45 protein-coding genes and 1 tRNA gene (1 of these 46 running past the window's edge) are annotated in these 57,671 nt (G+C 72.5%); 17 read left to right on the forward strand and 29 right to left on the reverse strand.

The window, feature by feature from the left end:
* Nucleotides 1-131 precede the first annotated feature (131 nt).
* Nucleotides 132-548, forward strand: coding sequence for a Fur family transcriptional regulator (locus tag CG719_RS09905; RefSeq protein WP_100568161.1), 417 nt, complete (start codon nt 132-134; stop codon nt 546-548).
* A 156-nt stretch (nt 549-704) separates the two neighbouring features.
* Here CG719_RS09905 and CG719_RS09910 read toward each other — a convergent pair.
* The 3 genes from CG719_RS09910 to CG719_RS09920 form a co-directional block, all read right to left on the reverse strand.
* Nucleotides 705-778: transfer RNA gene (locus tag CG719_RS09910), tRNA-Met, on the reverse strand.
* Between the two features lie 89 nt (nt 779-867).
* Nucleotides 868-2,697, reverse strand: a complete 1,830-nt coding sequence (locus tag CG719_RS09915; protein ID WP_199836579.1) for a tetratricopeptide repeat protein — start codon at nt 2,695-2,697, stop codon at nt 868-870.
* A 217-nt stretch (nt 2,698-2,914) separates the two neighbouring features.
* Entirely contained in the window at nt 2,915-5,914 is a 3,000-nt protein-coding gene (locus CG719_RS09920; RefSeq protein WP_100568163.1) for a UPF0182 family membrane protein, read from the reverse strand.
* A 176-nt stretch (nt 5,915-6,090) separates the two neighbouring features.
* On the opposite strand from CG719_RS09920, the gene CG719_RS09925 reads away from it, so the two are divergent.
* A complete protein-coding gene (locus CG719_RS09925) occupies nt 6,091-6,633 on the forward strand; it encodes a PPA1309 family protein (RefSeq protein ID WP_199836580.1) in 543 nt (180 codons plus the stop codon).
* Between the two features lie 63 nt (nt 6,634-6,696).
* Here the strand turns inward: CG719_RS09925 and CG719_RS09930 are convergent, their stop codons facing one another.
* The 3 genes from CG719_RS09930 to CG719_RS09940 form a co-directional block, all read right to left on the reverse strand.
* Nucleotides 6,697-7,794: a YlbL family protein gene (locus CG719_RS09930; protein ID WP_100568164.1), complete on the reverse strand. Its 1,098-nt coding sequence runs from the start codon at nt 7,792-7,794 to the stop codon at nt 6,697-6,699.
* A 353-nt stretch (nt 7,795-8,147) separates the two neighbouring features.
* Nucleotides 8,148-8,606 (reverse strand): molybdenum cofactor biosynthesis protein MoaE, encoded by a 459-nt coding sequence (locus CG719_RS09935; protein ID WP_100568281.1) that lies wholly within the window; start codon nt 8,604-8,606, stop codon nt 8,148-8,150.
* A gap of 147 nt (nt 8,607-8,753) precedes the next feature.
* Nucleotides 8,754-9,863 carry an SDR family oxidoreductase gene (locus CG719_RS09940; protein WP_100568165.1) on the reverse strand — a complete coding sequence of 370 codons (1,110 nt, stop codon included), beginning with the start codon at nt 9,861-9,863 and terminating at the stop codon, nt 8,754-8,756.
* A 193-nt stretch (nt 9,864-10,056) separates the two neighbouring features.
* On the opposite strand from CG719_RS09940, the gene CG719_RS09945 reads away from it, so the two are divergent.
* Together CG719_RS09945 and CG719_RS09950 are read left to right on the forward strand one after the other, a co-directional pair.
* Entirely contained in the window at nt 10,057-11,514 is a 1,458-nt protein-coding gene (locus tag CG719_RS09945) for a zinc-dependent metalloprotease (protein WP_100568166.1), read from the forward strand.
* The gene (locus tag CG719_RS09950) at nt 11,511-12,026 is read left to right on the forward strand and encodes an NUDIX hydrolase (RefSeq protein ID WP_100568167.1); all 516 of its coding nucleotides are present in this window, start codon (nt 11,511-11,513) and stop codon (nt 12,024-12,026) included. Before CG719_RS09945 ends, CG719_RS09950 begins: the two co-directional genes overlap by 4 nt.
* A 134-nt stretch (nt 12,027-12,160) precedes the next feature.
* Here CG719_RS09950 and CG719_RS09955 read toward each other — a convergent pair whose 3' ends face one another.
* The 4 genes from CG719_RS09955 to CG719_RS09970 form a co-directional block, all read right to left on the reverse strand.
* Nucleotides 12,161-12,916, reverse strand: a complete 756-nt coding sequence (locus CG719_RS09955; protein WP_100568168.1) for an AIM24 family protein — start codon at nt 12,914-12,916, stop codon at nt 12,161-12,163.
* 16 nt (nt 12,917-12,932) lie between these two features.
* A complete protein-coding gene (locus CG719_RS09960; RefSeq protein ID WP_100568169.1) occupies nt 12,933-13,613 on the reverse strand; it encodes an AIM24 family protein in 681 nt (226 codons plus the stop codon).
* An 11-nt stretch (nt 13,614-13,624) separates the two neighbouring features.
* Nucleotides 13,625-15,391 carry a TerD family protein gene (locus CG719_RS09965; protein WP_100568170.1) on the reverse strand — a complete coding sequence of 589 codons (1,767 nt, stop codon included), beginning with the start codon at nt 15,389-15,391 and terminating at the stop codon, nt 13,625-13,627.
* Nucleotides 15,392-15,524: 133 nt separating this feature from the next.
* Entirely contained in the window at nt 15,525-16,121 is a 597-nt protein-coding gene (locus CG719_RS09970) for a M48 metallopeptidase family protein (protein WP_100568171.1), read from the reverse strand.
* Nucleotides 16,122-16,383: 262 nt separating this feature from the next.
* Here CG719_RS09970 and CG719_RS09975 point away from each other — a divergent pair, with 262 nt between their 5' ends.
* On the forward strand, nt 16,384-17,598 hold the full coding sequence (locus CG719_RS09975) for a TOMM precursor leader peptide-binding protein (RefSeq protein WP_100568172.1): 1,215 nt from the start codon (nt 16,384-16,386) through the stop codon (nt 17,596-17,598).
* A complete protein-coding gene (locus CG719_RS09980; protein WP_100568173.1) occupies nt 17,591-18,985 on the forward strand; it encodes an ABC1 kinase family protein in 1,395 nt (464 codons plus the stop codon). Before CG719_RS09975 ends, CG719_RS09980 begins: the two co-directional genes overlap by 8 nt.
* 25 nt (nt 18,986-19,010) lie before the next feature.
* Here the strand turns inward: CG719_RS09980 and CG719_RS09985 are convergent, their stop codons facing one another.
* The 5 genes from CG719_RS09985 to CG719_RS10005 form a co-directional block, all read right to left on the reverse strand.
* Nucleotides 19,011-19,295, reverse strand: a complete 285-nt coding sequence (locus CG719_RS09985; RefSeq protein ID WP_100568174.1) for a hypothetical protein — start codon at nt 19,293-19,295, stop codon at nt 19,011-19,013.
* A 145-nt stretch (nt 19,296-19,440) separates the two neighbouring features.
* A complete protein-coding gene (locus CG719_RS09990; protein ID WP_100568175.1) occupies nt 19,441-19,764 on the reverse strand; it encodes a hypothetical protein in 324 nt (107 codons plus the stop codon).
* Nucleotides 19,761-20,129 carry a WhiB family transcriptional regulator gene (locus CG719_RS09995; protein ID WP_100568176.1) on the reverse strand — a complete coding sequence of 123 codons (369 nt, stop codon included), beginning with the start codon at nt 20,127-20,129 and terminating at the stop codon, nt 19,761-19,763. Before CG719_RS09995 ends, CG719_RS09990 begins: the two co-directional genes overlap by 4 nt.
* Before the next feature lie 173 nt (nt 20,130-20,302).
* Nucleotides 20,303-20,623, reverse strand: a complete 321-nt coding sequence (locus CG719_RS10000; protein WP_199836581.1) for a hypothetical protein — start codon at nt 20,621-20,623, stop codon at nt 20,303-20,305.
* A gap of 187 nt (nt 20,624-20,810) precedes the next feature.
* Nucleotides 20,811-23,018 carry an ATP-dependent DNA helicase UvrD2 gene (locus CG719_RS10005; protein WP_100568178.1) on the reverse strand — a complete coding sequence of 736 codons (2,208 nt, stop codon included), beginning with the start codon at nt 23,016-23,018 and terminating at the stop codon, nt 20,811-20,813.
* Nucleotides 23,019-23,231: 213 nt separating this feature from the next.
* On the opposite strand from CG719_RS10005, the gene CG719_RS10010 reads away from it, so the two are divergent.
* Nucleotides 23,232-23,474 carry a mycoredoxin gene (locus tag CG719_RS10010; protein WP_100568179.1) on the forward strand — a complete coding sequence of 81 codons (243 nt, stop codon included), beginning with the start codon at nt 23,232-23,234 and terminating at the stop codon, nt 23,472-23,474.
* Between the two features lie 82 nt (nt 23,475-23,556).
* On the opposite strand, the gene nudC is transcribed toward CG719_RS10010, so the two are convergent.
* From nudC to CG719_RS10035, 5 genes are all read right to left on the reverse strand, one after another.
* Nucleotides 23,557-24,501, reverse strand: coding sequence for an NAD(+) diphosphatase (gene nudC, locus CG719_RS10015; RefSeq protein ID WP_100568180.1), 945 nt, complete (start codon nt 24,499-24,501; stop codon nt 23,557-23,559).
* A 139-nt stretch (nt 24,502-24,640) separates the two neighbouring features.
* Nucleotides 24,641-26,044, reverse strand: a complete 1,404-nt coding sequence (locus tag CG719_RS10020) for a dipeptidase (RefSeq protein ID WP_100568181.1) — start codon at nt 26,042-26,044, stop codon at nt 24,641-24,643.
* 10 nt (nt 26,045-26,054) lie between these two features.
* A complete protein-coding gene (locus tag CG719_RS10025) occupies nt 26,055-29,714 on the reverse strand; it encodes an ATP-dependent DNA helicase (RefSeq protein ID WP_100568182.1) in 3,660 nt (1,219 codons plus the stop codon).
* 100 nt (nt 29,715-29,814) lie between these two features.
* Nucleotides 29,815-33,423, reverse strand: a complete 3,609-nt coding sequence (locus CG719_RS10030) for an ATP-dependent helicase (protein WP_100568183.1) — start codon at nt 33,421-33,423, stop codon at nt 29,815-29,817.
* A 312-nt stretch (nt 33,424-33,735) separates the two neighbouring features.
* On the reverse strand, nt 33,736-34,143 hold the full coding sequence (locus CG719_RS10035; protein ID WP_199836582.1) for an MGMT family protein: 408 nt from the start codon (nt 34,141-34,143) through the stop codon (nt 33,736-33,738).
* Nucleotides 34,144-34,331: 188 nt separating this feature from the next.
* On the opposite strand from CG719_RS10035, the gene CG719_RS10040 reads away from it, so the two are divergent.
* The 3 genes from CG719_RS10040 to CG719_RS10050 all read left to right on the forward strand — a co-directional run bounded on the left by CG719_RS10040 (nt 34,332) and on the right by CG719_RS10050 (nt 40,457).
* Nucleotides 34,332-37,151, forward strand: coding sequence for a lysylphosphatidylglycerol synthase domain-containing protein (locus tag CG719_RS10040; RefSeq protein WP_100568184.1), 2,820 nt, complete (start codon nt 34,332-34,334; stop codon nt 37,149-37,151).
* Between the two features lie 72 nt (nt 37,152-37,223).
* Nucleotides 37,224-38,765 (forward strand): alpha/beta hydrolase, encoded by a 1,542-nt coding sequence (locus CG719_RS10045; protein ID WP_100568185.1) that lies wholly within the window; start codon nt 37,224-37,226, stop codon nt 38,763-38,765.
* 147 nt (nt 38,766-38,912) lie between these two features.
* Nucleotides 38,913-40,457 carry an alpha/beta hydrolase gene (locus tag CG719_RS10050; RefSeq protein WP_100568186.1) on the forward strand — a complete coding sequence of 515 codons (1,545 nt, stop codon included), beginning with the start codon at nt 38,913-38,915 and terminating at the stop codon, nt 40,455-40,457.
* A gap of 36 nt (nt 40,458-40,493) precedes the next feature.
* Here the strand turns inward: CG719_RS10050 and CG719_RS10055 are convergent, their stop codons facing one another.
* On the reverse strand, nt 40,494-41,033 hold the full coding sequence (locus CG719_RS10055) for a hypothetical protein (protein ID WP_234375499.1): 540 nt from the start codon (nt 41,031-41,033) through the stop codon (nt 40,494-40,496).
* A gap of 208 nt (nt 41,034-41,241) precedes the next feature.
* On the opposite strand from CG719_RS10055, the gene CG719_RS10060 reads away from it, so the two are divergent.
* Complete coding sequence (locus tag CG719_RS10060; protein WP_100568187.1) at nt 41,242-41,466, forward strand: DUF397 domain-containing protein; 225 nt, start codon at nt 41,242-41,244, stop codon at nt 41,464-41,466.
* A gap of 135 nt (nt 41,467-41,601) precedes the next feature.
* On the opposite strand, the gene moeZ is transcribed toward CG719_RS10060, so the two are convergent.
* The 7 genes from moeZ to CG719_RS10095 form a co-directional block, all read right to left on the reverse strand.
* Nucleotides 41,602-42,780, reverse strand: a complete 1,179-nt coding sequence (moeZ, locus tag CG719_RS10065) for an adenylyltransferase/sulfurtransferase MoeZ (protein ID WP_100568188.1) — start codon at nt 42,778-42,780, stop codon at nt 41,602-41,604.
* 63 nt (nt 42,781-42,843) lie between these two features.
* Nucleotides 42,844-43,593, reverse strand: a complete 750-nt coding sequence (locus CG719_RS10070; RefSeq protein ID WP_100568189.1) for a spherulation-specific family 4 protein — start codon at nt 43,591-43,593, stop codon at nt 42,844-42,846.
* Complete coding sequence (locus tag CG719_RS10075) at nt 43,581-44,543, reverse strand: NAD-dependent epimerase/dehydratase family protein (protein ID WP_100568190.1); 963 nt, start codon at nt 44,541-44,543, stop codon at nt 43,581-43,583. The genes CG719_RS10070 and CG719_RS10075 overlap by 13 nt, the downstream gene beginning before the upstream one ends.
* A gap of 285 nt (nt 44,544-44,828) precedes the next feature.
* On the reverse strand, nt 44,829-46,037 hold the full coding sequence (locus CG719_RS10080; RefSeq protein ID WP_234375500.1) for a hypothetical protein: 1,209 nt from the start codon (nt 46,035-46,037) through the stop codon (nt 44,829-44,831).
* Complete coding sequence (locus CG719_RS10085; protein WP_100568191.1) at nt 46,034-47,773, reverse strand: DUF3492 domain-containing protein; 1,740 nt, start codon at nt 47,771-47,773, stop codon at nt 46,034-46,036. The genes CG719_RS10080 and CG719_RS10085 overlap by 4 nt, the downstream gene beginning before the upstream one ends.
* Nucleotides 47,774-48,004: 231 nt before the next feature.
* The gene (locus tag CG719_RS10090; protein WP_324838196.1) at nt 48,005-49,126 is read right to left on the reverse strand and encodes a DUF3152 domain-containing protein; all 1,122 of its coding nucleotides are present in this window, start codon (nt 49,124-49,126) and stop codon (nt 48,005-48,007) included.
* Nucleotides 49,127-49,836: 710 nt separating this feature from the next.
* A complete protein-coding gene (locus CG719_RS10095; protein WP_199836583.1) occupies nt 49,837-50,958 on the reverse strand; it encodes an alpha/beta fold hydrolase in 1,122 nt (373 codons plus the stop codon).
* A gap of 220 nt (nt 50,959-51,178) precedes the next feature.
* On the opposite strand from CG719_RS10095, the gene CG719_RS10100 reads away from it, so the two are divergent.
* The 4 genes from CG719_RS10100 (at nt 51,179) to CG719_RS10115 (ending at nt 53,135) form a co-directional block, all read left to right on the forward strand.
* A complete protein-coding gene (locus CG719_RS10100) occupies nt 51,179-51,391 on the forward strand; it encodes a hypothetical protein (RefSeq protein WP_100568193.1) in 213 nt (70 codons plus the stop codon).
* A gap of 236 nt (nt 51,392-51,627) precedes the next feature.
* Nucleotides 51,628-52,272, forward strand: coding sequence for a TetR/AcrR family transcriptional regulator (locus tag CG719_RS10105; RefSeq protein ID WP_100568194.1), 645 nt, complete (start codon nt 51,628-51,630; stop codon nt 52,270-52,272).
* A 175-nt stretch (nt 52,273-52,447) separates the two neighbouring features.
* The gene (locus tag CG719_RS10110) at nt 52,448-52,675 is read left to right on the forward strand and encodes a DUF3107 domain-containing protein (RefSeq protein WP_062711803.1); all 228 of its coding nucleotides are present in this window, start codon (nt 52,448-52,450) and stop codon (nt 52,673-52,675) included.
* A gap of 190 nt (nt 52,676-52,865) precedes the next feature.
* Nucleotides 52,866-53,135, forward strand: a complete 270-nt coding sequence (locus CG719_RS10115; RefSeq protein WP_100568195.1) for a hypothetical protein — start codon at nt 52,866-52,868, stop codon at nt 53,133-53,135.
* Nucleotides 53,136-53,182: 47 nt separating this feature from the next.
* Here CG719_RS10115 and CG719_RS10120 read toward each other — a convergent pair whose 3' ends face one another.
* A complete protein-coding gene (locus CG719_RS10120; protein WP_100568285.1) occupies nt 53,183-53,929 on the reverse strand; it encodes a ferritin-like fold-containing protein in 747 nt (248 codons plus the stop codon).
* A gap of 491 nt (nt 53,930-54,420) precedes the next feature.
* On the opposite strand from CG719_RS10120, the gene CG719_RS10125 reads away from it, so the two are divergent.
* A complete protein-coding gene (locus tag CG719_RS10125; RefSeq protein WP_100568196.1) occupies nt 54,421-57,006 on the forward strand; it encodes a DEAD/DEAH box helicase in 2,586 nt (861 codons plus the stop codon).
* 513 nt (nt 57,007-57,519) lie between these two features.
* A protein-coding gene (locus CG719_RS10130; RefSeq protein WP_199836584.1) for an alpha/beta fold hydrolase crosses the window boundary here: on the forward strand, nt 57,520-57,671 show its 5' end (the start). It continues 736 nt past the right edge of the window; only the first 152 of its 888 coding nucleotides appear in the window; it begins with the start codon at nt 57,520-57,522; its stop codon lies off the right edge, out of view.

Raw genomic sequence — 57,671 nt, forward strand, 5'->3', positions numbered from 1 at the left:
GTCATTTCCATCGTTCCTGTCGCTTGGCCAAAGCCAGTCTCGATCCTACAATGGACTTAGTCCAAGTCAAGCAGGGCTCCAAAGTCACACTGATTCGGGATCTATTCCCCCTTGCTGTTAGGCTGGTCGGTATGAGTGACCTTCTGGAACGGCTGCGCGGACGCGGATGGCGGATGACCGCGCAGCGGCGTGTGGTGGCCGAGGTCCTCGACGGCGAACACGTCCATCTGACGGCCGACGAGGTCCATGCCCGGGCTGTCGCCAAGCTGCCCGAGATCTCCCGGGCGACCGTCTACAACACGCTGGGCGAGCTGGTCTCCCTCGGCGAGGTCCTGGAAGTCAGCACCGACAAGCGCGCCAAGCGGTACGACCCCAACGCGCACCGGCCGCACCACCACCTGGTCTGCGCCGGCTGCGGCGCGATCCGGGACGTCCACCCGAGCGGCAACCCGCTGGCCGACCTGCCCGACTCGGAGCGCTTCGGCTTCACGGTCTCGAACGTGGAGGTCACCTACCGCGGCCTCTGCCCGAACTGCGCGGCGGCCTGACGGCCCCCTTCGCAAGCCTCACTCGCGAGACGAGAGAAGACCCCCGGCACCTCGACGGTGCGCGGGGGTCCTTCTTTCGCGATCCACTCCCGGAAGCGGCTCCGGAAAACACCGAGGGCCGGAATCCTTGATCGGATTCCGGCCCTCGGCCTTCAGTAGCGGGGACAGGATTTGAACCTGCGACCTCTGGGTTATGAGCCCAGCGAGCTACCGAGCTGCTCCACCCCGCGTCGATGAATGCAACATTACGTGACCGGCGCACCGAGAAGCAAATCGTTTACGGGGACGTCGGAAGGACCTGCGTCACACGGCCCACGCGTCACGCCGACAGCTCCTCGCGCAGCGCGTCCCGCAGGCGCGCGGCCCGCTGGGCGACCTCCGCCGGCCCCAGCGCCACGGCCCGGTCGGCCCACCCCTGCCCCTCGGCCAGCTCGCCGCGGCGCGCGTGCACCAGGGCGAGCCGCAGCGCCGCCCGCCCGTGCCCGGCGTCGGCCGCCCGCGCCCACCAGGTGGCCGCCTCCGGCTCACTGCCCTCCCTGGCGAGCAGCAGTCCCAGGTTGAACGCGCCGTTGCGGGAGCCGGACTCCGCCGCCCTGCGGTACCACCGCGCCGCCTCGACCACGTCCCCGCGGGTCGCGGCCAGCATCCCGACCCGCACCTGCGCGCGCCGGTGTCCCTGGCCGGCCGCCCGCTCGTACCACTCCTCGCACTCGGTCTTCTCCTGGATCGCCGGCTCCCCCAGCTCGTGCGCGGCCGCCGGTGGCCGCCGGGCGTCGAGCACGGTGGCCAGCCGGTACGCCGCCTCCGGGCTGCCGCCGCCGGCCGCGCACCGCAGGTGCCGCTCGGCCGCCCGCTCGTCGCCCGCGCGCAGCCGGGCGATCCCCACCTGCAACGCGGCCTCCGTGTGCCCGGCCGCCGCCGCCCGCTCGTACCACCGCAGGGCCTGGGCGTCCTCGCTCCGCCCGGCGTAGAGGATCCCCAGGTTGAACGCGGCGTCGACGCTCCCGGCCTCCGCCGCCTTGGAGAACCACGGCTCGGCCCCACTGGTGTCCCCGCCCTGGAGCAGCAGGACGGCCAGCGCGTTCGACGCCTCCCGGTGCCCGGCGTAGGCCGCGCGCCGGTACCACTGCTCGGCCTGCGCGGTACGCCCCTGCTCGGCGCAGAGCAGTCCGAGGTTGTAGGCGCCGTTGATGTCGCCCGCGTCCATCGCCGCCCGGTACCACCGCTCGGCGGTCTGCGTCTCGCCGCGCTCGGCGTGCAGCGCGCCCAGCGCGTTCGCCGCGTTGCCGTCGCCGTCCTGTGCGGCCCTCAGCCACCACAGGGCGGCGTTCTCGGGGTCGCCGGCGTCCCGCAGCAGGAACCCGAGCGCGCAGGCGGCCCTGGCCTCGCCGTCCTTGGCGGAGGTCAGGTACCAGCGGCCGGCCTCCTTGAGGTCGCCGCGCTTCTCCAGGATGGCGCCGAGGTGCAGGGCGGCCCGCCGGTGCCCGCGCGCGGCGGCCTGGCGGTACCACTGCTCGGCCTGAGCCAGCAGGCCGGGACCCTCTCCGCCGGACTGCCGGCCGGCCCGCCGGTCCAGTGCCCGCGCCAGCCGGTACTCCGCCTCCCGGTGCCCCCGCTCGGCGGCGACCCGCATCCAGCGCTCGGCCCCGGCGTCGCCGCGGTGCTCCAGCAGGTCGGCGAGGGCGTAGGCGCCGAGGAAGTGCCCCTGCTCGGCGGACTGGCGCAGCCAGTACTCGGCGGCGGGCTCGTCGCCGCGCTCGCGGTGGTGCCGCCCGAGCGCGTGCGCGGCCGCCGCGGATCCGGCGACGGCGGCGATGCGCCACCATCCGGCGGCCTCGTCGGCGTAACCGCGCTGGTGGAGCAGGACTCCCAGGTTGTTGGCCGCGGCGCGGTCGCCGCCCGCGGTGGCGGAGCGCAGATGAGGTTCGGCGGCGTCGAGGTCGCCGCGCCGCAGCAGCATGGCCCCGAGGACGCTCATGGCCTCGACGTCGCCCGCCTCGGCGGCGAGGCGACGGCGCGCCAGCTCTGCGGTCTCGTCCGCGGCCGCCACGGACTCGTCGCGCGCCTCGCCTCCGGTCTCACCAGAGCCGGAATCCTGCACAAATCGCCCCGTCTCGAACAGAGTTGCCTTGTCCCCCATAACGTCCATCGTCGCACCACCTGCAACCCGGGTACATCCGTAATACCCCAGCCAGTGAGGTCACTTCAGCGTTTTGTCGACATGCCCACAGAGAGACAAGTCAAACACAGATCGCTCAACTCCCCACGGCGGCACGGCCGCAGGGCACGTCGGTACATGCGTTCGCACACGGCGAAGGGCCCGGATCCGCGGGACGGATCCGGGCCCTTGGACTCGGCGGGAGCGATCAGCCCCCGCTCGGGCTACCGCTTGGACTGCTGTTTGGTGTCGGACTGGCGCTCGCACCCGGGCTCGCGCCGCCCTTGCCGTCGCCGTTCTTGCCGCCGGCGCCGGGCTTCTCCGCCTGCGCCTGCACGTCCTCGGCCCGCTTCAGGGCGTCCTGAAGGTCCTTCTGCGCCTGGCCGTACGCCTGCCAGTCGCCGTTCTTCAGGGCGGTCTGACCGTCCTCGAAGGCCTTCTGGGCGTCCTTCAACGCCTCCTGGACCGTCGGGTTGTTCGACGGCGGCGGGTTCTTCTCGCCGCTGCCGGTGCCACCACCGCCGGTGTCGGAGCCGGAGCCGGAGCCGGGCGGCTCGGTGGCCGAACCCTCCGTACCGAACACCTTGTTGAGGGCCTTGTCGAGCGTGTCCTCGAACGCGGTGTTGCCGCCGTACGTCACCAGGACCTTGCGCAGCAGCGGGTACTTGAGGCCGCCGCCGCGCAGGTAGACCGGCTCCACGTAGAGCAGTCCGCCGTCGAGAGGCACCGTCAGCAGGTTGCCGTACTCGACCTCCGAGTCGCCGCCCTTCAGCAGCCGGATGGACTCGGCGATCGAGGGTTCGGAGTTGAACTGGCTCTGCACCCGTTTCGGGCCGTCGATCGTCTTGCCCGTGGGCAGCTTCAGGATGCTGATCTTGCCGTAGTCGCTCGTGTTCGCGTCGGCGGCGACCGTCATGAACGCGCTCAGGTTGTCACGGCCGTTCGGCGTCATCGTCGTCGTCAGCGAGAACGTCTGGGACGACTCACCGGGCATCTTGAGGCTCAGGTAGTACGGCGGCACCGCGTCGCCCGACCTGTTCGTCGGGTCGTTGGGGATCTGCCACACCTCGCTGCCGCTGAGGAAGGTCTGCGCGTCCGTGACGTGGTAGCGCGTGAGCAGTTCGCGCTGCACCTTGAACAGGTCCTGCGGATACCGGATGTGGGACAACAGCTCCGGGGAGATGTCCTTCTTCGGCTCGACCGTGCCCGGGAACGCCTTCATCCAGGTCTTCAGAACCGGGTCCTGGGTGTCCCACTGGTACAGCTTGACCTCGCCCGTGTAGGCGTCGACGGTCGCCTTGACCGAGTTGCGGATGTAGTTGACCTGGTTCTGCTGGGCCACCACCCGCTGGTTGTTGGCGGCGGTCAGCGAGTCCAGCGTCGTGTCACCGAGGGTGGTGCGCGAGGAGTACGGGTAGCCGTTGGTCGTCGTGTAGGCGTCGACGATCCACTGGACGCGCCCGTCGACCACCGCCGGATACGAGACCCCGTCGATCGTCAGCCACGGGGCGACCGCCTCGACGCGCTGCTTGGGCGTGCGGTTGTACAGGATCCGCGAACCGTCGCCGATCGCGCCGGAATAGAGGATCTGCGGCTCGTTGAACGCCATCGCGTACGCGGCCCGGTTCAGCGGGTTGGCAAGGCTGACACCGCTGTTCCCCTTGTAGCTGGTGGTCTTCTCACCGGTGTCGTCGGAGTAGTCGATCTCCTTCTGGGGACCGCCGACGATGGAGTAGGTGCTGGTCTTCTCGCCGTAGTAGATCCGCTGCTCGTACCGCGGGAGATCGCCCGTGGACGGCAGGTTGTACTCGGTGAACACCGGGCGGCCCTCGTCGGCCTCGGTGCCCTTGGCCGCGACCACGCCGTATCCGTGGGTGTAGCGGAAGTGGTCGTTGATCCAGTTGTTCTTCGGGATCCCGGCGAGGTTCAGCTCACGCAGGCCGATGACCGTGTCCTGGACCTTGCCGTCCTTGGCCTTGTACCGGTCGACGGCCAGGTTGGACGGGAACCCGTAGTAGTTGCGCACCTGCTGGAGCTGCTCGAACGTCGGCGAGACGATGTTGGGGTCCATCAGCCGGTAACTGGCCGCGTCGGCGGCGGCGTCCCGCAGCTTCGCCTTGTCCTGGGTGTCGCTCGTGCCCGCGTAGTCGGTGACCTTGGTGTCGTCGATGTCGTAGGCCTCGCGGGTCGCCTCGAGGTTCTTCTGGACGTACGCGGCTTCCTTGGCCTGCTCGTTGGGCTCGACCTGGAACTTCTGGACGATCGCCGGGTACAGGCCGCCGATGAGGATGGCCGACAGCACCATCAGGCCGAAGCCGATGACCGGCAGCTGCCAGGTGCGCCGCCACAGGGTGGCGAAGAACAGCACCGCGCAGATGACGGCGATGCAGAACAGGATCGTCTTGGCCGGCAGATAGGCGTTGGCGTCGACGTACCTCAGGCCCGTCCAGTTGCCGGTCGCCTTGAAGTCACTGGACTTCACCGCCAGTCCGTACCGGTCCAGCCAGTAGGCCACCGCCTTCAGCGTCACGAAGACGCCGAGGAGCACCGACAGATGCCCGGTCGCCGCGGCCGTGGCACGCGCGCCGGGGCTGGTGACGCGCAGCCCGCCGTACAGGTAGTGGGTGAGCACCGCGGCGATCAGGGACAGGATCGTGGCGGCGAAGCCGAAGCCCAGCAGGAAGCGGTACCAGGGCAGGTCGAAGGCGTAGAAGGAGACGTCCAGGTGGAACTGCGGGTCCGTCTTGCCGAAGGCCACGCCGTTGACCCACATCAGCCAGGTCCGCCACTCGCTCGCGGCGGAGGCACCGGCGATCAGTCCGACCAGCGCCGTGATGCCGCTCAGCAGCCACTTCTTGTACGGCGCGATGCTCATCCGGTAGCGGTCCAGGCTCTGCTGCTCCACCGACATCGCGCTCAGCGGCGGCCGCAGCCGGTGCGCCAGCCAGATGTTCAGCCCGACCGCGGCCGCCATCAGCAGGCCGAAGACGAAGAACAGTCCGATCTTGGTCCACAGGGTGGTGGTGAACACGGACGAGTAGTGCACCGACCGGTACCACAGCCAGTCCGTCCAGAAGCCCGCGAACATGGCGAAGACCATGCCGAGGACGGCGAGGACGCCCAGTGTCATGAGCAGGGTCCTGGCACGCCGGGACGGGCGGCCCACTCTCATCCGCGGCCCTGTCGGGCCTCCGCCGCGGTCCGGCATCTGGAAAGCCAAGGTGTGCACCTCGAAAGTCGCTGTTGATTCGGTTTCGTTGCGTCAGGCCCCCGAGTCCGCGGACCGTACGGTGGGCCCTCGGAATCGTGGGCCCACACCTATGCAACTTACTCACCGTTTACTCGGTTCCCGATTCCGCCCAGGAACGAGGCAGGATTGTGACCATGTCCAACACTCCCATGGCAGCGAACCCGCTCACCCGGGCGGTACTCGAGATCGACGAGTACGCCTCCGGCCTCGGCTGGGACCAGCCCGCTCGCCTCTTCGCCCTCGTAGACACCGCGCGGCTGCGGACCCAGGAACCCGCCCTCGCGGCACAGCTCGGCCTGGCGGACGAGCAGGAGACCTCCGGTCTCACCCCGGTCGAGCAGGACGAGGTCCCTGCCGACCGGCCCCTCGACGAGTTTCTCGCCACCATCGCCTGGCCCGACGCGGTGGCCGGCTGCGCGCTGACCGTGGAGCGCATGATGCTGCCCCCGTCCGCCGAGGCACAGGTCCCGCAGGGACTGGACGGGGCGAAGCTGGCGAAGTGGGTGGCCGGCCACCCCGAACGCCAGGAGGTCCGCATGACGGTAGCGGTCCTGCGCGACGGCGCCCGGGAGTCGGCCCTGCGCCTGCGTGAGAAGGACTCCGCCACGGAGGTCCTCACCGGCTCCGACCTGGTGCCGGGGCTGGCCGAGGCCCTGACCGCGACCTTCGAGGACTGAGCCGGGGGCCCTGGGACCGCCGCACTCCCCTGCCCGACCGGCACACGGCCGGGGCGCTGCCCGTCAGCCCTTGGCCGTGCACTTCGGCAGATCGGCGGCCTTGCCGCCGCGGATGTCCTTCAGGGCGCTGAGCGCGTCGCCGAGCGTGTGCACCTTGACGAGGGTGAGCCCCAAGGGGGTGTCCTTGGCGGCGGCCGCGCAGTTCTCGGCGGGGGTGAGGAAGAACTGGGCACCCTTGCTGCGCGCGCCGACGGTCTTCATCTCGATGCCGCCGATCGGGCCGACCTTTCCGTCGTCGTCTATCGTCCCGGTGCCGGCCACGAACTTCCCGCCGGTCAGGCTGCCCGGCGTGAGCTTGTCGTAGAGGCCGAGCGCGAACATCAGCCCCGCGCTCGGTCCGCCGACGTCGGCGAGCTTGATGTTGATCTCGAACGGGAACGTGTGGTCGGTCCCGGCGGAGATCCCGACGATGGCGCGCTTGGCTCCGGTGTCGGCGGACTGCGCGGTGGTGATGCTGACGTCCTTGGTGACGGTCGCCGCCCTGTGCTGCTTCGCGGCGGCGGCCTGATCCTTGGCCGGCACGATCGTGAAGACCACGGCCTGCCCGGGCTCGTGCTTGGTGACCAGCCTGGCGACGTCCGAGGGCTGCTTGACCGGCGTGCCGTCGACGGCCCTGATGACGTCGCCCGCGTGCAGCCTGCCCTGCGCCGGGGTGTCCTTGATGACCGTGGAGACGATCACCCAGGACTGCACCGGGATGTGCAGCTCCTTCAGGGCGGCGACCTTGGCGCTCTCCTGGGAGAGGGTGAACTCCTCGGCGTTCTCCTGGGTCGACTGCTCCTCCGTCTTGCCGTCGGGGTAGAGCGTGTCGTGGGGGACGATCTTGCTGTCGTGCGCCAGCCAGCCGTAGACGGCCTCGACGAGGTTCATGCGGTAGTCGGCGCTGGTGACCCGGACCGTGGTCATGTTGAGGTGGCCGTCCGCCGGGTAGGTCTTGTGGCCGGAGATCTGCAGCACCGGCTCGCCGCCGTGGTCGCCCAGGGTGTTGACCGTCGGCCCCGGCGACATCTCCGAGTAGGGCACGGGGAAGAGGATTCCCGCGCACAGGAGCGCGATCAGCATCAGGGTGGAGGCGAGCATCGTCGCGGTGCGGCGTGGCATGACTCGACAGTACGGGACGGTTCTGTCAGCGCACCGTCAGGGCGGGACCCTCACGTACTGGAGTGGGACCTCTCCATGGCCTCACGGAAACGGGCGTAGCCGTCCAGTTCAGGACCGTCGCTGCGCGCCTTGCGGGTCCGGTTCGCCCAGCTCCCCCACAGTCCGGCGCCTATCGCAGCCACAAACGGAATCAGCAACCAGGCGAGCGCCCCCATGCCGGACCTCCCAACCCCTGATACGCGACCGCGACTGACTGATCAGCAGATTAACCATCCGCACTGACAACGCTCACGCCAGGGGTTCGGTTACGCAACCGGAGGTGCGGCCATGAGGTGGCCATGAGGTTGAGGGTGTCAGGCGCCGACCCATTCCTCGGTGCCGTCCGAGAACCTCTGGTGCTTCCAGATCGGCACCTCGTGCTTGAGGTCGTCGATCAGCTTCCGGCAGGCCTCGAAGGCCTCGCCCCGGTGCGGGCACGACACCCCGACGACGACCGCGAGGTCTCCCACCCTCAGATCCCCCACACGGTGGACGGCCGCCAGCGCCCGGACCGGGTACCCGGCAGCGACCTTCTCGGCGACCCGGCGCATCTCCGCCTCCGCACTGGGGTGGCAGGAGTACCCGAGCGCGTCGACCCCGGCGCCCCCGTCGTGGTTCCGCACGGTCCCCACGAACAGCGCGGTACCGCCTGCGGCATCGTCCCCGAGCGCCTTGAACACCTCGTCCAGGGAGAGGGGGGTCTCCCGGACGCCGATCAGCTTGACGGGGTCCTCGGCGGCGTACTCGCCGGGATGATCGTTGGTGGCTGCCATGCGTCCATCGTGCCGCACACGCGGAAGGACCGGGAACAGCGCGATCACCCAGTACGCGCGCGTGCCGGTTCGGAGTCTCGTACAGGGCTGCCTCGCGCGGGACTGCTCGGTACAGGGGGTGGAAGGCCGCGCACGAGAAGGGGCTTCTCAGCGCCGGCGTGCCTTCCGCGCCCGTCGAACCACCGCCGCCGCGCCCAGCAGGGCCACCGTCGCCCCGGCCGCGCCCGCCGCCGTCGCGTCCTTGCGTCCCAGGCGCCGCCCGGCGACCGTGTGCCGCCCGGACACCTCCTCCAGCAGCGCCGTGAGGACCTCCTCGTTGGTCCACCGCGGCCGCCATCCGGCGTCGTGCAGCCGGCTGCCGCTCACCACCCAGGGGTACATCGTGTACGCCAGGTCCCCCGCCGGAGACGGCGTCAGCCCGATCCGGTGCAGCCGGGCCGCCGCCCCGAGCGCGACCGCCGACGGCAGTTCCATCCGGCGGATCCCGCTGAGCTCCTCGACCTCCTCCTGCTCCAGCCACCCGTCGCACCCGACGGCCAGCTCCCCGTCGACCTTCTCCAGCACGGCGTACTCCAGGGCGCTGCACAGGTCCTCGACGTGGCAGAACTGCCACGCGGGCCGCGACCCGGCCACGACCAGCAGGCGCGGCGATTCGAAGTACCTGGTCAGCGCGGTGTCCGTGCCCCCGACCAGCACCGCGGGCCGGACCACGGACACGTTCAGTCCGGGATGCGCCCGTGGAGCGCGCCGCGCCAGCCGCTCGATCTCCAGCAGGTCCCCGACGCCGGTCGCCTCGGCGGTCGCCCGCAGCTCGGCGTCCTCCGACAGCGGCAGCTCGTTGTCCGGCAGCGCCCCGTAGACCATCGCGGAGGTGCACAGCACCACGCGGTGCACCCCGGCCGCGGCCGCCGCGGTCAGCACGGTCTGCGTCCCCCTGACGTTGTACGCCGTCCGGGCGGCCGAGTCGGTCTCCAGGTCGAGGTCGAGCGCCAGGTGCACGACGACGTCCGCGCCGCGCAGCTTCTCCGCGATCGCCGGATCCCGCACGTCGAGGATGTGCCACTGCGCCGCCGCGCACTCCCCGCGCCGCTCGTCGATCGCGACGACCTGCCTGACCTCGGCGGACTCGGCCAGCCGCTCGGTGAGCAGCGCGCCGACCCCGCGAGCGGCTCCGGTGACCGCGACGACGGGCCCGCGCACGGCGGGAGTGCTCTCTTGGTTTCGCGCTGCGCGAACCTGTGGATCTGGGGAACTCACCGGGCGTCTCCAGCGGTTGTCTTCACATACGGGCGCGAATGACGCGTACGTACCAGGTGGCATCCATCCTGCCGCAGGCGATGTGTCGGCGAAGCACCGAGGCCCGAACCGCCCATGGTGTCTACGCTGGGTGGTGTTGTCGGGCAGCCGCGCCGCCGGAGAGAACCGGTGGCCTTACCAGCCGAGGAATCCCGTGAGTGACACCCCATTCGGATTCGGCCTTCCGCCGGAGGAGCCGGACGACGGCGACGAGGGCAAGAAGAAGGACCAGCAGAGCGGCGGTGAGCAGGGACCGGCCAACCCGTTCGGTTTCGGGCTGCCCGGAGCCGGAGGCTTTGGCGGGCCCGGCGCCGACAATCCGCTCGCAGCCATGTTCGGTTCGCTGAACCCCACCGACCTGGGTGCGGCGTTCCAGCAGCTCGGCCAGATGCTCTCCTACGAGGGCGGCCCGGTGAACTGGGACATGGCCAAGCAGATCGCCCGCCAGACGGTGGCCCAGGGCACCTCCGACGGCACCAAGGACGCCAGCGTCGGTCCCGCCGAGCGCACCGCGGTCCAGGACGCCGTCCGGCTGGCCGACCTGTGGCTCGACGACGTGACGTCCCTGCCGTCCGGCGCCGGCTCCGCGGTGGCGTGGTCCCGCGCGGAGTGGGTCGAGGCCACCCTGCCGGCGTGGAAGGAGCTCGTCGACCCGGTGGCCGAGCGGGTCGGCACCGCCATGGGCGACGTGCTGCCGGAGGAGATGCAGGCCATGGCCGGCCCGCTGATCGGCATGATGCGCTCCATGGGCGGCGCCATGTTCGGCACGCAGATCGGCCAGGCCGTCGGCGTGCTGGCCGGCGAGGTCGTCGGCTCGACCGACATCGGCCTGCCGCTCGGCCCGGCCGGCAGGGCCGCGCTGCTGCCGGTGAACATCGAGACGTTCGGCAAGGACCTGGGCGTGCCCAAGGAGGAGGTGCGGCTGTACCTCGCCCTGCGCGAGGCCGCACACCAGCGCCTGTTCTCGCACGTGCCGTGGCTGCGCTCGCACCTGTTCGGCGCGGTCGACGGGTACGCGCGCGGGATCAAGGTCGACACCGCGAAGCTTGAGGACGTGGTCGGCCAGTTCGACCCGCAGAACCCCGAGCAGCTGCAGGACGCGCTCCAGCAGGGCATGTTCCAGCCCGAGGACACCCCGGAGCAGAAGGCCGCCCTGGCCCGTCTGGAGACCGCGCTGGCCCTCGTCGAGGGCTGGGTGGACGCCGTGGTGCACGCGGCGGCCAAGCCCCGTCTGTCGTCCGCCGACGCGCTGCGCGAGACGCTGCGCCGCCGCCGGGCCTCGGGCGGCCCGGCCGAGCAGACGTTCGCCACGCTGATCGGCCTCGAACTGCGTCCGCGCCGGCTGCGGGACGCCTCCCGCCTGTGGGCCTCGCTCACCGACGCGCGCGGGGTGGAGGGCCGCGACGGCCTGTGGGCGCACCCGGACATGCTGCCGACCGCCGCCGACCTGGACGACCCGGACGGCTTCGTGCACCGCGAGCACATGGACTTCTCGGAGCTGGACAGGATGCTCGGCGAGGCGGCGAGCGGTTCGACGCCGAAGCCGGACCTGCGCAAGAAGACCGAGAACGACGAGGGCGACGAGAACGACAGGGGCGACGACGCCGAGTGAGCCTCCACGACGACGCGGTCCTCGTCCTGCGGGAGTACGGGGAGCAGGAGGACCTGCGCCCGCTCTACCTGGAGCACCTGCGGACGCATCCGGACGGCATGTGGAAGGCCTGCGCGGGCGGGCACATCACGGCGAGTGCCCTGGTGGTCGACCCCGAGCGCGGCCGGGTGCTGCTGACCCTCCACCGGAAGATCCGCATGTGGCTGCAGACGGGCGGCCACTGCGAGCCGGAGGACACCACACTGGCGGGCGCCGCCCTGCGCGAGGCGACCGAGGAGTCGGGCATAGAGGGGCTGACCCTGCTGCCCGGCGGTCCCGTCCGGCTCGACCGTCACCAGACGCCGTGCGCCTGGCACCTCGACGTCCAGTACGCCGCGCTCGCGCCGAGCGGGGCGGTGACGACCATCAGCGACGAGTCCCTGGACCTGCGCTGGTTCGCCTACGACGAGGTACCGGAGGTGACCGACAAGTCGGTCGTCCGCCTGCTGGAGGCGACCCTCGCCAGGCTCTGACCGGGCACGGCGCGGCGGCGCGCCGGTTTCCGGCCGTGGGTGGGACGGCCGCGCGGCGGTTCACGGCCGTGGCAAGGGAAGGCCGTGCGAGGGGCGGCCACCGGTGGCGGTCGCCCCTCGCACGCGGTCCCGGCTCAGCCCCAGACGTTGCCCTGGTTCTGTCCCCGCGCGCCCTGCTGTCCCATGCCGAACTGGGCGGCGAGGCCCTGCCCGATCACCGCGTTCTGCGGCGGCAGCAGCTCGCTGGGCTGGACGAGCGCGTAGCCGCTGCCCATGAAGCTGAGCTCCCAGCCCTCGCCGGTGCCGCCGCGGCGCCGCCACACCCCGCTGGAGTGCGTCTGGGCCTGCATCTGCACGCGCAGCGCGGTGGACCAGGCGACGATCGCGTCGGCGTCGCAGTTGACGTACTTGTCCGGCGTCACCTGCATCAGCAGCGGCGCGCCCGAGGTCATCAGGGCGACCCTGCCGTGGCCGGTGATGTTCAGCTGGTACTTCCCCGAGCCGGAGACGCCGTACATGCTGTCGACGGCGACGGCCTCGTGGTACAGCGTGGAGTCCATCGCCAGCACATAGCTGCTGTCGACGGTCAGGCCGTCCTGCTCGACGTCCATGATGTGCACGTACTGGGCGAGGTTGGCGAGGTAGACCGTGCCCTGTCCGTGACAGCGCATCAGGTCCAGGCCCTCGCCGGTGTACGCGCGCGTGCGTGCCTGACCGCCGCTCTGGTACTCGGCGTCGAACTCGATCAGGCCCTGATAGGCGACCATCGTGCCCTTGCGGGCGAGGATGTCGTCTTGGCCCTCCAGGGTGACGCGCAGCATCTGCTTGTTCTGCAGGCTCCAGCGCTCCTGCGTCTGGGTCTCGTTGAAGGCGAAAAGCGGGCTCTGCATGGTCTCTGTCTCCCCCTCAGCCGCGCATTCGCAGACGGTCGGTGCTGTCCTCGCTGGGCTGTACGACGACGATGCCCTGCCCGGAGAAGGCCATCTGGTAGGCCTCTCCGCTGCCCCGGCCGATCAGGGACTGCGCCCTGAAGCTGCGCTTGCCCTTCACCTTCAGGTTCGGCGACCAGGCGACGAGCGCGTCCGGGTCGACGTAGGTCTCGTTCTCGCCCTCGCCGCAGTCGACGACGATCGGCTCGCCCCGGGAGGTCAGCGCCACCCAGCCCTGTCCGGAGATCCGCGTGTTCCACAGGCCCTGCCCGGCGAACTTCGCCAGCCCCTTGACCCGCTCGACGCCCCAGCTCAGTCCGGCGTCGAAGGCGAGCAGGTTGGTGGCGTTGACGGAGATCGCGTCACCGCCCAGGTTGATGACGACGACGTTGGCCCCGTAGTCGGCGAGGTAGAGCAGTCCGTCGCCGGAGCACTTCATCAGGGGTGCGCCCTCGCCGGTGACCCAGTCGCGTGCGACCTGGCGCACGGCCGACGGGCTGGGCTCGTACTGGATGAAGCCCTCGTAGGCGACCATCGACCCCACGCGCGCGAAGAGGTCGTTCCCGGTCTGCATGGCGACCTTCAGCATGTGGCTGCCGTGGTTCTCCATGCGGGCGGTGACGGGTGCGGGGGCGTGACCCGCGAGCGGCTGGTTCATGACGGGCTCCCTCAGACCTCGTAGGGCTGGACGACGACGAAGCTGCCGGGGGCGGCGCGGAACTGGAGGTTGACGCCCTCTCCGGTGTCGCCCGGGTAGGCGTTGCGGCGCGTCCGCACCTGGCTGGAGACGATCACCTGGGCGGCGGCCGACCAGGCGACCACGGCGTTGGAGTCGACGAACGTCGTCGGCGTCACGGGCAGCACGACCGGGGTGCCGTGCGTCTTGACGACGATCGTGCCGGTGCCCTGGAACTGCATGGTGAACAGGGCGCCGCCGGGGATGCCGTGTCCCTCGACACGGCGGACCTCGTACTCCAGGCTCTCGTCGAAGGCGAGGACGTTCTCGGCGGAGACGCAGATCGCGTCGCCCTGGAGCTCGACCGGATGCAGATGGGTGGAGTTCTCGGCGAAGAACACCTGGCCCTGGCCGGTGCAGCGCATCAGCTGCATCTCCTGGCCCGTGACGTTGCCCGTGATCCGGCCCGCGAAGCCAGCGCCCTTGTAGGTGAAGTCGACCTTGCCCTGGTAGAGCACCATGCTGCCCTGCCGGGCCAGCACGGGGCGGCCTCCCTCCGTGCCGAGGTCGGCCCGGATCAGCTTGCTGTTCTGCAGGGTCCAGCGCCGTCCGGTGGGCGCCTCCTTGTACAGGTTCAGCGCGGCGGACACCCCGGCGGCCTGGGGAGCGGCCTGCGGCACTCCGTAGGGCGCGGGCCCGCCGGGAACCTGGCCGAACGGCGGCTGGTGTCCGTAGCCGGGGGACGGTGGCGGGGCCTGCGGTGCCTGGTACTGGGCGGGCGGCGGGGGCGGGGTCGGGCCGTGCCCCTGACCGTGCGCCGGGCCGTACGGGGGCTGCCCGTAGGGGGCGGGTACCGGGCCGGGCGGCGGGACCGGGGCGCCGGGCGGGGTCAGGGGGGCGATGATGGTCGGCGCGGCGTGGACCGAGAACGCTGGGCCCGGCGCCGGGGGCGGGGGCGGGGGCGGCGGGGTGGCTCCCAAGGGCGGGGGGAAGCCGTGCGCGGCGGGTGGCGGGGTGGCTTCCGGGGACGGCTCGAATCCGGGCTCGGCGGGCGGGGGCACGGGTGCCGCGGGCGGGCGCATGTGGGCGGCCGGGGGTGGAACAGGGGCAGGGGCGGCCGGACCGGAGGGGACTGCGAACTCCGGGGGCGCGGTGGCCTGTGCGGGCGGGGCGAAGCCGGGAGCGGCACCGGGCTGCGGGTCCTGGCCCGCGGCGGGGTTCTCCTCCTCTTCTTCCAGGACCTCGCCGCCGAAGTTCTTCAGCAGCGCCTCCAGGCCCCCGTCGAAGCCCTGCCCGACGGCCGCGAAGCGCCATACGTCCTTGACGTAGAAGTCGCCCAGCATCACGGCCCGTTCGGTGGAGAACTCCGAGCCGTCGAACGCGTACCGGGCCACCTCCTCGCCACCCGCCACGATGCGCAGGTACCCCGAGTCGATCTGCGACATCTGCCCGGCGCCGTCGATGGCGGCCGTGAACGACAGCTTCTGGACATGCGACGGGATCTTCTCCAGCGTGACCCGGAAGGACTCCGTGTCGCCTGCCTGGGCGCCCAGCAGCTGGATGGCCTCCTCGGGGGACTTCGGCTGGTTGAAGAAGACGAAGTACCGGTCGTCCGAGAGGCGTTCGTCGGCGTCCAGTCCGAAGCAGCTGATGTCGACGGTCAGTCCGGGCGCCGAGATCTGCACGCCGACGTACAGATCCGTGCCCGCGGTCAGGTCACTGATCCTGGCCTTGTGGCCGCGCTGGAATTCCCTGGGCATGCGTAACGACCGTCCCCCGTCCCGAAGCGAGTGCGTCGCGCCAGGCTAACGGCAAACTCCGACACCGGACGAAGTCGGTACAGACCCGGTACACAAACACAGTCGGGCGGTACCGGACGCCCCGGCGGCCCCGTCACTCGCCGTCTGTTCCCGGCGGATGCGGCAGCCGCGCGGCCGCGGCCACGCCTTCCAGATAGCCGCGGGCCCGCTCCGTGCGCGGGTACGCCTCCAGCAGCCGCCAGAAGTCGGGCCCGTGCCCCGGGACGAGCAGATGGGCCAGTTCGTGCAGCAGTACGTAGTCGACGACGTACTCCGGCATCCCTTGGAGACGGTGGGAGAGACGGATGCTGCCCTCCGCCGGGGTGCACGAGCCCCAGCGCGTGTTCTGGTTGGTGACCCAGCGGACCGAGGCGGGCCGGGCGCGGCCGTCGAAGTACTGGGCGGACAGCCGCTCGGCACGTTCGGCCAGCTCCGTGTCGCCGAGCGCCCGCCGGCTCTCCTGGGCGGCCAGCTTGTCGAGCATGACGGTCACCCAGCGCTTCTCCTCCGCCTCTGACATCCGGGCAGGGATGAGCACGACGGTGCGACCGCCCTCGCGGTACGCGGAGACCGTCCGGCGGCGCCGGGCGCTCCTGCGGACCTCGATCTCGTTCGCCGCCGCGGCGTCCGGCGGCCGGCTCGTCTCGCCGCGCTGTGGCTTTCCGGCACGGTGCAGTGGATCGGCGGACACGCTCCGACGTTACCGGGTGCGCGGACCAGAAGTCCCGGGCCGGGAACGCTTGCATGCCGGTCCCTGCCGGGGGTGCTCGGCCGAAGGTCCGATTCGTATGACGATTACCCGCTACCTGTGGATAACTTCCGGCACGTCCCCTTCGAGCCAGGCATCCTGGGACTCGTTCCTCCTCCCCTCTCCCCTCTCCCCTCCTGCCTCTCCTCGTTTTCTCCAGTTCTTCTTCCTTCTCCTCCCTTCTTCGGGCTACGGGGGCTCGCACATGCATCCGATGGTGAAGCCCGCGCTCAGGCGCGGCTGGCGTGATCTTGGCACCGTGCAGTTCGGGATGACTCCCGCGCACGCGATGACACTGGGCCCGCTGGACACGGCGACGGGCAGTTTCCTGGACCTGCTCAACGGCACGCGCGGGCTGCCGCTGCTGCGGGAGGAGGCCCGCCGCATGGACCTGCCCGACGGCCATGTCGACCGCCTGGTGGAGAGGCTGGCCCAGGCCGGGCTCCTCGACGACGCCAGGGGCGGCGGCGCGGCGGCCGACGCGCTGCGCGCGCGGAAGGAGGCGATGGACCGGCTGGGGCCCGATCTCGCCTCCCTCTCCCTGACCACGCGCGAACCGGGCGAGGCGATGGGTCGCCTGGCCGCCAGGCGTGAGGCACGTGTGCAGGTCAAGGGCGCGGGCCGGGTGGGCGCCGTCCTGGCCGCGCTGCTGTCCGGGGCGGGGGTCGGCGAGGTCGACGTGCGCGACGGCGGCTGTGTGGAGCCGTGGGACGTCGCCCCGGGCGGACTGTCCGCCGAGGCCGTCGGAGAGCGCCGGGACACCGCGGCACGAAGGGCCGTGCGCGCTGCGGCCCCGGACCGTACGGCCCGCCGCACCCCCCGGAAACCGTCCGAGCCGGAGGAGCGGGGGTTCTCCCTGGTGGTCCTGGCCCCGCGGGACGACATCGCCGTGCACGCGCCCGACCCCTCCGCGGCCACCGCCCTGATCGAGTCCGGTACCCCTCATCTGTATGCCGGGGTGGTGGAGGGCACGGGCGTCGTGGGCCCGCTCGTCCTGCCCGGCGAGACCGGCTGCGCCGGCTGCCTCCACCAGGAGCGCACGGACCGGGACGGGACCTGGCCACGTCTGGTGGCGCAGTGGCGCTCGGGCAGACCACGGCACGTACGTCCGTGTGATCTCGCTCTCGCCGCGACCGTGGCCGCACTGGCGGCCGCCCACGCACTCGCCTTCCTGGACGGGGAGTCACCCTCCAACTCGGGCGCCCGTTGGGAGGTCTCCCTGCCCGGCCTGCACTGGCGCGCGCGACCGGTGCGGCCGCATCCGGCCTGTCCGTGCGGCGCGGCCGGGAAAGCCGAAAGGGAGCAGGCCTCAGAGAACGGGGAAGCACGCGCAACAATGGCTGAGCAACGGCCGTCATCGACGCCCTGCCGTCGGGCAGAGGCTGCGCGGCTTGCTGGGACTTGGAGGGCGCATGTCTGATCTTCCCCGGAAGGCGGTCACCCGGACCGCCAAGCTCGCCGCGCTCCCGCTGGGTTTCGCCGGGAGAGCGACCTGGGGACTCGGCAAACGGATCGTCGGCGAGTCCGCCGATCTTGTCGGCCGCGAGCTGCAGCAACGCACCGCCGATCAGTTGTTCAAGGTGTTGGGCGAGCTCAAAGGCGGGGCGATGAAATTCGGGCAGGCGCTGTCCGTCTTCGAGTCGGCGCTGCCCGAGGAGGTCGCCGGCCCCTATCGGGTCGCGCTGACCAAGCTCCAGGAGGCGGCGCCGCCGATGCCGACGCGCACGGTGCACTCCGTGCTGGAGGAGCGGCTCGGCGCGCACTGGCGTGAGCTGTTCGAGGAGTTCGAGGACAAGCCGGCCGCGGCGGCCTCGATCGGGCAGGTGCACCGGGCGGTGTGGCACGACGGCCGCGAGGTCGCGGTCAAGGTGCAGTACCCCGGCGCCGGCGAGGCCCTCGTCTCCGACCTGACCCAGTTGAGCCGGTTCGCCCGTCTGCTGGGGCCGCTGGTTCCCGGCGTGGACATCAAGCCGCTGATCGCCGAGCTCAAGGACCGCGTCTCCGAGGAACTGGACTACGGACTGGAGGCGCAGGCCCAGCAGGCTCACGCCGATGAGTTCGCCGACGACCCGGACGTCGTCGTCCCGGCGGTCGTCCACCAGCGCGACCAGGTCCTGGTCACCGAGTGGATGGACGGTGTCCCGCTGTCCGAGGTGATCGCGGACGGCACCCAGGCCCAGCGCGACCGCGCCGGCCAGTTGCTGGCCCGCTTCCTGTTCTCCGGCCCGGCCCGCACCGGCTTGCTGCACGCCGACCCGCACCCCGGCAACTTCCGTCTCCTGCCCGGCGGACCGGACGGCGAGGACGACTGGCGCTTGGGCGTCCTGGACTTCGGCACCGTCGACCGCCTCCCCGGCGGCCTGCCGTCGACCATCGGCGCGGCGCTGCGGATGGCGCTGGACGGAGAGGCGGACGCGGTCTACGAGATGCTCAGCGCGGAGGGCTTCGTGAAGGAGTCCATCGAGCTGGACCCGGAGGCCGTGCTCGACTACCTGCTGCCGATCATCGAGCCGGCCCAGGCGGACGAGTTCACCTTCACCCGTGGCTGGATGCGCAGTCAGGCGGCCCGGATCGCCGACCCCCGCTCCCCCGCCTACCAGCTGGGCAAGCAGCTCAATCTGCCCCCGTCGTACCTGCTCATCCACCGGGTCACCCTGAGCACCATCGGTGTGCTGTGCCAGCTGGGGGCCACGGTGCGGCTGCGGGAGGAGCTGGAGCAGTGGCTGCCGGGCTTCGCCACCGGTCCTGAGGCCGAGGAGCCGGACGACGAGGGACCGGACGACGAGCAGGCGGCTGCCGAGGCGTGAGCGCGGAGGGGGGCTGCCAGGGGGACTACCACCAGGCGGAGTCCAGGCGCCCCTCGATCGAGCGGAGGTTCTCGCGGGAGCAGGCGTCGCAGAAATAGCGCCGGGTGCCGTTCTCCACGGAACAGGTCCAGGTGGGCGGCAGTCCCTCGGCCGGAGTGCCGCACCGCGCGCACACCAGCGCTGGACGCTCCGCGCTCGCGCCGCCGCCGTCCGTGCCGGCACGGTCCGTGCCGTCGCGCGCCGTGTCGTCGTGCGCCGTGCCCGCGTGGCCCGCGCGCGCGTGGTTCGTGCCTCCGGGAAGACTCGTCACCCCGCGACCATACCGCCGGGCCGCGGCTCGGCGGGGACAACGCACCGCGGGGGCCGGTCCGTGCGGACGGACCGGCCCCCGCGGGAAGAGTTCCGGCCTCCCGGGCCGGGAGGCCACCGCCTGGCGGTGTGGAACAGCCTGACGGTCAGTGCATCACTGCCATGGCGAGCGCGCGGCGGGCACGCAGCGAGGCGCGCTCGGCGCGACGCTGCATCCGGCGGGCGGCCACCAGGCGCAGGGCCCGGCGTTCCCTCTCCGCCTCGTGCAGCCGCTCGTGCATATGCGCACGGGCCAGCGCTTCTGGGATGAGTTGCATCTCTCGGTTCCTGTTCTGACGCGATTCGTTCGCGCCGGTGGTGGTGACGTCTTCGGTCGCGGAGCCTGCGGGCTCACTGGCGGACGGCTTCATCGGGGCCTGCTTCTGGGGGTCGTGCGTGAGGGGGCGGTCGATCGTTCCTGCGGTGTTCATGCCGTGACCGGGTTCTTCCGCGGACGGCCACGCGGCCGCTTCCGGGCGACGACGACACCTTGGACGAACAGCTCGCCACCCCAGACGCCCCAGGGCTCACGCCGCTCCTTGGCGCCGGCGAGGCAGGCCTCGACCAGCGGGCAGGTACGGCAGAGGGACTTGGCGTACTCCACGTCCGCCGGCGACTCGGCGAAGAAGACCTCCGGGTCGTAGGAGCGGCACGGTACGGGCACGCCGAGGTTCTCGATGGCGTCGTCGAGCGCGGTGAGCGCGGTGAGCGGGGTCAAGGCGGGGTCCTCCGTGAGACCGGGCTTGGGGATCGTGTCGGAAGGCGGTACGGACGGGGCGTGCGCTTCGAGTTGCACGGTTCGTCTTCCTCGTCTGGTCGGGTCGGCCAGTCGGCCGGGTGTCGGCCGACTGCCAGGTTCTTGTCTTGCCCGAGGCCCCTTCGCTCCGCTGTCCCCGTTCGGGGAAAACAGAAGGGCCGCGGATCCCGGATGGGGTTCCGCGGCCCTGAAGGCGCCGGCCTGATCGGCGATCAGGCTGGATCACTCCAGGGTTCTGGCCCACGGAAGGCCCACATCAGGTGGTGCTGCTTCGTCTGCTCCCGGTTACCGGCACCGGCCGCCTCAACGGCATAGGCCTGTGCCTGCGCCGCTACTGCTTCCAGTGCCTCGGTCGGTCGCTCGTCGCGCTCACGAATGGGAAGACCCGCGAGGGACGCAAAGGACGCCGGGCGCACGGCAGCGATGCCGGACAGACCGGTGCCCTGGTTGAAGGCGCCGAGCATGCACAGGGAGGCGACCGAGCGATCGGTCATTTTGGCGGTGCTGATGGAGCTGCTGTTGATGCTGATCACTGGACTCGCCTCCTCTCGGCGTCTGGGGGACTGGGGGTGAGCCAGTCCGCACGGATATGCAAGTACAACACGGAATCAGGGCCTCAGGAAGGCCACCGTTCCCGTGACCAAGAACCTATGGGGACGGACGGCGGGTGCGCAAACTATTTTTTCGACGAGTTCCCGCGGGTCTTCGGCCAGCCCCCGATCAGTCCGCGATCGCCTCTCCCGCGGGCTCCCGGCCTGCGCAGAGGTCGAGAACGTCCGATCCGTACCGGCGGAGCTTGCGCATCCCCACTCCGGGGATGCGCGCCAGTTCGCGCTCGTCGTCCGGGACGGTTTCGGCGATCGCCATGAGCGTCTTGTCGGTGAAGACGCAGAACGCGGGCTGCCCGCTGCGCCCCGCCTGGACCGCCCGCCACTCGCGCAGCCGCTCGTACAGGCCCTCGTCCATGTCGGAGGGGCAGCCCTCGCAGCGCATCAGCTTCATCTCGCCGGCGTCGGTGAGCGTGCGGCCGCAGACCCGGCAGCGGGCGGGGGTGCGCTGTGCGCGCCGCGGGGCGGGCGCCCCCGGCGTCCCCGCGGCTGTGGTGAAGCCGCGCTCGATGCCCCCGGAGCCGCCGGGCGCGGCGCGGCCCGCGGTGCCGGCCGAGCCGGGGCGCAGCCCGTCGAGGAAGCGGCTGGGACGGCGGCCCGGGCGGCCACCGGGCGAGCGGGACAGCGACCAGGAGACGTGCAGCCGCTCACGGGCGCGGGTGACACCCACGTAGAGGAGGCGGCGCTCCTCCTCGACCTGTTCGTCCGTCCGGGCGTAGGTGATCGGGATCATGCCCTCGGCGACGCCGACCAGGAAGACGACGTCCCACTCCAGGCCCTTGGCCGAGTGCAGGGAGGCGAGGGTGACGCCCTGGACCGTGGGTGCGTGCTGGGCGTTCGCCCGCTCGTCGAGTTCCGCCACGAGGTCGGCGAGTGTCGCGCCCTGCCGGGCGGCGGCGAAGTCCTGCGCGAGGCTCACCAGGGCGGCCAGCGACTCCCAGCGTTCCCTGACCGCGCCGGAGCCGGCCGACGGCTGCGCGGTCCAGCCCTCCCCCGACAGCACGGCACGCACCTGTGAGGGCAGGTCCACGACGTCGTCGAGGAGGGAGTCGTTGCCGCCGAAGCGGGCGGCGGCGCGCAGCGCGACACTCGCCTTGCGCACCTCGGGACGGTCGAAGAAGCGCTCGGCGCCACGCAGCTGATAGGGCACGCCGACGTCGGCGAGGGCCTGCTCGTAGGTCTCGGACTGGGCGTTCGTCCGGAACAGGACGGCGATCTCGCTCGCCGGGACACCGGAGGCGATGAGGTCGTGGATGCGGTGGGCCGCCCCCTCGGCCTCGGCGGGCTCGTCGGCGTACTCGGTGTAGGCGGGCTCGGGGCCGGGGGCGCGCTGGGAGACCAGTTCCAGCCGGTGGTCGGCGGCCCGGCCCCGGGCCTGGGCGAGCAGTCCGTTGGCGAGGCGGACGACCTGAGGGGTGGACCGGTAGTCGCGGACCAGCTTGACGACGGTGGCTCCGGGATGACGGGTACGGAAGTCGAGCAGGTGGTCGGGGGTCGCCCCGGTGAAGGAGTAGATCGTCTGGCTGGCGTCGCCGACGACGCACAGGCTGTCGCGGTCGCCCAGCCACAGCTCCAGCAGGCGCTGCTGGAGCGGGGAGACGTCCTGGTACTCGTCCACCACGAAGTGCTGGTACTGGGCGCGGACCTGCTCGGCGACGTCGGCCCGGTCCTGCAGGACGGCGACGGTCAGCAGCAGGACGTCCTCGAAGTCGATGACCGAGCGGTCCCGCTTGAGGTCCTCGTACACCGAGTACAGCTGGGCGATCTCGGCCGGGTCGCGGGGGGCGGTGCGGCCCTCCTTCGCGGCCGTGCCGGCATAGTCGGCCGGGACGGTCTGGGTGACCTTGCACCACTCGATCTCGGCGGTGACGTCCCGCAGCTCGTTGCGGTCGAGGCGGATGCGGCAGGCGGCGGCCGCGTCGGCGACGAGCTGGATCTTGCGATCGACCAGCCGGGGCATGGCGCCACCGATCGCTTTCGGCCAGAAGTACTGCAGCTGCCGCAGGGCGGCGGAGTGGAAGGTTCGGGCCTGCACGCCGTGCGCGCCGAGCTGGCGCAGCCGGCCCCGCATCTCCCCCGCGGCACGGTTGGTGAACGTGACGGCCAGCACGGTGGAGGGGTGGAGGACGCCCGCGCGCACCCCGTAGGCGATGCGGTGGGTGATCGCCCGGGTCTTGCCCGTGCCGGCGCCCGCCAGGACGCACACCGGCCCGTGCAGAGAGGTGGCCACCTCGCGCTGCTCGGGGTCGAGCCCGTCGAGCACCGCGTCGGCGGAGTCCGGGACCCGAGGGAAGAGCGGGGAGTGCGTTGCTGCTGTCACACAGCCATGCTGCCAGGTCGCTCCGGGACGCATGAGCCGGTTGTCCACAGGCAGCCCCGGCGGTCGTACTAATGCCGTGCGCCCTCGTGTCGCGCGTCACGATGTCGCGCGTCACGTCCGTACGGATACCCCCGGTGGGAATGCCGGAGCGATGGCGTACGTTCCTTCCCAGCGACGAATACGTCCCCGAGCCGCCGAAGGAGCACGAGAGACATGCCGGGCACTGTGACGATGTACAGCACCACGTGGTGCGGCTACTGCCGTCGGCTGAAGAGCCAGATGGACCGTGAGGGCATCGCGTACACCGAGATCAACATCGAGCACGACCCGGACTCCGCGGCCTTCGTCGAGAAGGCCAATGGCGGAAACCAGACGGTTCCCACCGTGCTCTTCCCGGACGGCTCGACCCTCACGAACCCGTCGCTGGCCCAGGTCAAGGAGAAGGTCGGCGCCTGATCGCGACGCGTCGCACGACGGACGACGCGAGGGCGGCCTCCCCTGGAATTCCGGGGAGGCCGCCCTCGCGTTGCCGGGCCCTTCAGACGGCGCTCCTCGTCGGCAGCGGCTTGCCGTACCAGAGTTCGATGAGCCGGGCCGCGATGGAGATGCCGTAGGGCGGCAGGACCTCGCCGGACTCGAAGGCCGCGCGCAGCTCCTCGCGGGAGAACCAGCGGGCCTCGTGGATCTCGTCGCCGTCCACGTCGATCCCGGTCGAGGTGGCGTGCGCCATGAAGCCCAGCATGAGGCTGGAGGGGAACGGCCAGGGCTGACTGGCGACGTACTCGACCTCGCCGACGGCGACGCCCACCTCCTCGTGGACCTCGCGGCGCACCGCCTGCTCGATGGACTCCCCCGGCTCGACGAATCCGGCGAGCGTGGAGAAGCGGCCCTCGGGCCAGTGCACCTGGCGGCCGAGCAGGATGCGGTCCTCGTCGTCGGTGACCGCCATGATCACGGCGGGGTCGGTGCGCGGGTAGTGCTCGGCGCCGCAGGCCGGGCAGCGGCGGATGTGTCCGGCCGCGGCGATCACGGTGCGCTCGCCGCAGCGGGAGCAGAAGCGGTGCAGCCGCTGCCAGTTCTCCAGGGCCACCGCGTGCGCCAGCAGGCCGGAGTCCCGGGGCGACAGGAGCAGGCCGGCCTCGCGCAGGCCGGCCGGGCGGGCGGACTGGTCCATGCGGCCGGGCAGGGAGTCCTTCTGCAGGGCGAAGTAGCTGACGCCCTCGGCGTCCGTGCCGAGGAAGTAGCGGTGCGCCTCGGTGAGGGGGGCCTCGAAGGAGGGTGTCGTGACCAGCTCGGTCCGGCCGTCGGGGATCTCGTCGATCAGGGCCTGACCGCCGGAGACCACGAAGCAGCGCGTCGAGGGGTGGCTCCACGCCGCGGCGAGCCAGGCCTCGTCGAGCCGGTGGTGGGCGGCCCTGTCGATGCCGCTGGGCGCGGTGAGCGAGATGGGTCGGTCTGCGGTGTGGTCGGTCCAGGTGGTCACGGGTGCTTCCAACTCCCCCGGTGCAACGGTTGTTTCGGCGGCGGTTCAGCGGGACGTGCGGCCGGAGGCGTCCGCGGCCGGCGGGGCCTGGGAGCGCGCGACGGCCTTACCAGTGTGCGCCCGGGCAGGTGGGCACCCCTCAGGGCGCATCGTGCCAGTGCTCCGCGAGGTCTCCCCACAGGTAAGCGCTGGTCTCGACGCCCTTGAGCAGGAGGTCGAGCTCGACCTTCTCGTTCGGCGCGTGCCAGCCGTCGGAGGGGACGGAGATGCCCAGGAAGAGGACGGGCGCGCCGAGCACCTCCTGGAGATCGGCGGCCGGGCCCGAGCCGCCCTCGCGCGTGAAGCGGACGGGGCCGTCGAAGGCACGGCCCATGGCGCGGACCACGGACTGCAGGGCCGGGTGGTCCAGCGGCGTCAGGCACGGGCGCGTGGCCGAACCGAACACGATCTCGTGCCGTATCCCCGCGGGCACCTGTTCGGCGGCCCAGGCGCGGACGGCCTTCTCGATGTGTTCGGGGTCCTGGCCCGCGACCAGGCGGAACGACAGCTTGACCATCGCCGTGGAGGGGATGATCGTCTTGCTGCCGGGGCCCTGGTAGCCGCCGCCGATGCCGTTGACCTCGGCGGTGGGGCGGGCCCAGATGCGCTCCAGGGTGGAGTACCCGGCCTCGCCCCGGGTGGCGTACGACTTGGCGGTGCGCAGCCACTGCTCCTCGGCGAAGGGCAGCTCGGCGAAGAGCCGGCGCTCCCGGTCGGTGAGTTCCACGATGCCGTCGTAGAAGCCGGGGACGGCCACGCGCGCGTGCTCGTCGTGCAGGGCGGCGACGAGGCGGGCGGCGGCGGTCGCCGGGTTGGGCACCGCGCCGCCGAAGGAGCCGGAGTGGATGTCCTGGTCGGGTCCGTACAGCCGGATCTCGCACTCGGCGAGGCCCCGCATCCCGGTGCACACCGTGGGGGTGTCGGCGGACCACATGCCGGTGTCGGAGACGATCACCGCGTCGGCGGCCAGGCGCTCCGCGTGCTGTTCGACGAGAGCCCGGAAGTGCGGGGAGCCGGACTCCTCCTCGCCCTCGATCAGCAGCTTCAGATGGACGGCCGGGGCGGTGCGGCCGGTGGCGGCGAGGTGGGCGCGGACGCCGAGTGTGTGGAAGAACACCTGGCCCTTGTCGTCGGCCGCCCCGCGCGCGTAGAGGCGGCCCTCGCGGACGACGGGCTCGAAGGGCTCGCTGTCCCAGCCGTCCTCACGGGCGGCGGGCTGGACGTCGTGGTGGCCGTAGACGAGGACCGTGGGGGCCTCGGGGTCGTCGGAGCGCCACTCGGCGAAGACGGCGGGGGCGCCCGCGGTCGGCCAGACCTCGGTGGTGGTGAAACCGGTCTCCTGGAGCTTGCCGGCGAGCCAGTCGGCGCTGCGCCGTACATCGGGCGCGTGGTCGGGCTGGGCAGACACGGACGGGATGCGCAGCCATTCGGCGAGGTCGTCGAGGAAGGCGGTGCGGTGCTGCTCGATGTACGTGCGGACGGCGCTGTCCGGGGTCTGGCTCATGGAACCGAGCCTATCGGCCCGCGCTGGCTTCCCGTTCGGGCGGTTCGTCACACTGCGGCCCGGCCTGGGGTTCCTCCGTCAGCAGCCGTTCCAGCTCGGCGCGACCCGGGAGGTCGTCGTGCCGTACCACCTCGCCGGTGCGCACGTAGACGAACGCGGCGGTGACACGGTCCAGGGGGACGCCGCGCTGTTCGGCCCAGGCCAGCCGGTATACGGCGAGCTGGAGCGGGTCCGCCGTACGGGAGCGGTGCGTCTTCCAGTCCACGATCTCGTACGTCGTCCGCTCGCCGTCGCTCTCCTTGTAGACGGCGTCGATACGGCCCCGGACGACACGGCCGGCCAGGGCGAGCTGGAACGGCGCTTCGACGCGGTGGGGCGTGCGGTGGGCGTACGGGGTGCGTTCGAAGGCCTCCTTCAGGGCTTCGAGGTCGCGTTCGTCGGCGATCTCGGCGTCGTCGCCGGGCAGCTCCCCGGGCTCCAGCATGGGCAGCGTCAGCTCTTCGAAGCGGGTTTCCACCCAGGCGTGGAAGCGGGTGCCGCGGCGAGCGGCCGGCTGCGGGGGGCGCGGCATGGGGCGCGCGAGCTCCCGCGCGAACCCGTCGGGGTCGGCGGCCAGGTGCAGCAGCTGCGACGCGGTCAGGGTCGTCGGCAGGGGGACGTCGGTGACGGTCTGCCGGGCACGCCGGAGTTCTCCGGCCAGCGCTTCGAGATCGCGGTCCCAGGAGGCGACCGTGCGGGCCTCCTCCGGGGTGAGGGCGCGTCCCCGGGATCCGGGTGCACGGTCCGGTTCGGGGTGCGCCGGGTGCTCGCGCGGGGGCGGGGGCGCGGCGTGGTCGTCGGGCGGGGGCGCCTGGTGCGGGACGGTCGGGCGGTCGCCGCTCCAGGAGTCCCAGTCGTCGGGGTGCCCGTCGAAGGTGTCGTCCTCTGCGAAGAGGGCGTCGTCCTTGAAGGGGTCGTCCTGTTCGAATGGGTGGCCCTCTCCGAAAGGGTCGCCCCCGCCGAACGGGTCGTCGGCCTCGAAGGCATCGTCCTCGCCGAAGGGCGGCTCGTCGTCGTACGGAAGCGCTTCGTCCTTCGCGGGCGCGCGGTCCCGCGGTGGCACGGGCCAGTCGGGGGCGTCGTGGGACGCGGGGTCGTGCGCGGCCTCCGGGTGGCCGTTCGCGCCGGAGGCGAGGTCCTCCAAGTGGGCCAGGACGATCGCCGCGGCCTCGCGGCGGCGGGCCATTGCGGCCTCGTCCAGCGGCAGGGGCCACACCTGGTCGGCGGTCGCCCGGTGCAGGGCCGGGTTCTCCTCGTCCTCGCCGGGCTCGTCCGCCCACGCCTCGATCTCGCCGTGGCCGGCGGCGCAGTGGTCGTACAGGGCCTGGAGGAACGCGGACGGGCCGCGGGGCCGCTTCTGGCTCGGGCCCCACCAGTGGCCGGAGCCGAGGAGCAGGGAGCGGGGGCGGGTGAAGGTGACGTAGCCGAGGCGGAGCTCCTCGGTGTGCTGGTGGTCCTTCATGGCCTCGTGGAAGGCCTTCATGGCGCGCGCGTCCCAGCCGTCGATGTCGGGGAGGGTGTCGGCGTCGCCGCGCAGGGCGTGCGGCAGCACCTTGCCCTGGCTGGTCCATTTCTCCCGGCCCTGCCCGCTGGGGAAGGTGCCGGTGACCAGGCCGGGGACGGCCACGACGTCCCACTCCAGGCCCTTGGACCTGTGCGCGGTGAGCACCTTGACGGTGTTCTCGCCACCGGGCAGCGCGTTGTCGAGACCCTTCTCGTACTGGGCGGCGGTGCGCAGAAACCCGAGGAAGGCCAGCAGGCTTGCCTCGCTCTCGTTCGCGGCGAAGGAGGCGGCGATGTCCAGGAAGTTCGCCAGGGTCTCGCGGCGGCGGGCGGCCAGGGCGTGCGGGGAGGCCGACAGTTCCACCTCGAGACCGGTGACGGCCAGGACGCGGTGCAGGACGTCCATCAGCGGGTCGGACAGGGAACGCCGCAGGTCTCGCAGTTCGGCGGCGAGCCGGGCGAACCGCACGCGCGCGTCCGGGGAGAACGGCAGCCGGTCGTCGTCCCCGGCACCGCCCAGGGGTGTTTCCAGGAAGGTGTCGAGGGCGTCCGCGAGCGAGATCACCTCGGCCGGGTCGACGCCCTCGACGGCCTCGGCGAGCCGGCTGTCGGGGTCGTCGCCGGTCTCCACGCGCGCGTGGGCGACGAGCAGTCTCGCGCGGCGGCCCAGGAGCGCGAGGTCGCGCGGGCCGATGCGCCAGCGCGGGCCGGTCAGCAGCCGTACCAGCGCGGCGTTGGCACCAGGGTCCTGGAGGACCTCGCAGACGGCGACCAGGTCGGCGACCTCGGGCAGGTGCAGCAGCCCGGACAGGCCGACCACCTCGACCGGGACGTCACGGGCGACCAGAGCGCCCTGGATCTCGGCGAAGTCGGTCGCCGTACGGCACAGGACGGCGACCTCACCGGGTGCCGTCCCGGTCCTCACGAGGTGGGCGATCGAGTCGGCGACCCACTCGATCTCCTCGGCGTGGGTGGGCAGCAGCGCACAGCGCACCAGGCCGTCACGCTCGGCGCCGGGGGCCGGGCGCAGGGCCTCCACGCCCGCGTGCATGGCGCGCAGGGGTTCGGCGAGGCCGTTGGCGAGGTCGAGGAGGCGGCCGCCGCTGCGGCGGTTCTCGCTCAGGGCCTGGCGGGTGGCCGGACGGCCGTCGGCGTGCGCGAAGTGCTCGGGGAAGTCGTCGAGGTTGGCGACGGAGGCGCCGCGCCAGCCGTAGATCGCCTGGCAGGGGTCGCCGACGGCGGTGACGGGGTGACCGGTGCCGTCGCCGAAGAGGCCGGCCAGCAGGATGCGCTGGGCGACGGAGGTGTCCTGGTACTCGTCGAGCAGGACCACCCGGAACTCCTCGCGCAGCACGCGGCCGGCCTCCGGCAGGCGGGCGAGTCGTGCGGCCAGGGCGATCTGGTCGCCGAAGTCGAGGAGGTCGCGCTCGCGTTTGGCGGCCCGGTAGCGGAGTACCAGTTCGGCCAGTTCCCGGCGGGCGGCGGCCGTCTCCGGGACCTTGCGCAGGTCGGCGTTGCTGAGCTTGACGCCTTCCAGGGTGTGCAACAGGCCGGTGTCCCAGGCGCGCAGGTCCTCCGGGCGTACGAGGTGTTCGGACAGCTCGGCGTCGAGGGCCAGGAGGTCGCTCACCAGGTCCGGGAAGGAGCGGGCCAGCGCCGGATAGGGGCCGGGGGCCTCGCGCAGCACGCGCGCGGCGAGCTGGTAGCGGGTGGCGTCGGCGAGCAGGCGGGCGGTGGGTTCCAGCCCGATGCGCAGTCCGTGGTCCTTCAGGAGACGGCCGGCGAAGGCATGGTAGGTGGAGATCATCGGCTCGCCCGGCGGATTGTCGGGGTCGATGGCCTCGGGGTCGGTGACACCGGCTCTGATCAGGGCCTTGCGGACGCGTTCGGCGAGTTCACCGGCGGCCTTGTTGGTGAAGGTCAGCCCGAGGACCTGCTCGGGGGCGACCTGTCCGGTGCCGACCAGCCACACCACACGGGCCGCCATCACGGTCGTCTTGCCGGAGCCGGCGCCGGCCACGATCACCTGCGGGGCGGGCGGCGCGACGATGCAGGCCGTCTGCTCCGGGGTGAACGGAATCCCGAGGAGCTCCTTGAGCTGCTCGGGATCGGTGATACGGGCGGACACCTCACAGAGGCTAGCGGCGGGCACTGACAATCCGTGCCAGATGGCCGCCGGGGTCGAAAGACGCGCAGGTCAGCGCCAGTGGTGCCGTTCGTCACGCGGTTCACTCGACGATGTGGCGTCCCTCCGGCCGCGCGCTGCAGGACGCCCGGAAGGCGCAGTGCGCGCAGTGCTGCCCGGCCGTCGGTGTGAACCGCTCGTCGAGAACCTTCCCGGCGGCGGTGGCCAGCAGCTCGCCGGCCCACTCCCCCTCCAGCGGCTCCTGGGTCTGCACCTTGGGCAGGCCGTCGCCGCCGTCCCGCTTGGCTGCGCCCTGGCGCAACTGGACCAGCTCGGCGCCGCCCGGCTCGGGGCGTTCCCCGTCGAAGACCTCGTCCACCGCGCCCTCACGGACGGCGAGCTGGTAGACGGCGAGCTGCGGATGGCGGGCCACCTCGGCCCCGGTGGGCGCCTGCTTGCCGGTCTTGAAGTCGACGACGTAGGCACGTCCTTCGACGTCCGCCTCCACCCGGTCCATGGAGCCTCGGATCCGCACCTGGTAGCCGCCCGCTTCCAGGGTCACGTCGAAGTCGTGCTCGCCGGCCACCGGCGTGCGGCCGCCGCGCTCCAGGACGTGCCAGTTCAGGAAGCGTTCCAGCGCCACACGCGCGTGTTCCTTCTCCTGGGCCGACTTCCACGGCGCGTCGAACGCGAGCGCGTTCCACACCGTCTCCAGGCGCTCCATGAGGACCGCGAGGTCGGCGGGGCTGCGTCCGGAGGCGACCTCGTCGGCGAGGACGTGCACCACGTTGCCGAAGCCCTGCGCGGCGGTCGCGGGTGCGTCGGCCTTGACCTCGCGGCTGAGGAACCACTGCAGTGCGCATGTGTTGGCGAGCTGGTCGAGGGCGCTGCCGGACAGCGCCACGGGCTGGTCGCGGTCGCGCAGCGGCACCTTGCTCTCGGTCGGGTCGGCCATGCCCCACCAGCGGTAGGGGTGAGCCGCCGGCACCAGCGGACGGCCGTCGTCGTCGGCGAGCGCGGCCAGCCGGGCCAGCCGGTGCGCGGCGGCCTGCCGGAGGGTGGCGGAGGCGCTCGGGTCGACGGTCGTGGCCCGCAGCTCGGCGACCAGGGCCGCCACCGACAGTGGACGGCGTGGGCGGGAGGTGACGTCCCTGGGTTCGACGCCGAGCTCGGTGAGGAAGCGGGAGGGCTGGTCACCGTCGTCGGCGGGGGCCTTCACCGCGGTCACCACGAGGCGTTCACGCGCGCGCGTGGCGGCCACGTAGAACAGCCGCCGCTCCTCCGCGAGCAGCGCGCCCGGGGTGAGCGGGGCGGCGAGTCCGTCGCGGCCGATGCGGTCGGCCTCCAGCAGGGAGCCACGGCGCCGCAGGTCCGGCCACAGGCCTTCCTGGACGCCCGCGACGACGACCAGGCGCCACTGCAGGCCCTTGGACCGGTGCGCCGTCATCAGCCGCACGGCCTCGGGGCGCACGGCACGCCGGGTGAGCGTGTCGGCGGCGATGTCCTCGGCCTCGATCTCGGCGAGGAAGTTCAGGGCGCCCAGGCCGCCGGTGCGCTCCTCGGCGCGGGCGGCGGTCGCGAACAATGCGCACACGGCGTCGAGGTCCCGGTCCGCGTTGCGGCCCGCTGCGCCGCCGCGCCGGGCCGCGCGCTCCAGGCGGGAGGGCCACGGTGTGCCGTCCCACAGGTCCCACAGCGCCTCCTCGGCGGTGCCGCCGCCCGCCAGGCGCTCCCGTGCCTTTCTGAGCAGCGCGCCGAGACGCTGGGCTCCACGCGCGTACGTGGGATCGTGCGCGACCAGGCGCTCGGGTTCCGCGAGCGCCCTCGCGAGCAGTTGGTCCGAGGGCGGGGGCAGCGGGTTGCCGGCGGCGCGTTCCTCCTCGCGCAGCGCGCGGCCCAGGCGACGCAGATCGGCGGCGTCCATGCCGGCCAGCGGCGAGGCGAGGAGAGTGAGCGCGGTCTCGGTGCCGAGCCAGCAGGAGCCGGCCTCCGCGTCCGCCTCGGCCTCCTCCCGGGGCTGCACGAGGGCGGCCTGCTCCTCGGTGACGGCGGCCTGCGCCCCGGCAAAGGCCGCCCCCTCCTCGGCGTCGGCCGCCGGCTCCCCGCCGGCCACCTGTTCCTCGCCGTCAGCTGCCCGCTTCCCGGCGTCGGCCGTCTGCTCCCCGGTGCCGACCGCCCCCTCCTCGGCGTCGGCCGTCTGCTCCCCGGCGTCGGCCACCGGATCCCAGGTGTCGGTCGGCCGCTCCTCGGCAACTGCTGTCAGCTCCTCGGCAACCGCCGTCGGCTCCCCGGCAACCGCATCCTCCGTGCGCCGCCCCGTCTCCGCGGTGGCCACCGCCCGCAGGGCCGTCACCAGGGGCGCCACCGCCGGCTCGTGGCGAAGGGGCAGGTCGTCGCCGTCGACGTCCAGGGGCACTCCGGCGGCCGTCAGGGCGCGGCTGAGGCCCGGGATGGAGCGGCCGCCGGCGCGCACCAGGACGGCCATCTCGCTCCACGGGACACCGTCCTCCAGGTGCGCCCGGCGCAGGATGTCGGCGATGTTGTCCACCTCGGTGCCCGGCGTCGGGTACGTCCGGACCTCGACGCGGCCGCCGTCGCGCACCGGGGTGAGCTCCCGGTGGGCGCGGACCTTGTCGGCGGGCAGGCGGGTGAGCGGCATCCGCCGGGTCAGCAGCCGGGTCGCGGCGAGCAGGGCGGCGCCCGAGCGCCGGGAGGTGCGCAGGACCCGTACCGGCGCCGGAGTGCCGTCCGCGCGCGGGAACGTCTGCGGGAACTGGAGGATCCCGTTCACGTCCGCGCCCCGGAACGCGTAGATCGACTGGTCGGGGTCGCCGAACGCGAGCAGGGTGCGGCCGCCCCCGGCCAGCGCGCGCAGCAGCCGTACCTGGGCGGGGTCGGTGTCCTGGTACTCGTCGACGTAGACAGCGTCGTACCGCGCGGCGAGCCGTTCGGCGACCTCGGGGCGGCGGGCGAGGAGCACCGCGCGATGGACCAGTTCGGCGTAGTCGAGGACGCCCCGCAGGTCGAGGACGTCGAGGTACTCGGCGAGGAAGGCGGCCGCGGCCTGCCAGTCGGGGCGGCCGATGCTGCGGGCGAAGGCGGCCAGGGCGTCGGGCCCGAGACCCAGTTCGCGACTGCGGGCGAGGACCGCGCGGACCTCGTCGGCGAAACCGCGGGTGGTCAGGCAGGCGCGCAGTTCGTCCGGCCAGCGCACGTGCGCCAGGCCCAGCCGCTCAAGGTCGACCTGGCCGGCCAGCAGTGAGCGGACGGTCACGTCCTGCTCGGGCCCGGACAGCAGCCGCAGCGGTTCGACGAACAGTTCACTGTCCTGGTGGGCACGGACCAGGGCGTAGCAGAACGAGTGGAAGGTGGTCGCCTGCGGGACGTGGGCGGCGCCGGTGCGCAGCGCCATGCGGTCGCGCAGGTCGACGGCGGCCCTGCGGCTGAACGTCAGCACCAGGATCCGCTCGGGGTCCTGGCCATTGGCGATCCGGGCGGCCACGGACTCGATCAGCGTGGTGGTCTTGCCAGTGCCCGGACCTGCGAGAACGAGCAGCGGACCGGTCCGGTGGTCAACCACGGAGCGCTGCGCTGCGTCCAGGTGAGGGGGATCCGGTCTGGTCGGCGGGGTACGCACCAGTCGGTAGGCGCCACGGTCCCCCTGCCGCACCCGGGGGTGCGGCAGGTGCCTGGTGGAGGAAGAGGAGCTCACGTGGTTCGCCGGTCCTGGTGGGTGTGCTGGGGTCTGTCACGGCCGGCGCTCAGCGCCGTCGTCGCGGGGACGGACGGCCCGGGGGAGAAGGCGGTGGCCGCTGGGGTGAGGTGGACACGCGGAGCCGACGCTACGCCGCTGCCGGGCGCGGAAGGAGCGCTTCGCCCTCTTCCCCCGCTTCTCCCGGTCCTCCCTCGCTACCGCCGTCACACGTGTCCCTCGACCCACGAACGTACGGCATGCCACGGGCGTGCCCCGATTCCCCCGTACGGGCCATGGACTCCCCATGACCCCCTCGAATGGCGGAAGCTGTCAGGTGTGACCCTGCGCACGTTCGCCGCCGTCCCACCGGGCCCGTCTCATGTCGAGGCGGGGCAGGTGGCCCTCCGCCGCCCTGCTCGCCTCCTTGAGGGGCGTGCCCTCCGTGCGGTAGTGGGCGAGAGCGCGCAGCTCGTGACCCGGGAGCAGGACCCCGTCGGCGCGTACGACCCGCCACCACGGGACGGCGCCGCCGTACAGGGCCATCACGCGGCCCACCTGGCGGGGCCCTCCCCGCTCCAGCCACTCGGCGACGTCGCCGTACGTCATGACGCACCCGGGCGGGATCGTCTCGGCGACTTCCAGAACCCGCTCGGCGTACTCGGGCAGCGCGTCGGCGTACTCGGGCAGTGCGTCGGGGTGCTCGGGGCGGCCGTCGTCCGGAGGGCTCACTTCGCTCATCCGCCCCATCCTGCCCCACCCCACCGACAGCGGACCGGGCCGCGTCCGGGGCGCGGCCCTCGCTCCCGGGCGGCGCCTCGGGCAGACTGTGCGGCTCCGCACATGCACACCCTGATGCCCCGGTGTGCCGGTGGAACATGCCACCATCATGCGGGCGGTAACCGGTGATTCGAGACCAAGAAGAGACCATGAAGCAGCAGGGCGTGCACCCCGATGACGCGGAGGGCACCTCTGGGGCTTCGTCGCGTCCCGGCACCGACGGCACACATGCTCCGAAGGCGCAGGACCAGGACGCTCCGAAGGCGGCCAGGAAGCCCGCGGAGGAGGAGGCCGTGACGCGCGCCGACGAGATCGAGGGCGACGAGCCCCTGCTCCCCGCGCGCGTGCACCGCCCCTCCGACCTGATGCGGCTGCTGGTGGGTGTGCTCGCCATCGTCGTCCTGCTGGCGATCGCCGGGTTCGCGCACGGCACCACCTCGGGCCTCGAACAGGACATCAACAAGGGCACCGGTCAGGCCCCCGATCTGCTCATCAAGATCGCCGGGCTGGTGTCCAGCATCGCGATCCTGCTCGTCCCGGTCGCCTTCGCGATCGAACGGCTGATCAAACGGGACGGGCTGCGGATCGCCGACGGCGTGCTCGCGGCCGTCCTCGCCCACGGAGTGACGCTCGCCACCGACCTGTGGGTCGCCAAGGGCGCCCCGCACTCGATCCAGGACGCGCTGACCCAGCCCTCCCCCGGCAACGTCCACGCGCTCACCGATCCGGTGCACGGCTACCTCGCGCCCGTCATCGCGTACATGACGGCGGTCGGCATGTCCCGCCGGCCGCGCTGGCGCGCGGTGCTGTGGATCGTGCTGCTGCTCGACGCCTTCTCGATGCTGGTCACGGGCTACACCACGCCGTTCTCGATCATCCTGACGGTGCTGATCGGCTGGACCATCGCCTACGGCACCCTGTACGCGGTCGGCTCACCGAACGTCAGGCCCACGGGACGCACCCTGGTGGCGGGACTGCGGACCGTCGGTTTCCACCCGGTCAGCGCGGCCCGCGAGGAGGTCTCGGACACCGCGGACAGCGGTGACCGCGGCCGGCGCTATTTCGTCACCCTGGAGGACGGACCGCCGCTGGATGTCACGGTCGTCGACCGCGAGCAGCAGGCACAGGGCTTCTTCTACCGCGTGTGGCGCAACCTCACGCTGCGCGGTCTGGCCACCCGCCGCAGCCTTCAGTCGCTGCGCCAGGCCCTCGAGCAGGAGGCGCTGCTCGCCTACGCGGCGATCGCGGCCGGAGCCAACGCGCCCAAGCTGATCGCGACCTCCGAACTCGGCCCCGACGCCGTGATGCTCGTCTACGAGCACACCGGCGGCCGCACGCTCGACTCGCTGGCGGACGAGGAGATCACCGACGAGTTGTTGCACCGCACCTGGGAGCAGGTGCGGGCGTTGCAGTCACGGCGCATCGCGCACCGCAGGCTGGCCGGAGACGCGATCCTGGTGGATCGTTCCCGCAGAGTGATCCTCACCGACCTGCGCGGTGGCGAGGTCGCGGCCGGAGATCTGCTGCTGCGCATGGACATCGCCCAGCTGCTGACGACGCTCGGCCTGCGGGTGGGCGCCGAGCGCTCCGTCGCCTCCGCGGTCGGCGTCCTGGGACCCGACGCGGTCGCCGACTGTCTGCCGATGCTCCAGCCGATCGCTCTGACGCGTTCCACGCGCGCGACGTTGCGCAGGCTGGCCCGGGAGCGGGCGCAGCGGGAGCGCGAGGCGGTCCTGGAGACGTCCCGGCAGGCCAAGCAGGCCCGCCTGGAGCAGGCCGCCCAGGACACCGGCGAGACCGGCCCGGCCATCTTGGAGAAGCCGGAGAAACCCGAGAAACCAGGGAAGCCAGGGAAGTCCGATAGGCCCGATAGGCCCGACAAGAAGGGCAAGAAGGCCGAGCGTGCCGAGGCACGGGCGGAGAAGCGGGCCATCGGCGAGGCCCTGGAGGAGGCCCGCGAGGAGGATCTGCTCACCCAGATCCGCCACCAGGTGCTGCGGATCAGGCCGCAGGCGCCGGTCGAACCGGCCCGGCTGGAGCGGATCAAACCCCGGACGCTGATCAGTTTCATCGCGGGTGCCATCGGCGCCTACTACCTGCTGACCCAGCTCACGCACATCGAGTTCGGCACGGTCTTCGCCCACGCCCAGTGGGGCTGGGTGATCGCGGCGGTGCTCTTCTCGGCGCTCAGCTATGTCGCCGCGGCGATGGCGCTGCTGGGCTTCGTGCCGGAGCGTGTCCCGTTCGTGCGGACCGTGGCGGCACAGGTCGCCGGCTCGTTCGTGAAGATCGTGGCACCGGCCGCGGTCGGCGGCGTGGCCCTGAACACGCGCTTCCTGCAACGCGCGGGCGTGCGCCCCGGGCTCGCGGTGGCCAGTGTCGGCGCTTCGCAGCTTTTCGGGCTCGGCTGCCACATCCTGATGCTGCTGTCCTTCGGCTATCTGACCGGCACCGAGAAGACGCCGTCCCTGTCGCCGTCCCGGACGGTCATCGCGGGTCTGCTGACGGTCGCGGTGCTCGTGCTGGTGGTCACCTCGGTGCCGTTCCTGCGGAAGTTCGTCCTCACGCGCGTGCGTTCCCTCTTCGCGGGGGTCGTGCCGCGCATGCTGGACGTGCTCCAGCGGCCGCAGAAGCTCATCACCGGCATCGGCGGCATGCTGCTGCTGACGTTCTGCTTCGTAATGTGCCTGGACGCCTCGATCCGGGCCTTCGGCGACCAGTCGACCTCGCTCAGCATCGCCAGCGTCGCCGTCGTCTTCCTCGCAGGCAACGCGCTCGGCTCGGCCGCGCCGACCCCGGGCGGCGTCGGCGCGGTCGAGGCCACCCTCACGGTCGGTCTGATCGCGGTGGGCCTGCCGAAGGAAGTGGCCGCGCCCGCGGTGCTGATGTTCCGGCTGCTGACGCTGTGGCTGCCGGTCCTGCCCGGCTGGCTGGCCTTCAACCACCTGAGCCGCAAGGGCGCCCTATAGGGCACGTCCCGGCCGTACTCCGAACGGCCCGCCTCCCGCGCGGGAGGCGGGCCACGGCGTGAGGATGGGGCCATGCACAAGCGCCACGGGCTGCGCGCCGCCGCCCTGACCACGACCACCGTCCTGTTGAGCGCCCTGACGGCGGGCTGCGGCGGGCTCTCCGTCGGCGGGGGGCCGACGGACCCGGCGCTGGACTGGAAGAACTGCCCGGCACCGTCCGCGGCGGAGGGCGACGGGGCGTCGCCCTCGGCGGCGCCCGGCGGCGGCAAGTGGCAGTGCGCCACCGTGAAGGCGCCGCTGGACTGGAGCAAGCCGCAGGGCGACACGATCGACATCGCGCTGATCCGGGCGAAGGCGACCGGGCCCGGCAAGCGCATCGGCTCGCTGCTCTTCAACTTCGGCGGCCCGGGCGGCTCCGGCGTCACCACGCTGCCCGCGCTCGCCCAGGACTACACCAAACTGCGCACCCGCTACGACCTGGTGAGCTTCGACCCGCGCGGGGTGGGGCGCAGCACCGGCGTGAAATGCAAGACCGACCCACAGCTCGACCAGTACTTCCAGCAGGACGCGGTTCCGCAGACCGCCGCCCAACGTGCCACGTTCGTGAACAACACCAAGCAGTTCAACGCCACCTGCGAGAAGAACTCCGGGCGGATCCTGCCGCATGTGCGCACCACCGACGCCGCCCGCGACATGGACCTGATCCGCCAGGCGCTCGGCGACTCCAGGCTCCACTACTTCGGGATCTCCTACGGCACCGAACTCGGCGGCGTGTACGCCCATCTGTTCCCCAAGCACGTGGGCCGCGCCGTCTTCGACGCGGTCGTCGACCCCACCCAGACCCCCGAGCAGACCTCGCTCGGCCAGGCCAGGGGCTTCCAGCTCGCCCTCGACAACTTCGCGAAGGACTGCGCTTCCAAGGGCACCAAGTGCCCGATCGGCAGCGACGCCCAAGACGTCGAGAACCGAGTCGCCGCACTGCTCAAGAAGCTCGACACCAATCCGATCCCCGGCATCTTCCCGCGCCGGCTGACCCGGACCGCCGCGACCAACGGCATCGCCCAGGCCCTGTACTCCAAGGAGTTGTGGGCCCCGCTCATCGAAGGGCTGCAGCGGGCCTACACGGGCAACGGCGAGATCCTGATGCTGCTGTCCGACGCGATGAACGGCCGCAGCATCAACGGCAAATACAGCAACCTCGCCGCCGCGAACGCCGCCATCAACTGCGCCGACCAGAAGCAGCGGTACACGCCGTCCTTCGTGGAACAGAAGCTGCCCGAGTTCCGGGCCGCCTCCCCGGTGTTCGGGGACTTCCTCGCCTGGGGCATGCTCAGCTGCACCCAGTGGGCGGTGCCGGGCGCGGCCGCGCACGCCGACGTGAGCGCTCCCGGTTCGGCGCCGATCCTCGTGGTGGGCAACACCGGCGACCCGGCGACTCCGTACGGGGGCGCCAGGAGGATGGTGGACGCGCTGGGCAAGGGTGTCGGCGTCGAACTCACCTGGCACGGCCAGGGGCACGGCGCGTACGACAGCAAGGACCCGTGCGTGCAGAGCGCGGTGAACAGCTATCTGCTCGACGGAAAGGTGCCGCCAACCGGAAAGGTCTGCGCCTAGCCGCGCAGGCCACACAGCCCCTCACCAACAAAAGAGCAGGTCAAAGGGTTATCCACAGCCTCTCACGAGTGTGGTGGGATCCGCCTACCATGGCCTGAACGCTCTCCGCCGTCCGATTCGCGGAGAGCCGGTGAGGGGGGAAGGCACATGGCGCGTCCGACGCGATGGGCGGCCGCGGTCGCCGCGGCGCTGCTGCTGGCGGGGTGCGGCGGCGGGCCGGCCGGGCACGGTCCGGACGGCGGAGAGGACCGGTCCGCTCCGGCGCCGGCCCCGCCGTCCGGCACGACGTCCGTGCGACTTCCTTCCTCGCTCACCTCGCAGCGGCTCGACTGGGGCCGCTGCAAGGCGACGGCCGACTCCCCCGCGCCGGGGGACGAGTGGCGGTGCGCGACGCTCAAGGCGCCGCTGGACTGGTCCCGGCCGGACGGCGAGACCATCGGCCTCGCCCTCGTCCGCGCCGAGGCCACCGTGAAGCGCACCGGGTCCCTGCTGTTCAACTTCGGCGGCCCCGGCGGCTCGGGCGTGGCCGCGCTGCCGTCGTACGCCTCCGAGGTCACCGTCCTGCGGCAGCGTTACGACCTGGTGAGCTGGGATCCACGCGGCGTCGGGGGCAGTTCCGGCGTGCGCTGTCGCGGCGACCGGCGGATCGAGGCCGCTGAGGCGATCGACGTGACGCCGGACACCGCGGCCGAGGAGCGGGCCTACTTCCAGGACGCCGCCGACTTCGGACAGGGCTGCCTGAAGGCGGCCGGGAAGCTGCTCGCGCACGTCTCGACGACCGACACCGCCCGCGACATGGACCTGATCCGCCACGTCCTCGGCGACGCCACGATGCACTACTTCGGCATGTCCTACGGCACCGAACTCGGCGGCGCGTACGCGCACTTGTTCCCGCAGCGCGTCGGCCGGCTGGTCCTGGACGCGGTGGTGGACCCGACCGCGGACTCCGTGGGTCACGCACTCAACCAGACCAGGGGCTTCCAACGGGCGCTGGACGCCTACCTGAAGTCGACCGGGCAGGACCCCGAGCGCGGCTCGCGGAAGATCGCGGACCTGGTGCGGCGACTGGACGCCAAGCCTCTGCCCACGTCCTCCGGACGGAAGCTGACACAGACACTGGCGGTCACCGGCATCGCGCTGCCGCTCTACAGCAAGAGCGGCTGGCCGGCCCTGACCAACGCCCTCGCCGCAGCGGACCGGGGCGACGGCTCGGGACTGCTGTCCCTCGCCGACGCCTACAACGAGCGTGACGACGCGGGTCACTACGGCACGACGACGCACGCCCAACGGGTCATATCGTGCCTGGATGCCAAGCAGCGGCCCACTGCGGAGCAGGTGCGGAAGGTGCTGCCCGAATTCGAGAAGGTCTCGCCGGTGTTCGGCGCCTTCATGGCCTGGGACACGGCCGGCTGGTGCCACGACTGGCCGGTGCCCGGCCAGTACGACACCCCTCAAGTCAGCGCACCGGGCGCGGCCCCGATCCTGCTGATCGGCAACACCGGCGATCCGGCGACACCCTACGAGGGCGCCCGGAGAATGGCGGACGCACTCGGCAAGGGCGTCGGAGTGGAACTCACCTGGAAGGGCGAGGGCCACGGGGCGTACGGCAACGGAAGCGACTGCGTGGACTCGACGGTGAACGCGTATCTGCTGTACGGCACCGTGCCGAAGGACGGCAAGGTCTGTTCATGACCACGGTGGTGAAGGTGGCCGGGCAGTACCGGCCGCTCACTGGGCGCGAGGGGCGTAAGGGCTCCCCTGGGACACCGGCGGGCCACCCCACGGCGTCCACGGTGGCGGGACAGGAGCCCAGTTCGGGCCGCGGTGCTCCAGCCACCACCTGCCGATGGCGTGGAACTTCTCCTCGAAGCCGCGATCCCAGTAGAGGAACCCGGTTATCGGCGCCCGCAGGCGGGTACCGCGGCCGCCCGCCTCGTAGATCACGACGGTCCGGCTTCCGAGGAAGGACTCGATCTGGATGGCCTGGACGTTCGACCACGGGATGGTCCGGCGGCGGAGATTGTGCACGATGGCCGCCGATGACGTGAGAGTGACCCCGAAGAACCGCGAGGTGATCAGCACCAGGAGCAGCAGAGCACCCCACGCGAGCAGTCCTGGAACAACCACATGGCCACCCACGTCCAACCACACGGAGACCTGGACGGCTATGCCGATGCTGCTGGGCAGCAGGGGCAGCAGACGTTGGGGGCGGGTCAACCGGTAGCGGACGCGCTCCGGCCGTACCGCCGCGACCTGCGATTGCACCATCAGTCCCCGCCCCTCACCCGAGGCAGCCAACGCCGGCCCCTCATCGCCAGGGCAGCATGGCGGACCAAGGGGCGCGCTGTCCATCCGCGTCCCGAGCCGCTGTGAGGAGGTGGCGAAAACCGGTGTCCACCTCGCCAGTTGCGACGTTGAAGCAGAAAGGTGAGGGTGGATGGAGAACACATAATCGAGCACCGAAACGGAGCTCCTCATGCAAGCGGAAAAGGCTGAACTGTACGCACTCGATCTGAGCCGAACACGCTGGGTCAAGAGCAGCAAGAGCCCCTACACGTCCACCTGCGTGGAGGTGGCGGACCTTGGTGGCGGAGCTGTTGCCGTCCGTGACTCGAACCATCGAGACCTGCCGCCTCTGCGGTTCACCGCAGAAGAATGGGCAGCCTTCCGAGACGGTGTGCGCGAGGGCGAGTTCGGTTAACTGCAGCGATTTCAATCAGTGTTGTTCGCACTCGGACTCAGCGACCCTTTTGACCGACAACGCCAGAAACCCACGGCAGCTGAGCTGGTCAGAGCCGTGGGCTTCTTCGGTCCTGCTGGTCAGCCGGACCGGCGATCAGTAGACCGGCTTGTGCGGTTCGATCTGGTTGACCCAGCCGATCACGCCGCCGCCGACGTGCACGGCGTCCGCGAAGCCCGCGGACTTCAGCACGGCGAGGACTTCCGCACTGCGGACACCCGTCTTGCAGTTCAGGACGATCTTCTTGTCGTGCGGGAGGCTCTCCAGGGCGGAGCCCATGAGGAACTCGTTCTTCGGGACCAGCCGGGCGCCCGGGATGGAGACGATCTCGAACTCGTTCGGCTCACGGACGTCGATGAGCTCGATGTTCTCACCGTCGTCGAGCCACTCCTTGAGCTGCTTGGGAGTGATCGTCGAGTCGGCGGCCGCCGCCTGGGCCTCCTCGGAGACGACGCCGCAGAAGGCCTCGTAGTCGATGAGCTCGGTGACGGTCGGGTTCGTGCCGCAGACCGCGCAGTCGGGGTCCTTGCGGACCTTGACCTGGCGGTACTGCATCTCCAGGGCGTCGTAGATCATCAGGCGGCCGACCAGCGGCTCGCCGATGCCCGCCAGCAGCTTGATGGCCTCGTTGGCCTGGATGGAGCCGATGGACGCGCACAGCACGCCCAGGACGCCGCCCTCGGCGCAGGAGGGGACCATGCCCGGGGGCGGCGGCTCCGGGTAGAGGCAGCGGTAGCAGGGGCCGTGCTCGGACCAGAAGACGGAGGCCTGACCGTCGAAGCGGTAGATCGAACCCCACACGTACGGCTTGTTGAGCAGCACACAGGCGTCGTTGACCAGGTACCGGGTCGCGAAGTTGTCCGTGCCGTCGACGATCAGGTCGTACTGGCTGAAGATCTCCTTCACGTTGTCGGCCTCGAGCCGCTCCTGGTGAAGGACGACGTTCACGTACGGGTTGATGCCCTTGATGGTGTCCCGCGCGGACTCGGCCTTGGGGCGGCCGATGTCGGACTGGCTGTGGATGACCTGGCGCTGCAGGTTCGACTCGTCCACCTCGTCGAACTCCGCGATGCCGAGCGTGCCGACGCCCGCCGCGGCCATGTACATCAGACCCGGCGAACCCAGCCCGCCGGCGCCCACAAAGAGCACCTTGGCATTCTTCAGCCGCTTCTGCCCGTCCATCCCCACGTCGGGGATGATCAGGTGGCGGGAGTACCTGCGAACCTCGTCTACGGTGAGCTCGGGAGCCGGCTCGACCAGGGGTGGCAGCGACACGGGGACTCCGTTGGTCGGTCAAACACTACGGTTGTTCTCCTCGTAACACTGCCACGCCCTTCTTCATTCCGAGACACCTCGTCCGATCCGCGAGACGATTTCGTCCCAGTAACCGGGCATGTTCTCCCAGGGGCCGGCCGTGCGGTCGCGGTCGGAGCGGTCGGTGAACCAGATGGTCGCCGCCCCCTGCCAGCGGGCGATGCGGAGCGCCTCGTCGAGGTGGCCGCGCGGGACTCCGTGCACGAAGTGGCAGAAGCGCTCGGGCGGATGATCGGCGGTCCACTCGGCGACCTGCGACCAGCGGTAGTCGCTCCACGAGCCGCGGAAGGTCACCAGTTGGTCGGCGTGCTCCGCGTAGCCGGGGTGCGGGTGGGTGCCGTGACCGAGGACGATGTGGGTGTCGTCACGCACCGCCCGCAACGCGTCGATCGTCCGGCGGACCTCGGGCAGCCCGGCACGGTCGGCGGGGCAGTGTTCCAGCAGGAAACCGTCGGCCCGGTACCACTCGAGGTAGCGCCGCGCTTCGGAGACCAGCTCGATGAAGGACCGGGCGCCGTGCGCGGCGTCGAGGTGGCCGAGGACGCGGACGCCGGCGTTGCGCAGCCGTCCCGCCGCCTCCAGGCAGTGCGGGTCGGGCTGGACGCCGGGGCCGTCGGCGACGTTGAGAACAACCCAGTGAAGGGGTGGGCCGGGCCGGGTGAGTTCGTTCCACTCGGCCGGGGCGAGCAGGGGGTGGGCCCAGCCGGGGACACCGAGTCCGGTGCGCAGTGTGGTGCTCGGGATGCCCACGGGGGTGCTGGTCAGATACGGCATGCCGCCTCCATCCAGATGTCGGCGAGGGACTCTTCGAGGTTGATCCGGGGCCGCCAGCCGAGCCGGTCGCGGGCGGTGCGCACATCGGCCTGCTGCCAGCTGCCGCAGCCATCGGGGTACGGGTAGGCGACCGGGGCGGGGTGGTCCGCCTCCGTGCGGGGGTGCCCGATGGCGGCCCTGAGGTGGCCGCCGGGCGGGCCGTCGAGTTCGTGCAGGGCGCCGCCGTATCCGGCGACGCGGGCGAGGATCGCCGCGGCGTCCCGCAGCCGGACGGCCCGGCCCGAGCCGATGTTGATGACGCCCTGGGCTGCCGAGAGGGAGGCGGCGTGGACGGCGCGGGCCACGTCGCGGACGTCGACGAAGTCGCGCTGGACGCCGAGGCCGCCGAGTTTGAGGTCGCTGTCCCCGGACTGCATGGCGCGGCGCATGGCCTCGGCGAGCCGGCCGAGCGGCGAACCGGCCGGGGTGCCGGGCCCGGCGGGCGAGAAGACGCGGAGCACCACGGCGTCGAGACCCGAGCCGAGAACCAGTTCGGTGGCGGCGAGTTTGCTGACGCCGTACGGGCCGCCAGGGCGGGGCACGGCGTCCTCGGCCGTGGAGGAGCCGGGCTGGCTCGGGCCGTACTCGGAACTGCAGCCGAGCTGCACCAGCCGGGCGCCGCAGCCGCTGCGGCGCAGGGCCTCGCAGACGGTGGCGACGGCGACGGTGTTGTGCCGGGTGAGGTCGCGGGCGCCGCCGCGGGTGGCTCCCGCGCAGTTGACGACGACGCCGGGGTGGACCGCGTCCAGGAAGCGGGTGAGCGCTCCGGGGCTGCCGGCCGCGAGGTCGAAGCGGACGTCGGCGTCGTCGCCGCGGCCCAGCGCGGTGAGCTGGACGGCCGGGTCGGCGAGCAGACGGTCGGCGACGAAACGGCCGAGGTATCCGTTGGCTCCGATCAGCAGAACCCTCATCGGGCGGCTCCCGGGGTGTGCGCTCCGGTGGCTCCGGATGCTCCGGACGCTCCGGATCGGGCGGTGATCATCTGGTTTTCTCCTTCTAGGGGGTGGTGCGACGGGCTCCGGCGATGGGTCGCGGGCCTGCACTGGGTCGTGCGCCCGCGGCCGAAGGGGGAACGCGGGCGGCGTCCGTGGCCACGGCCGTACGGGGGCACGCGGGGGTGACCGGGGCCGGCCCCGCGCCCCTCACGGCAGCCGAGCCCCGCACGGCCGCCGTTCCGCTGACGGCTGCCGCGCCTTTCACGACTGCCGCTCCGTCCGCGCATGGGCGGAGGCCCGGGTCAGCGTGCGGGTCGCGTGCAGGAGCAGGGCCAGGGCGGCGGTTCCGCAGGCAAGGGCCGGTACGCCGCCGGGTCCCCAGGCGGACACGAGGGTGTCGACCGGGGCGGCGAGGGCACCGCAGCCGGGGAGGCGGGCGGCGAAGACGGTGGCCAGGGCCGTCGCCCCGGACGCGGCCGCGGCGCCGAGAGCGACGGCCGGGGCGTGGGTGAAGCCGTGGGTGGTGAGGAGGCGCGCGAGCAGCAGCAGCGCGCCCAGCGTGAGGGCCTGGGCGTAGCCGGCGGGCTCGTCCAGGACCGCGCCGCACACGGCGAGCAGGGCGGCCAGGGCGCACAGGAACAGGCCGAACGTGCCGAGCAGCAGGGGCCGTACGGATACGGCGAACTCCTCCAGGCCCCGGCTGGTGGTCACCTTGTGCCGGGCGCCGGCGGTGAAGCGGTGCGTGGTCCACGCCGCCGGTCCGCAGGCCAGGGCGAGGGCCAGCACAGGGGCGGTGGTCAGGGGCCAGGCCCCGGCCGCGGTGAAGTCGGGCAGTCCTTCGGGCCCGCCGCCGACGGCCGCGCCGAGCAGGCCGTCGCCGAGGAGGGCGTAGCCGAGGAGCCAACACGTCCAGGTGCGGGTGCCGGGCGTGTGCGCGGGGGGCGTGCGCCCTTCGGCGCTCAGCGGGCCGCGGCGCAGTACGGCGCGCAGGGCCAGGCCCACGGCCACGACGCCGAGCGCGGCGACGCCCAGCCGGGTCCGGCCCCCGGTCAGGCGGATCCCGGCGACGGCGGCCGCGCACAGGGCGCCGGGCAGCAGGCCGAAGGTGGCCGGGCCGAGGCCCAGCCGGGGTACGGCGGCGGCCTCGTGCCGCGGGGGTGTCTCGGTGTCCCGGCTGATCCGGGCGTACATCTCCTCGGCGAGTGAGAAGACGTCACGGTGGCGGAAGCGGGCGGCGGTGCGGTCGGTGACTCCGTGGGCCTCCAGGCCCGCGGCGATCTCCAAGGGGTCGACGGCCCGCTCGCACAGCTCGCGGTGACGGTGCATCAGCACCTTGACCGGGTCGGCCGCACCACGCCGGGAGGGTACGGAGAGGCCCGGGTCGAGGGCGGGCCCGCCGTCGAAGCCGTCGCCCTGACCACCCCGGCCGGCCGGGGTGGCGAGGTGGTCCTCTGTTCTCGGGCCGGTCATCGGGAAGCCTCCGTGGTGGTCGTGGGGCCCGCGCACCCCGTCGGTGAGCCGGTGGCCCAGCTGGGGCGAGAGCGCGCCGCGAAGCGGTCCGCGGCCCGGGTCCAGCGGCCGGGCACATGGGCCTCGGCGGGCGCGGCGAACGGCAGGGGCTCGCCGGTCTCGTCGAGCACGACGCGCCGGACCGGGCAGTGCGACACGACCTCCAGGTAGATGCCGTGGAAGGCCGCGATGTTCTGCTCGACGGTGAAGAGTTCGAGCGCGCGGGCGCGGGCCGCGGCGCCCAGGCGCGCACGGCGCTCGGGGTTGCGCAGCAGGTTCACGCACACCTCGGCGAGCGCCCGCGGATTGCGCGGGGGCACGACCACCCCGGTGCCGCCGACAACCTCGACGACCGCGCCGACGTCCGTCGAGACCGTCGCACGGCCGCACAGCATGGCCTCGGCCAGGCCGAGCGGGAAGCCCTCGACCACGCTGGACAGGACGACCACGGCGCCCGAGGCGTAGGCGTCGGCGAGGGTCGGCACCTCCGGGCCGCCGATCTCCTCGAAGGACACCGGGTTGTCCCCGACGGTGTGCGGACCCGCGGCCTCGTCGGGGAAGAGCTGGGCGGCGAGCACCCTGCAGTGGCCCAGGTAGGCGGCCCCGTCGGAACCGGTCCCCGCGCTCACGATCCGCAGCCGTGCCTTGGGCTCCTCCCTGTGCACCTCGGCGAAGGCGTGCAGCAGGGACACCAGGTCCTTGGCGGGCCCGACCCGGCCGACCCACACGAGCGTGTACGGGTCGGCGGCCTCCGGCGACTCGCCGGCCTCGGCGAAGGGGGCGGCGTCCATGCCGGGGTGGACGGTGCGCAGCTTGGCGCGGTCGGCGCCGCAGCGCTCCTGCCAGCGACGGGCGTGCGCGTTGCCGTGGGTGACGACGGCGGCCCGCCGGTAGACCTCGGCGGCGAGACCGCCGTGGAAGGCGGCGAGCAGGGCCCGCACGGCCGGTGCGGTGCTGTCGGCGTCGGCGGCGAGGTAGTGCGCGCGCAGACGCACGCCGTACTCGGTGATCAGCAGGGGCACGCCGGTGAAGTGGTGCGCGAGCAGTCCGGACAGGGCCGCCGTGCCGCCGGCCGCCGCGTGGCAGAGGTCGGTTGCGCCGAGGCCGTCGTCCTCGTACCAGTCGAGCGACAGGGGGCTCAGTGTCTGCCGCAGGTGCGCGGCGACCGCGAGCAGATCGGGGACGCGGGCCTCGCGCGCCGCCCGCGGTGCGCCGGGCGCGCGGCAGGCGCGTTCCAGCGCGCGGACGGCGGATTCCGAGCGCAGCGCGCCCGCCAGGCCGCCCTCGTCGCGGGCGAGTTCGGCGAGGCCGTACAGCGCACTGCTGAAACGGTCCGCCTCAAGTCCGGCGCCGCCCGTGCCCGCCGCCCTGCCCGCCGCGCCGAACTCGCGCAGATCGCCGCCGCTCGCCGCGACCAGCGCCGACGCCAGCTCCCCGTAGCACTCGGCGAAGCGCCGGCGCGCACGCCGTCCGTACACGGCGCCGTCGTCCTCTGCCGCCCACGGCGACGCGGTACGGACCCGGCTGACCTGTGGCGGCAGGGGCACCCATCCCTCGTCCTCCTGCTGCCGGCTGCGGCTGAGCGCGTAGAGGTCGAACTCGTGCCGTTCGAGCCCGCGCACGAGCCGTTCGCACCAGAGTCCGGCGTCACCACTCACATACGGGTAGCCACCCTCCGTCACCAGTCCGATGCGCACGCGTGCACCCCCGCTCTCCCGTCTGTCCCGTGTGGAGAGCCGCCGTCGCGACGGCGGCTCGCAGCGGAACGAACGTATGCGGACATGACGGTGGCGCGATGGACGGTTGTCCGTCGCGCCACCAAAAGGGGTGAACGGTCGTAACTTTCCTGCGCGAACGGCGTTCCGTCGCGTCAGAACATCAACCGGACACGAAACGTCACACCTCGGGCCCGGCCGGCCCGGCTCCGGTCAGCTCCCCGGGTAGGGCCAGGGGTTGGGCAGGCAGTGGATTCCGTCGTGGTCCAGGAACTTCGTCTGCTGCTGCATGACCGGCGCGAGCGCGCCGTCCTTGTCGCAGGTGACGTGGCCGTAGCCGAGCCGGTGGCCGACCTCGTGGTTGATCAGCATCTCCCGGTAGGCGTACATCTCGTCGCCGTAGGTCTTGGAGCCCTGCGCCCACCGGTAGGCGTTGATCATCACGCGTTCGGTGGCGGCCGAGTCGCAGGAGACGTTGTCCTCGGTCGTGTCCAGACCGGACTTGGCGCACCACGTGGCGGTGGTGCCCGGGCTGGCGAGCGTGATGACGAAGTCGGGCTTGCCGGAGGAGATGCGCTCGAAGGTGCGTCCGCCGTTGTGGGCCCAGCTGCGGTCGTCGTTGAGCGTCTTCTGCACGGCCGCGGCGAAGTGCTCGCCGTCCAGGCCGAGGCCCTGCTCCACGTCGACGCGGTAGGTGTACTTGCGCCCCGTGCCGGGTGCCTTGGCGAAGCCGGGCACCGCGTCGAACCGGCCGGATCCCTTGAGGGTGGGGCTGAGCGGGTACTTCGTGCTCATCTTCTGGTCGTACGTCAGCGCCGACACGTTCGGCGCCGCCTTGGCGTCCGCACCCGTGCCCGCGCCCGCGATGCCGGCGGCGTCGGGCGCCGCCCGGTCGGTGGCCGACTGGGGGAGCAGCCCGGCGTCGGACCGGTCGTGGGCGACCTGTCCGGCGACCACGACGGCGAGCACGGTGGTGACGGCGGCGGCCGCGATGCCGGTGAACGCCTTCCCCTTGGTCACGGTGCCCCGCGCGGACTCGCCGGCCGGTCGCGCGGCGTCGCCGTCCCCGCTGTCCGCCGCGTCCGGCCCGGCCGGGCCGGACGGCGGAGCCGCGCCCTGGTCCGCGGTGCGCGCGTCACCGCGGGGCGCGAAGACGTCGTCGTCCTCGCCGAAGGCGTCGAGGTAGTCCTGCCGCGGCCCGCCGGCTGACGCCCGCCGCTGCCGGGGAATGGGGGCGCGGGCACGCGCGGAGGCGGCGGGAGCGGCGGGGCCACCGAGGTCCGTCGAGCTGCCGAGACCGGCGGCCGTCGGCCCCTGTGCTCCGCTCCCGTCCATGGCATCCGCCCCCAACTGTCCCCAGCCGCCGTCGGCTTCCCGCTGCTCCGGGTGCCCACCGCGAACCCGGGGAATCCCCCCGGCCGGGGTGCCGTCGGCGACCCGCGGAACGCCGCGCGCCGGAGTGCCGTCGGCCGGACGTGGCGTTCCGTGAGCGGGCGTGCCGCCGGGCGGACGGGGTCCGCCCTGAGCCGGCGCCCCGTCAGACAGCCGCGGACCGCCGGGACCGGAGGCCCCGCCCGCGGGCCACGGAATCCCCTGCGCGGGCGTCCCGTCCGCGAAGTGCGGCACCCCATGGGGAGGGGTTCCGCCGTCGAGGCGCGGGGTGCCATGGGGAGGAGTCCGGCCGTCGAAGCGCGGAGTGCCGTGGGCCGGTGTGCCGTCGTGGAGGCGGGGCCCTCCGTAGGCCGGGCCCGTGGTTCCGCCGACTCCGGCCCGCTGCCCGGGCACCTGGCCGGGAATCGGCGCCTGGCCCGGACCCGGCCGACCGCTCGGGCCTCGCCAGGGCTCGGCGCCGCCCCCGTACTCGCGGGCCTCCGGACCACCCCGAAGGCGGCCGTCGTCCCGAGGCTCCGGGCCGCCCTGCGCCTCACGGCCGTCTCCTGGCCCGTACCCCGGTGGGGGTGTGCTGTCGTCCCGGCCGGTGCTCGTCTTCGCGGCCTTGCCCTTGGGCGCGGACCCGCGGCGGCTGTGGCGTCCCACGTCGGCCCTCAGCCCCCCGTGCTCGCGCCGAAGGGGGCTCCGCCGGTCTCCGGGCCTGGGGCACCACCGGCCGTCCCGGAACCGCGAGCGCCATCGCCGGTGCCCGCCCCGGAAGCCCGGACCCCGCGGTCGGCCTCGGCGCCCGCTTCCGGTTCCGTCATCGATCCGGCCTCCAACTCTCCCGTGTCCAGCAGCAGTTCGCGGAACGCGGTGGCCACGGTCTCCGGATACTCCATCATCGCCACATGGCCGGCGTCCGGCAGGGTGAGGAGGCGGGAGTCACGGAAGGCGCGGGCCGCCCGCTGGGCCATGCGGAAGCCGACGAGCTGGTCACGGCCGCCGTAGATCAGCAGCGTGGGCGCGAGGACCCGCTCGGCCTGTCGCCACAGGCCGTGCTGACCGCCCAGCGTGTACGCGTCCACGATCCCGCGCGCGGAGCGCGACATCGCGTCCCAGAAGTATGGCAGTCGAAGCCGCCGCTCCATCTCCCCCACCGCGTTGCGCAGGCCCTCGTCCGTCACCCGTCCCGGGTCGCCGTAGCACAGGGCCATGACCCCGCGGACCCGCTGCTCCGCCGTCCACTCCCGGGTGATCCGGGTGAACAGGGCGGTCACGCCGGGCACCGCGAGCAGGCCGGTCGGCAGGGCGGTGCGCTGCACCCGGAGTTCGGGCAGCGCGGGCGAGACCAGCGTGAGCGTCCGCACGAGGTCGGGCCGCAACGCCGCGACGCGCGTGGTCACGGCGCCGCCCAGCGAGTTGCCCAGCAGGTGCACCGGTCCTCGCCCCGAGGCGTCGAGGAGGCGGATGACCGCGCGCGCGTGCCCGGTGACGGAGTAGTCGCCGTCGTCCGGCGGCGGGGAGTCGCCGAAGCCCGGCAGGTCGACCGCCTCGCCGTCGACGACACCGTCGAGCAGCGGCATCAGGGCGGACCAGTTCCGGGAGGAGCCGCCGAGGCCGTGCACGTACAGCGCGGGCGGCAGCCCCTCCCGCGCGGGCGGCCGCGAGCGCACCGACAGCGTGATGCCCGGCAGCTCGACCGAGCGCAGCCGTTCGCCCTCCTCGACCCCGACGGGCGCCACCCTCGGCAGAACGTTGGCGGGCGGCACGAAAGGCAGCTCGGTCGAAGACATGCGGCAATGTTACGAGACGATCACGTAGTGACTCATGTGTTCGCCTGTGTCAGCTGTCACAGATCATGCGCGGGCGGGACCGCCGTCCGGGCCACGGATCGCATAGCGTCGCCAACGGGTGTCTCCTACGCTCATACAGAGGGCACCCGCACATGGCCCCTGCTTTTCCAGGGACATTCGCAGGGACATTCCGCAGCATGCAGCAGGAAGGGAGCCCAGCATGTCATTCGACCCCACCGATCCCGAGACGTACGAGGACGACGACGCCACGGAGATCGCTGTCGAGGCCACGGAGGGCGACGCCGCCGAGCAGCACGCCGACGTCACACCGGACCACGACGAACCCCTCACCGGGGATCCGGACCGCGCCAACGAGGCCGATCTCATCGAACAGGCGCGGGGCGTCTCCATCGACGAGGACGACTACCGGTGAGGGACGGGGCGCACAGGGTGACGCGTGGGACGGCACTCGGGACGCGTGACGGGAAGGACCGCCGCTGAGCAGGAGCGCAGCTTTATGCCCACCTTGAGCCTGTTTGAAACCTTCTATGCCGCTTTTGTCGCTGTCCGGTCCGTGAAATCCTGCGCTCGCACCGCGCACACCACGGTTACCGAAAAGTACGATGGCGACGCGGCGCACACCGCATGTGGACGACTTTGGGAGGCGGCGTGACAGCCATCGAGCAGACAGAGGCGGCACGCCCGCGTGGCACGCGCCTGCCGCGCCGTGCCCGACGGAACCAGCTGCTGGGCGCCGCCCAGGAAGTCTTCGTGGCGCAGGGCTACCACGCGGCCGCCATGGACGACATCGCCGAGCGCGCCGGTGTCAGCAAGCCGGTGCTCTACCAGCACTTCCCGGGCAAGCTCGACCTCTATCTCGCCCTCCTGGACCAGCACTGCGAGGCGCTCATCCAGTCGGTGCGCGGCGCGCTCGCCTCGACCACGGACAACAAGCAGCGCGTGCGCGCCACGATGGACGCGTACTTCGCGTACGTCGAGGACGACGGCGGCGCCTTCCGGCTGGTATTCGAGTCGGACCTGACGAACGAGCCGGCGGTGCGCGAGCGCGTCGACAAGGTCACCAACGAGTGCGCCGAGGCGATCTGCGAGGTGATCGCGGAGGACACCGGCCTCTCCCGCGCGGAGTCGATGCTGCTGGCCTCGGGCCTCGGCGGACTCGCCCAGGTGGTGGCGCGCTCCTGGCTGCACAGCGACCGCAGCGTCCCGCGCGACCAGGCGGTCCAGCTGCTGGCGTCCCTGGCGTGGCGCGGCATCGCCGGTTTCCCGCTGCACGGCGCCGAGCAGCACCACTGACCGCCCGCGGCACCACCGCACCCCGCCGGAGCACCGCCGTACAGGAGTTCTGTTCCCTCAGGCTGTTCGCTCCTGGCGTTCCCGGGCGGAGCGTGTTCGTCCCCTCACCGGGCTAATGTGTGCTGGTACGGCGCGCAAGGTCGCGCACTTCACTGACCGTCGGAGGGACATAGCCGTGGAGGTCAAGATCGGCGTGCAGCACGCGCCCCGCGAGATCGTTCTGGAGAGCGGTCAGAGTGCCGAGGAGGTCGAGCGGGCGGTGTCCGAGGCGCTGGCCGGGAAGTCGCAGCTGCTGACCCTCGTCGACGAGCACGGCCGCAAGGTGCTGGTCCCGGCCGACCGGCTCGCGTACGTCGAGCTCGGTGAGCCGGCGCCGCGCAAGGTGGGCTTCGGCGCGCTGTAGTCGCCGCGTCATCGGACGACGGGAGGGGGCCACGCGGTGAGAGCCGCGGGCCCCCTCCCGCGTTCCGCCGTCACGGGCGACTTCACGGGTGGCGCACAATCCGCGCACAGGGAGGGTTGCGTTCCGCAGGTCAGGGGTAAGACCGGCTACGACCGCCCGGCACCGGCCGATCGTGTGGGAGGGAACCATCATGTTCTTGGAAGCGCTCGGCTCCGCGTTGATCGGTCTGCTGCTCGGCTGGACCGCGTTCCACCGCCTGTCCCACCGGCTGCCGTCGCGTCGCCTGGTGCAGTCGACCGGTGTCGCGGGAGGCCTGTTCGGTGCCTTCGTCACCCACAGCGCGCTGGGCTCCGGCAGCCTGCTGCCGACGCTGCTCGGCGCGGTGGTCGTCTCCGCCGCCTCGCTGTCCCTGCTGGTGCGCCCCGCGGGAAGACTGCGCCGGCGGTCGGCGCCGGCCTGATCCGACGCCGCCGACGGCGCACCCCCTGAAACCGACTCCCGGCGGGCCTACGCGGCCAGCCCCAGCGCGGCCATCCGCTTGGTGTGCGCCTCGGTGATCCGGGAGAACATCCTGCCGACCTCGGCGAGGTCGAAGCCGTCCGCGACACCGCCGACGAGCATCGTGGACAGCGCGTCCCGGTCGGCCACGACCCGCTGGGACTGCGACAGGGCCTCGCCCATCAGCCGCCGCGCCCACAGCGCGAGCCGGCCGCCGACGCGCGGGTCCGCGTCGATCGCCGCGCGCACCTTCTCCACCGCGAACTCGGCGTGCCCGGTGTCGTCCAGGACGGCCAGGACCAGCTCGCGCGTGTCGGAGTCCAGGCGGACGGCGACCTCCCGGTAGAAGTCGCTGGCGATCGAGTCGCCGACGTAGGCCTTGACGAGACCTTCCAGCCAGTCCGAGGGCGCCGTCTGCCGGTGGAAGCCGTCGAGCGCGGCGACGAAGGGCTCCATCGCGAGCGTCGGCTCCTCGCCCATCTCGGTGAGCCGGTCGCGCAGCCGCTCGAAGTGGTGGAACTCGGCCGACGCCATCTTCGCCAGCTCGGCCTTGTCCGCGAGGGTGGGCGCCAGCTTGGCGTCCTCCGCGAGCCGCTCGAACGCCGCGAGCTCTCCGTACGCGAGGGCGCCGAGCAGGTCCACGACCGCGGCGCGGTACTGCGGGTCGGCGGCGGCCGTCGCCCAGTCCTGGGCGGCGATTCCGGTGGGCTCGGCGGGCGTGTCGGAGGCGTTGTCAGACTTGTCAGAGCTCGTCATGAAGCGCACAATAGCCCGCTCTCCGCGCCTGCGAAGGACCTGGTGAACCAGTGTGACGACGACTACGTGACCGAATCGGCCATCACGTGTGCGCGTTTCCGGGGTATGGTGGTAATGCGCCTGCTGAGTACGCCGTCGTGTTTCTGCGTATGTCGACAGGCCGCACGCATGAGGATGCCCGGTCGGTGGCCCGATCGGCTCCGACCCGACAGCCCTCCCTGACCGTACGGCACTGTGCGTACGACGATCGGAGGGACCTCCAAGCGGTTCGAGCGCTAGAGCGTCGGCTGTGGTCCCGTGTCCACACGGCCCGCCCGCGTGGGCGGCCGACGTCCCCGGCACGGTCAGACACGACCCCCGCGCTCGCCTCGCACCGCGCACACAGAAGAGGCAGCACCCTGACTACGACGTTCCGAGAACTCGGGATCCTTCCCGAGACCGCCGAGGCCCTGGAAGCCGTCGGCATCATCACTCCCTTCCCCATCCAGGAGATGACACTCCCCGTGGCCCTCACGGGCACGGACGTCATCGGCCAGGCCAAGACCGGCACCGGCAAGACGCTCGGTTTCGGTCTTCCGCTCCTGGAGCGCGTCACCGTCCCCGCCGACGTCGAGGCGGGCCGCGCGCAGCCCGAGGACCTCACCGACACCCCGCAGGCGCTCATCGTCGTCCCCACACGTGAGCTGTGCGTGCAGGTGACCAACGACCTGCTGACCGCGGGCAAGGTGCGCAACGTGCGCGTCACCGCGATCTACGGCGGCCGGGCGTACGAGCCCCAGGTGGAGGCGCTGAAGAAGGGCGTCGACGTGGTCGTCGGCACCCCGGGCCGCCTGCTGGACCTGGCCGGCCAGAAGAAGCTGAACCTGAAGCACGTCAAGTGCCTGGTGCTCGACGAGGCCGACGAGATGCTCGACCTGGGCTTCCTGCCCGACGTCGAGAAGATCATCGGCATGCTGCCGGCCAGGCGGCAGACCATGCTGTTCTCGGCCACCATGCCGGGCGCGGTCATCGGTCTGGCCCGCCGCTACATGTCGCAGCCGACGCACATTCGCGCCACCGCGCCGGACGACGAGGGCGCGACAGTCGCGAACATCAAGCAGTTCGTGTTCCGGGCGCACTCGCTCGACAAGCCGGAGATGGTCTCCCGCATCCTCCAGGCCGACGGCCGCGGACTGGCGATGATCTTCTGCCGTACGAAGCGCACGGCCGCCGACATCGCCGAGCAGCTCCAGCGCCGCGGCTTCGCCTCCGGCTCGGTCCACGGCGACCTCGGCCAGGGCGCCCGCGAGCAGGCGCTGCGCGCCTTCCGCAACGGGAAGGTCGACGTGCTCGTCTGCACCGACGTCGCCGCGCGCGGCATCGACGTCGAGGGCGTCACGCACGTCGTCAACTACCAGTCGCCCGAGGACGAGAAAACGTACCTGCACCGCATCGGCCGTACCGGCCGCGCGGGCGCGAAGGGTACGGCGATCACGCTCGTCGACTGGGACGACATCCCGCGCTGGCAGCTCATCAACAAGGCGCTGGAGCTGGACTTCAACGACCCGGTCGAGACGTACTCGACCTCGCCGCACCTCTTCGCCGAGCTGGGCATCCCCGAGGGCACCAAGGGCGTCCTGCCGCGCTCGGAGCGCACCCGCGCCGGGCTGGAGGCGGAGGAGCTGGAGGACCTCGGCGAGACCGGTGGCCGCGGTGCGCGCGGTCGCGGTGGCCGGGGCGGCCGGAACGAGGGACGCCCGGCGGACCGTGAGCACTCCGCGGACCGTGAGCGCCCGGCGCGTACGCCGCGTCGCCGACGCCGCACCCGTGGCGGGGCGCCGCTGGACTCGGCGGCGGTCACGCCGGCCGCCGGTACGCCGGCCGACGCCGCGCCCGTCGAGGGCACGGTCGCGGAAGAGGCGTCCGGCACGCGCACTCCGCGCCGTCGGCGCCGTCTGCGGGGCGGTTCTCCCGCGCAGACGGTGACGACCGGCGAGTCGACGGCACCGTCCGAGCCGCTGGAGACCGTCGAGCCCGCGGAGTCCGCGGTGGCGACGGCCGAGGGCCCCGCTCTCGACGCCGCCGAGGCGCCCGCGAAGCCGCGTCGCCGCCGTACCCGCAAGTCGGCGGAGCAGACGGTCACGACGGCCCCGGCCGAAACCGGCACCGAGGTCGCCCCGGAGCCGGCGGCTCCGGCCGAGACCACCGCCGAGACGGTCCTGGACACGGCCGAGCCCACCGCGGACCAGCCCGAGGCCAAGCCGCGCCGCCGCACCCGCAAGGCGGCGACCGCACCCGAGGCCGCGGCGGACACCACCGAGGGCGTCGTCGACGAGGCGGACACCAAGCCGCGCCGCCGGACCCGCAAGGCCACGGCCACCGCGCCGGAAGCCGCGCTGGACGCGGCCGAGGGCGTTGTCGACGAGGCGGAGACCAAGCCCCGTCGCCGCACCCGCAAGGCCACTGCGGCCACGGTCACCGCAGACGCGACGGAAGCCGTCGTGGACACCGCCGAGGCCAAGCCTCGCCGCACCCGCAAGGCCGCCGCGGCGGTCGCCGCGGAGATCCCGGCGCAGGTGGCCGACGGGCCGGACAGCGCCGCCGAGGCGGCGGTCGACGCCGCCGAGGGCGCGGAGGCCAAGCCGCGCCGCCGCACCCGCAAGGCGGCGACCGCGACCGAGGCCGTGGCGGACACCACCGGCGAGGCGGAGACCAAGCCGCGCCGCCGGACCCGCAAGACCGCCGAGACGGCCGACGCGCCCGTCGCCGACGAGGCCACGGCAGCCAAGCCCCGCCGCACCCGCAAGGCCGCGGCCACCGCGGAAGCGCCGGAAGCGCCGGAAGCCGCCGAGGCCAAGCCGCGCCGCACCCGGAAGTCGGTCGCGGCGACGGCGGAGGCCGACGAGGCGGAGGTCAAGCCGCGTCGCCGCACCCGCAAGGCCGCCGAGGCCCCCGCGGAGGCCGTCGACGCCGTCGCCGAGCCGAAGCCGCGCCGTACGCGCAAGACGGCGGCCGCCAAGGCGGCGGTGGACACCGCCGAGATCCCGGCGCAGACCACCGCCAAGGCCGCCACCACGGCGGAGCCCACGGACGCCTGACCCGGCACTCCGTACGCCCGTACACCCCTGCGGCCCGGCCCCACCCCGAGTGGGACCGGGCCGTCGGCGTACCCGGCCGCCGCTTCACCCCAACCACCCAACCCACCACGCCACACCCGCAACGCGACGGCGGAACCGCCGAGATCCCGGCGCGGGCCACCGCCAGGGCCGCCCCCACAGCGCAGCCCACGGACGCCCGCACACCCATGCGGCCCACGCCCACCCCGAGTGGGACCGGGCCGTCGGCGTACCCGGCCGCCACTTCACCCCAACCACCCAACCCACCACGCCACACCCGCAACGCGACGGCGGACACCGCCGAGATCCCGGCGCGGGCCACCGCCAGGGCCGCCACCGCAGCGAGCCCGCAGACGCCCATACACCCCTGTGGCACGCTCGCCCGTAAGCGGCGCGTCCCGGCTGTCGGTTCACCCGGTCGTCCGACCGTCGGCTGCTTCACTCGCACTGGCGTCCCGGTGCCCCCGAAGGCGCCGTGACCGATAGCCTCGGCGCATGAGCAGGCCTCCTACGTTCGTCCCGCCGCCGGGGGCGCGTGCCTACCGGCTGCGTACCGCACGCGGCGAGTTCGCCGTGGTCGACATGGCCGTGCCGGCCGGTGCCGAGCCGCGGGGCACCGTGCTGCTGCTGCCGGGGTTCACCGGGAG

Origin of the sequence: Streptomyces sp. CB01373 (genome assembly GCF_002803075.1) — a bacterium.
Taxonomy (GTDB): Bacteria; Actinomycetota; Actinomycetes; order Streptomycetales; family Streptomycetaceae; genus Streptomyces.

Excerpts from the sequence above, each read along its gene's own strand:
- CG719_RS09925 (WP_199836580.1), top strand. The coding sequence starts at position 6,091 with ATGTCCAACACTCCCATGGCAGCGAACCCGCTCACCCGGGCGGTACTC.
- CG719_RS09975 (WP_100568172.1), top strand. The coding sequence starts at position 16,384 with ATGCATCCGATGGTGAAGCCCGCGCTCAGGCGCGGCTGGCGTGATCTT.
- CG719_RS10115 (WP_100568195.1), top strand. The coding sequence starts at position 52,866 with ATGTTCTTGGAAGCGCTCGGCTCCGCGTTGATCGGTCTGCTGCTCGGC.
- CG719_RS09930 (WP_100568164.1), bottom strand. The coding sequence starts at position 7,794 with ATGCCACGCCGCACCGCGACGATGCTCGCCTCCACCCTGATGCTGATC.
- CG719_RS10070 (WP_100568189.1), bottom strand. The coding sequence starts at position 43,593 with ATGCCGTATCTGACCAGCACCCCCGTGGGCATCCCGAGCACCACACTG.
- CG719_RS09990 (WP_100568175.1), bottom strand. The coding sequence starts at position 19,764 with ATGAACACCGCAGGAACGATCGACCGCCCCCTCACGCACGACCCCCAG.
- CG719_RS10075 (WP_100568190.1), bottom strand. The coding sequence starts at position 44,543 with ATGAGGGTTCTGCTGATCGGAGCCAACGGATACCTCGGCCGTTTCGTC.
- CG719_RS10080 (WP_234375500.1), bottom strand. The coding sequence starts at position 46,037 with ATGACCGGCCCGAGAACAGAGGACCACCTCGCCACCCCGGCCGGCCGG.
- CG719_RS09980 (WP_100568173.1), top strand. The coding sequence starts at position 17,591 with ATGTCTGATCTTCCCCGGAAGGCGGTCACCCGGACCGCCAAGCTCGCC.
- CG719_RS09915 (WP_199836579.1), bottom strand. The coding sequence starts at position 2,697 with ATGGACGTTATGGGGGACAAGGCAACTCTGTTCGAGACGGGGCGATTT.
- CG719_RS10040 (WP_100568184.1), top strand. The coding sequence starts at position 34,332 with ATGAAGCAGCAGGGCGTGCACCCCGATGACGCGGAGGGCACCTCTGGG.
- CG719_RS09960 (WP_100568169.1), bottom strand. The coding sequence starts at position 13,613 with ATGAACCAGCCGCTCGCGGGTCACGCCCCCGCACCCGTCACCGCCCGC.
- CG719_RS10120 (WP_100568285.1), bottom strand. The coding sequence starts at position 53,929 with ATGACGAGCTCTGACAAGTCTGACAACGCCTCCGACACGCCCGCCGAG.
- CG719_RS09935 (WP_100568281.1), bottom strand. The coding sequence starts at position 8,606 with ATGGCAGCCACCAACGATCATCCCGGCGAGTACGCCGCCGAGGACCCC.
- CG719_RS10125 (WP_100568196.1), top strand. The coding sequence starts at position 54,421 with ATGACACTCCCCGTGGCCCTCACGGGCACGGACGTCATCGGCCAGGCC.
- CG719_RS09920 (WP_100568163.1), bottom strand. The coding sequence starts at position 5,914 with ATGCCGGACCGCGGCGGAGGCCCGACAGGGCCGCGGATGAGAGTGGGC.
- CG719_RS10090 (WP_324838196.1), bottom strand. The coding sequence starts at position 49,126 with ATGGACGGGAGCGGAGCACAGGGGCCGACGGCCGCCGGTCTCGGCAGC.
- CG719_RS10050 (WP_100568186.1), top strand. The coding sequence starts at position 38,913 with ATGGCGCGTCCGACGCGATGGGCGGCCGCGGTCGCCGCGGCGCTGCTG.
- CG719_RS10100 (WP_100568193.1), top strand. The coding sequence starts at position 51,179 with ATGTCATTCGACCCCACCGATCCCGAGACGTACGAGGACGACGACGCC.
- CG719_RS10010 (WP_100568179.1), top strand. The coding sequence starts at position 23,232 with ATGCCGGGCACTGTGACGATGTACAGCACCACGTGGTGCGGCTACTGC.
- CG719_RS10060 (WP_100568187.1), top strand. The coding sequence starts at position 41,242 with ATGCAAGCGGAAAAGGCTGAACTGTACGCACTCGATCTGAGCCGAACA.
- CG719_RS10045 (WP_100568185.1), top strand. The coding sequence starts at position 37,224 with ATGCACAAGCGCCACGGGCTGCGCGCCGCCGCCCTGACCACGACCACC.
- CG719_RS09905 (WP_100568161.1), top strand. The coding sequence starts at position 132 with ATGAGTGACCTTCTGGAACGGCTGCGCGGACGCGGATGGCGGATGACC.
- CG719_RS10055 (WP_234375499.1), bottom strand. The coding sequence starts at position 41,033 with ATGGTGCAATCGCAGGTCGCGGCGGTACGGCCGGAGCGCGTCCGCTAC.
- CG719_RS09955 (WP_100568168.1), bottom strand. The coding sequence starts at position 12,916 with ATGCAGAGCCCGCTTTTCGCCTTCAACGAGACCCAGACGCAGGAGCGC.
- CG719_RS10095 (WP_199836583.1), bottom strand. The coding sequence starts at position 50,958 with ATGTCTTCGACCGAGCTGCCTTTCGTGCCGCCCGCCAACGTTCTGCCG.
- CG719_RS09965 (WP_100568170.1), bottom strand. The coding sequence starts at position 15,391 with ATGCCCAGGGAATTCCAGCGCGGCCACAAGGCCAGGATCAGTGACCTG.
- CG719_RS10035 (WP_199836582.1), bottom strand. The coding sequence starts at position 34,143 with ATGAGCGAAGTGAGCCCTCCGGACGACGGCCGCCCCGAGCACCCCGAC.
- CG719_RS10020 (WP_100568181.1), bottom strand. The coding sequence starts at position 26,044 with ATGAGCCAGACCCCGGACAGCGCCGTCCGCACGTACATCGAGCAGCAC.